Origin of the sequence: Rhodococcus sp. X156, from assembly GCF_004006015.1 — a bacterium.
Taxonomy (GTDB): domain Bacteria; phylum Actinomycetota; class Actinomycetes; order Mycobacteriales; family Mycobacteriaceae; genus X156.
The window spans coordinates 3,214,161-3,270,854 of record NZ_CP034766.1; the positions used below are offsets into that span (position 1 = coordinate 3,214,161).

Genomic DNA, 56,694 nt, shown 5'->3' on the forward strand with positions numbered 1-56,694 from the left:
CACCGTGGGCGGGTGTCGACCTAGCATCGCGAGATGGCACCCACCCACCTGTTGATGGACCTGGCCGGAGTGCTCGCCGGATTCGACCGGGCACCCCGCGTCGCCGCACTGGCCCAGCTGGCCGGGCTCAGCGAGGACGAGGTGCACCGCCGCCTCTACGGCAGTGGCTTCGTGGACTCCGCCGACGCCGGGGAGGTGGACGCCGACGGCGTGCGCGCGGGCATCCGCAGCCGGCTCGACCTGCACTGCCCCCTGGCTGACTTGGAGGCCGCGTGGATGGCCGCCTTCGCCGAGGACGACGCCGCGCTGGCGGTGCTGGACGCGGTGCGCCCGCCCGCCGTGGTCGCGCTGCTCACCAACAACGACGCGCTGGTGGGCACCCTCCTGGCCGAGCACCTGCCCGGCGTGGCCGAGCGCTGCGACGCGGTGCTGGTGGCCGGGTTCATGAAGGTGACCAAGCCGGACGAGCGCGCCTACACCCAGGCCGCACAGGCCCTTGATGTCCCGCTGTCGAGCTGCCTGTTCGTCGACGACAAGCAGGAGAACGTGGACGGCGGCCTGGCCGCGGGACTCGACTCGGTGCTCTACGCCGGACCCGACCAGCTGCGCGCCGAGCTGACCGCCCGCGGGCTGCTCGGCAGCTGACCCGCCTCCGCCACCGTCAGGCGGGGTGCACCTGCCGGCCGCCCACCACGGTGGCCAGCACTGGGACGTCCGCCAGCGCGGCAGGGTCGGTGGCCAGTGGATCGGCCCCCAGCACCACGAAGTCGGCCAGCTTGCCCACCTCGATGGTGCCCTTCACCGCGTCCTCGCCGGCCAGCGCCGCGGCCGAGCTGGTGTAGCCGGCCAGGGCCTGCCGCGGGGTGACCGCCTGCTCCGGGCCGAGCACGGCGCCCTGCCGGGTTCGGCGGGTGACCGCGGTGGCCATGGTGAACAGCGGGTTCACCGGCGTCACCGGGCAGTCGCAGTGCAGCGCGTAGCGGATGCCGGCCCGCGCCACCGACGCCACCGGACTGATGCGGGCACCGCGGTCCGGGCCCAGGAAGCGGTCGCGGTGGCGGTCGCCCCAGTAGTAGACGTGGTTGACGAAGATCGACGCCGACACCCCCAGCCGGGCCATCCGCTGCACCTGGTCCTCGCGCAAGGTCTGCACGTGCTCGAGCCGGTGGTGCAGCTGCTCGTCGGGACGCCCGGCCTGCGCCTGCTCGATCGCGTCCAGGGCGTGGTCGATGGCCAGGTCGCCGTTGGTGTGCACGGCCACCTGCCTGCTCCCGGCGTGCACCCGCTCCACCAGCGCGGCCAGCGGTGCTGCCGGGATGACCATCGACCCGCAGCTGCACCCGCCCAGGTCGTGGTACGGCTCGCTGAGCGCCGCGGTGTGCAGCTGGATGGAGCCGTCGGAGATCAGCTTGACCCCGCCCACCCGCAGCTGGTCGTCGTCGGCCGCCTCCAGTGCTCCTGCCCCGTCTGCTCCTGCGCCGTCCAGCTCTGCATCATCCAGCAGGTGGTGGCCCACGTACAGGCGCCCGCGCAGCCGCAGCTCCCCGGCCGCGTGCACCGCCCGGTAGGCCTGCAGCATGTCGGCGGTGACGTAGAGGTCGTGGAAGCTGGTGACGCCCACCTCCGCCATCCGCTGCTGCGCCCGCAGCAGCCCCGCCCGGGCCGCGTCCGGGGCCATCGCCTGGCTGTGGTCGGCCACCAGTGCCATGGCGCCGGGCTCCTGCAGCTCCCCCGTCGGTTGGCCGCTGGCGTCACGGACGATGTGGCCGCCGGCCGGCTCGGGGGTCTCGGCGGTCACGCCGCACTGCTGCAGCACCAGGGTGTTCACGTACTCCGCGTGCACCGACAGGTGCCGCACCCGCACCGGGTGCGCGGTGGTGGCCCGGTCGAGGTCGGCGGCGGTGAGGGCCCTGTCCTCGGCGACCAGGCTGTCGTCAAAGCCCCAGGCGTTGATCGCCTCGCCGGCGGGCGTGCTGGCCGCCCGCACCCGGATCGCCTCGACCACCGCCTCGATGGACGGGCAGGCCTCGCTGGTGGCGTCCACGTCGGCCAGCAGCATCCCCCACATCAGCGGGTGCAGGTGCGTCTCGATGAACCCGGGCACCACGGTGGCCCCGCCCAGGTCCACCACCTCCGCGTCGGCGCTGGCCGCCGCCCGCACCTCCTCCTCGGTGCCCACCGCGAGGAACCGCCCGTCGCGGCAGGCGAGCGCGGTCGCCGGCGTGGCACTGGGCTGCAGTGCCATGGTGTGCACCGTGGCGTTGCGGTAGATCCGGTCGGTCGTCATGGCAGAGCCACCTTCGGGGTGAGGTCGGGGGTGCGGGAGGCACGGGTGGAGACGGTGGCGGTGACGGCGGCCAGCACCAGGCCGGCGCCCACGGTTTGCGTCGTGGTGGGCAGCTGGTGCAGCAGCAGCGCCGCAAAGCCGAGCGCCGCCGTGGACTGCAGCACCAGTCCTGCGGCCACGGAGCTGGCGGGCAGCCGCTGGCTGGCTCGGGAGACCAGCAGCCAGCCGAGCACCTGGGCGTCCAGGGCCAGCAGCACCAACCAGCCGTGGGCGGCAGCCGGCGGCGTCAGGTCCAGGCTGCCGTCCCACAGTCCGACCAGTCCGACCGTCACCGCCGTGGCCATCGTGGACACCAGCATCGGGCCGCTGGACTGACGCGCCCGGCGGGTGGCCGCGCCGACCCCGACGATGTAGACCGCGTACGCCGCGGCGGCCACCACTGCCCCGACGAACCCGGACAGGCTGGTGACGGCCAGGCCCGAGACGGTGAGCCCGCCCACCAGCGCCACCCCGAGCAGCAGCACCGGCAGGCACCACCACAGCCGGGGGCTCACCCGCTGGCGCAGCACGAGGTAGCCCAGTCCGGCGGCGAAGACCACCTGCAGGCTGATCAGCACGGTGGCCAGCCCCGCGCCGATCTCGTTGATCGCGTGGTGCCACAGCAGCAGGTCGAGGCCGAGGAACACCCCCGCACCCACCGCGGCGCCGGACCAGCCGCCCGTGGTGGGCCGACCGTCGCGTCGGCGACGGAGCAGCACCAGCAGCCCCAGGGGCACGACGGCGTAGAGGCAGCGGAAGAAGGCCCCGGTGGAGGGTGTGGTGGCGGAGAGCTCGTAGAGGATGGAGGTGAGACCGAGGATGGTCGCCCCCGCACCCACCTGGAGCAGCGCGCGCCCCTGCGCGTCCCCAGCTCGCGGAGATGGACCATCATTCACAGTGATAACTTATCACCAGCACGCCTCAGGCAGGGAGCACGCAGTGAGCAGGACCTTCCTCACCCGGGAGCGCGTCATGGCCGCCGCCGCCGAGCTGGTCGACCGCGACGGCGTGGACGCGCTGAACCTCACCCGGCTCGCCGCCACGCTCTCGGTGCGGCAGTCGGCGCTGTACAACCACGTCAGCGGGGTCAGCGACGTGCTCCGCGGCCTCAGCCTGCACGCCCGCTCGATCCTCGCCGCCGACCTGCGCAACGCCGCCGTGGGCCTGGCCCGCGACGACGCGGTGCGGGCCCTCGCCGAGGCCTGGCGCCGGTTCGTCCAGGAGCACCCCGGTCTCTACGCCGCCACCGACCGCTACCCCACCGCGCCGGACGCCGAGCTCAGCGCCGCCGCCGGTGAGGTGGTGACGGCGATCAGCCAGGTGCTCGCCGGCTACGGCCTGGACGCGGTCGACTCCGAGCAGGCCGGCTGGTCGCTGCGCAGCGCCCTGCACGGCTTCTGCGTGCTGGAGGCCACCGAGGGCAGTCCCGCCGCCACCGACCTCGACCTGGTCTACCAGCGGTTGGTGGCCATGCTCTGCGCCGGCATCAGCCGCATGGCCTCCGTCGACTGACCGGTCCGGGGGCTTGGCGCGCCTGGCCCCACCAGGTTGGATACCGGGATGACCAGCTCCGCGGCACAGCCCCGCAGGTCCACCGTCGAGATTCCCGGCCTGCGGGTCGGTGTGCTGGAGTGGGGCCCGGCCGACGGGCCGCTCGCCCTCTGCCTGCACGGCTTCCCCGACACCGCGTGGAGCTGGCGGCACCTCGCGCCCGCACTGGCCGCTGACGGCTGGCGGGTGGTGGCGCCGTTCTCCCGCGGCTACGCGCCCACCTCGCTGGCCCCCGACGGCAGCTACCAGACCGGCGCACTGGTCAGCGACGTGGTGGCGCTGCACGCCGCCCTCGGCGGCGACGAGCGCGCGGTGCTGCTGGGCCACGACTGGGGTGCCATCACCGCCTACGGGGTGGGTGCCTTCGCGCCGACGCTGTTCGCGCGGATCGTCACGATGGCGGTGCCGCCCATCCCCGCCATGGCCGCCAGGCGCCGGCACCCCGCGGTGCTGGCCCGGCAGGCACGCTCCTCCTGGTACATCGCCTACAACCACCTGCCCGGGCTCAGCGAGCGGACGCTGCCGTGGCTGGTGCGCCGGCTGTGGCAGGACTGGTCGCCGGGCTACGACGCCGAGCAGGACCTGGCCCACGTCGCCGACGCGCTGGACACCGGCGCCCGTCGCACCGCGGCGCTGCGCTACTACCGCGCCTGGGGCTACCCGTGGCTGCGCTCGCCGACCTACGCCGCCGAGCAGGCCAGGGCACTCGGCGTGCCCCAGGTGCCCACGCTGTACCTGCACGGCGACCGCGACGGCTGCCTGCGCCCTGAGCTGGCCGAGGGTGCAGCCTCGGCGCTGCCCGCGGGCAGCACGGCGGTCACCATCGCTGGCGCAGGACACTTCCTGCAGCTGGAGCAGCCCGAGCAGGCCCTGGCCGCAATCCGCCCTTTCCTGGCTGCTGAGGAGTAGCCCGGCCGGGCCTGCAGGCAGCCCAGTTGACCAGCCGGGACGGCGCGTCATGATTGAGGTGGTGAGCGGAAGGAGTCCCGGCATGGTCGACGCGGATCAGCTGGACCTGGCCACGGCTCGCGAGGCGCTCGCCGTGGCCTCGCGCGCACCCTCGGTGCTCAACACCCAGCCCTGGAGCTGGCGGGTGCAGGGCCGCACCGTCGACCTGTACGCCGATCCCGGGCGGCAGCTGACGGTGGTGGACCCGCACGGCCGGGACATGACGATCAGCTGCGGCGCGGCGCTGGACCACGCCCGGGTGGCGTTCCTGGCGATGGGCTGGCGCAGCGAGATCACCCGCCTGCCTCGTCCCGGGGAGCCGCTGCACCTGGCCACCATGCAGCTGCACCGGGCGACCGAGCCGGACCGTGACGCCATCGCCCTGGTGGCTGCCGCCGAGGCCCGGCACACCGACCGGCGTCCGTTCCGCTCCGTGGTGGTTCCCGAGACCACCCTGGCCGACGTCGCCCAGGTGCCACGCGACCCGCGGGTGCAGGTCACGCTGATCACCGACCCCACCCGCCGGGACGAGCTGGTGGTGGGCCTGGGCCACGCCGACGCGGTGCAGCGCAACGACCCGCGCTACCGGGACGAGCTGGCCAGCTGGACGCACACCTCGGTGGCCTCCGGGGAGGGGATCCCCGCCGGGAACCTGCCCTCCACCGGCACCGTGCCCGGCGCGGTGCCCGGGCGGGCCGGCCAGCCCGGCGACCTCGCGTCGCCGCCGGCGCAGGACGACGGCGCGGTGTTCTGCGTGCTGAGCACGCCCACCGACCAGCAGGTCGACTGGTTGTGCTCGGGCGAGACGCTGTCGGCCGTGCTGCTGCAGGCCACCCTGGACGGGTTCGCCACGTGCACGCTGAGCCAGGTGTCGGAGTCCCCGGTCGTCCGCAACCTCGCCCGCCTGGTGGCCCTGGACGGCGAGGGTGAGCCGCAGGTGATGGTGCGGGTGGGTGAGCCCGTCACCGAGGAGTTCCCCGGTCCGCGCACCCCGCGCAGACCCCTCACCGACACCGTCACCACGCAGGGCTAGCACTCGAGACCAGCTCGGCAGCACCGACGAGGAGAGGGCGACCCATGAGCCACCACGCGCAGGACCGTCTCCCGTGACCGCCGTCAGCGGGCTGCACGAGGTCACCATCCCGGCGTTCCCGCCGGAGCGGCTGGCCCCGGTGCTCGGCGCCGAGCGGGTCGCGTACTTCACGGAGGTGGCCGACGACCTGCAGCACCAGCTCGGCCGCCCGGCGATCTGGAACGTCAGCTCCACCGCCCAGGGCGGTGGCGTCGCCGAGATGCTCCGCGCGCTGCTGGGCTGGGCCCGCGGAGTCGGGGTCAGCGCACGGTGGCTGGTCATCCCCGGCCCGCCCGAGTTCTTCGCGGTGACCAAGCGGGTGCACAACAACATCTACGGCTTCGCCGGCGACGGCGGGGAGCTGGGCACGACAGAGCGCGCCCTGTACGAGGCCACCCTGGCGCCCAGCGCCCAGGAGCTGCGTGCCGTGGTGCGCGCCGGTGACGTGGTGGTGCTGCACGACCCGCAGACCGCTGGGCTCGTCGACGCGGTGCACGAGCTGGGGGCAACCGCGCTCTGGCGCTGCCACATCGGGATCGACCACCCCAACCACTTCTCCGCCACGGGCTGGGCCTTCCTGGAGCCCTACCTGCGCCAGGTCGACCGGGTGGTGGTCACCCTGCCCGCGTTCGCCCCGCCGTGGCTCGCTCCCGACCAGGTGAGCGCCATCCCACCCTCCATCGACCCCTTCAGCCCCAAGAACCACTACCTGTCCCCGGAGCAGGTGCGCGCCATCCTGGTGCACACCGGAGTGGTCCAGGGCGCGCCCGACGCGACGTCACTGCCCACCTTCACCCGCACCGACGGCTCGCCCGACCGGGTGGACCGCTGCGTCGACGCGCTGCAGGCCGGCCCGCCGGCCCCGGTGGACGCGCCGCTGGTGGCGCAGATCTCGCGCTGGGACCACGCCAAGGACATGGGCGGCGTGATGCGCTCCTTCGCCGAGCTCGTCGCCCCGCACACCCCCGCGCACCTGCTGCTGGCCGGGCCGGCCGTCGCCGGGGTGGCCGACGACCCGGAGGCCCGGGCGGTGCTGCTGGCCTGCATGCAGCAGTGGAGCGAGCTGCCCGACTGGATCCGGGCCCGCGTCCACCTGGCCTGCCTGCCGATGGCCGACATCGACGAGAACGCTGCCATCGTCAACGCGATCCAGCGGCACGCCACCGTGATCACCCAGAAGAGCCTGGCCGAGGGCTTCGGCCTCACCGTGGCCGAGGCCATGTGGAAGGGCCGGCCAGTCGTGGCCAGCGCGGTCGGCGGGATCCAGGCGCAGATCGTGGACGGCACCAGCGGCATCCTGCTCGACGACCCCCGCGACCTCGGGGCCTTCGGGGCGGCGCTGCGCCGCGTGCTCGACGACCCGGCCCTGGCCGACCAGCTCGGCCGGGGCGCCGAGCAGCGCGTGCGGGAGAAGTTCCTGGGCGACACCCACCTCGAGCTGTGGGTGACGACGCTGCTCGCGCTGCTCGGCCCCGGCGCGGAGCCGGCTACTTCTTGACCTCGATCTTCACCTTCTTCTCTCGCGGCTCGGTGTCGTGCGGCATGGTGATCTCCAAGATCCCGTCCTGGTAGGTGGCGGAGATCTTGGCGGTGTCCGCGCCCTGCGGCAGCGCGATGCTGCGACGGAACGACCCGTAGCTGAACTCGCTGCGGTCGTTGTCGCTGTGCGACTCCTGGCGCTCCGCGCTGATGGTCAGCACACCATCCTGTGCGGTGACCGAGATGTTGTTCTCCGGGTCGAACCCCGGCAGCTCGGCGCGCACCACGTAGCTGCCGTCCTTGCTGCGCTCCTCGATGCGCACCGGCTTGAACTCCGAGTCCAGCCACGGACTCTCCAGCCAGGCTGCCAGGCTCGGGAGCATCCGCTGGGTGGGTGCGAGTGACGTCATGGTCGTTCCTCTCGTCAGGACGGTGACCTGCTCCGGCCCCGGTGGACGCGGCCCGGCACCTCCACGGTCCCCCGATCGCTGCTGTGCGGCCACCACCGTCGCGCGTCCCCGCCGCCTTGAGGCCGAAAACCTAGGTGTGCCATAGGGTTACACCTGTCCACAGCATGGTGTCGCAACGTCGGAAGGATCTCCCAGTGACTGCAAGGCTCGCTGGCGCCTGCCCGACCACCGAGGGAGCCGGCGCGTGCTGAGCGGGTGGCAGTGGGTCGTCATCCTCAACCTCGTCACCGCCGCGGCCTACCTGGGCATCGCCGGCACCATCCTCAAGGGACTGGTCCAGACCCGCCAGCTGTTCGCCAACCGGCTGGCGCTGGCCACCTCGTTCATCTTCCTCAGCTGTTGCCTGCACCACGGCCACATGGCGCTGGGGATGCTGACGACCGGTCACCACTCGGCGCACCACCTCGAGGCGGTGCGCGAGGTGATGGGCGGCTGGCACGGCGTGGCCATCGACGCCTTCGCCGCGGCGGTCGGCATCGTCTACCTCACCCTGCGCCGGTCCTACGGGGTGCTGCTGCGCAGCCCCGCCATGTTCGAGATGTCCAGCGAGGGCAACTACCGCCAGCTCGCGGCCAACCTGCCCAACACGCAGATCTACATGCTCGACCGCAAGCAGCGGGTGCTGCTCGCCGCCGGGGGTGGGCTCTCCGGGGATGCGGCCGCGACGTCGCTGAGCGCCACCCAGCTGGAGGGCAAGCTCGTCTCCGAGGTCATGTCCGGCCGGCTGCTGGCGGCCTACGTCCCGTACTTCGAGGCGGCGCTGGAGGGCACGCCCGCCGACTTCGACTTCGTCAGCGACACCAACGGGCGCACCTACCAGAACCACGTCCGCCCGCTGCGCGACAAGAGCGAGACGGTGGTGGGCGTGCTCTTCATCGCCGAGGACGTCACCAGCGAGCGAGCCGCCCACCAGCAGCTGCAGGAGTCACACGCCTTCAGCGAGGCGGTGCTGGCGACCTCGCCGGACATCACGCTGATCAGCAACCTCGCCACCGGCGAGCTCGAGTGGGCCTCCCGCGACGCGTTCGCGCTGGTCGGGTGGAGCCCGGAGCAGGTGCAGGCCCGGGAGGGGCTGCTGCTGCGCGACCTGCTGGCCTCGGAGGACCGCCTCCGACTGTCCTCGATCAACGAGGCCATCCGCGACCTGGCCGACGGGGAGACCCTCACCGACCGGTTCGCGCTGCACGGCCCGGACGGGGAGAAGCACTGGATCTCCCGACGCACCACGCCGTTCGGCCGCGACGCGAGCGGCCTGCCGGTGCGCGCCCTGTCGGTCATCCGCGAGGTCACCGACCTGGTGGAGGCGGAGCAGCGGCTGCAGCACGCCGCGCTGCACGACCCGCTCACCGGCCTGCCCAACCGCACGCTGCTGCTGGACCGCATCACCTCTGCGGTCAACCGGGCCGACCGTGCCGGCGACGAGGTGGCCGTGCTCTTTTGCGACCTCGACGGCTTCAAGCGGGTCAACGACACCGAGGGCCACGCGGCCGGCGACGTGCTGCTCATCGAGGTGGCCGAGCGGCTGCGGCGGGTGCTGCGCAAGGGCGACTCCGTGGCCCGGGTGGGTGGCGACGAGTTCGTGGTGGTGCTGGAGCCGCCGGAGGACAGCCAGCCGATGCGCACCCGCGAGGTGGCCACCATGCTGGCCGAGCGCATCCGGGTCGACCTGTCGGAGGCCTTCGTCCACCAGGGCAACGAGCACGCCATCTCGGTGAGCGTGGGGATGACCTTCGCCGGGCGCAACCGCGCCGCCGAGGAGGTGCTGCGCGACGCCGACGCCGCGATGTACCTGGCCAAGCAGCGGGGCAAGAACCGCTTCGAGGTGTTCGACGACCGGCTGCGCGCGGACATCATCGAGCGGGGGCGGGTGGAGCAGGCGCTGCACACCGCCCTCACCACCGCCCCCGGCGACCGGCCTGGGCTGTCGGTGGCGTTCCAGCCGATGGTGCACCTGGGCACCGGTGCGCTGGTCAGCTTCGAGGCCCTGGCCCGGCTCACCGACGCCAACGGTCGCCCGGTCGACACCAACAGCGTCATCGCGGTGGCCGAGGAGACCGGCCTCATCTCCGGCCTCGGCGAGCGGGTGCTGGGCCTGGCCCTGGACGGGCTGGTCCAGTGGCGCCGCGACCACCCCGAGCACGCGGCAGCCACCGTGTCGGTCAACCTCAGCGGCCGCCAGGCCCGCGACGCAGACATGCCCCGGCTGATCTGCGCCGCCCTGGAGGAGCGCAACCTGCAGCCCACCGACCTGACGCTGGAGCTCACCGAGACGGTGCTGCTGGAGGCGGGCTCGTCCACGCTGCGCCAGCTGGCCGAGCTGCGGAAGCTGGGCGTGGGCATCGCCATCGACGACTTCGGCATCGGCTACGCCAGCCTGCGGCACCTGGCGATGCTGCCGGTGAGCGCGGTGAAGGTGGACCGGTCGTTCACCGCGGGGATGGGCACCGACGACACCAGCGCCACCATCGTGCTGGCCATCACCACGCTCGCAGCCAACCTGGGGCTGGACTGCGTGGTGGAGGGCATCGAGACCGCCGAGCAGCTGGCTGCGCTGCCCACCACGGTGCACGGCCAGGGCTACCTGTGGGGCCGTCCCGCCCCGTCCCCGCAGCACCCGGCAACCCTGGACACGGTGCGCGCGACCCGCCCCTAGCGGCGGGTGGGCCGGGCGCTAGCCGTGCTCGGCGTGCTCGGTGGCCGTCCAGGCGGCGACTGCCGCGTCGGTGGTCCGGGCGAGGTCGGCGCTGGTGTCCAGCTCCACTGCCCACGGCCACGGGTCGGCGACAGCCGCCATCGCGGTCGCGGTCTGCGGGGTGGCCTCGGAGAACCCCGGCCGGCGGGTGCGGATGCGTTCAGCGGCCAGCTCCGGCGGCGCCACGCAGCGCAGCTGCACCAGCACGGAGGTGGTCGTCGACGCCAGTGCAGTGGCGGCCTGCCGGTGCTTGTCGTCGGTCCACGAGGCGTCCAGCACCACCGACTCCCCCAGCTCCAGGCACGCCTCGGCCCGGCGCAGCATGGTGTCGTACACCAGCGCAGTGGCCTCCGGGCGGTAGCGTCCCGCGCCGAAGGTGCCCGCCTCCCCCGACAGCTGCCCGCGCTCGGTGAGCTCGGCCCGCACCGCGTCGCTGGAGATGACCACTGCGCCCACCTGGGCGGCCAGGGCCGTGGCCACGGTGGACTTGCCGGTGCCGGGCAGGCCCCCGACCACGCCGAGGCGGATCGTGCCGCGGCGCAGGTGGGCCAGGGCGAGCTCGGTGTGCCTGCGGGCGTCGGCCGCCGCGCCGGCGCGACCCTGGCTGTGCTGGATGCAGTCCACCTTGGTGCGCACGAACGCCCGGTAGGCCAGGTAGTGGTGGTACAGCGACGTCGGCGGCGGCGGTGCGGCGGCGGCGCTGGTGCAGCGCTGCAGGAACAGCCCCGCCAGGTCCGGCCGGCCGAGGAACTCCAGGTCCATCGCCAGGAAGGCCACGTCGTCGAGCACGTCCACGAACCGCAGCCGCTCGTCGAAGTCCAGGCAGTCCAGCACCCGTGGACCGTCCTCCATGCAGAAGACGTCGTCGGTGATGAGGTCGCCGTGGCCGTCCACCATGCAGGCCTCCCCGATGCGTCGCTCCAGCAGCCGCTGCCGCCCGTCGAGGTAGCCGGTGGCGAGCAGGCCGACGGTCTCCAGCGAACCCGGCGGCAACAGCTCCTCGGCCCACGGCTGGGTCTCCCGCAGGTTCGCCAGCCAGCGCTGCTGCAGCGCCTCGGCGGTGCCCTCGGCGTCCACCTGCGGGCCGCGGCGGCCCTTGCGGTGGAAGTCCGCCAGCAGCTGGGCCAGCTCGGCCAGCTGGTCGCGCACGTCGTGGCCGGCGGTGACCAGCGTGGACAGCCGGCGGTCCTCGGGCATCCGGCGCATCACCACCATCGGCTCCGCGGGGCCGCCGGCCGGATCGCTGAGGTGGGCCACCCCGAGGTAGACGTCCGGGGCCAGCCGCTGGTTCAGCTGCACCTCGCGGGCGCAGGCCTCCTCGCGCAGCTGTGGGGTGCTGAAGTCCAGGAACCCGGTGGTGACCGGCTTCTTCGCCTTGTAGGCACGTTCTCCCACCAGCACGACCACACCGGAGTGCGTCTCCCGGACCTCGGCGAACGGGGCGGCCCAGCTCGACATCGTCTGATTCCTCCGGCACGTCTCGGCCATGGGTGCCCTGCCAGTCTGGCGCACCGGAGGCGCCAGTGGTGGATCCGTGGCCGAGCCGCTGCACGCACTGCCGCACCGGGGCGATACTGGCGGGACGGGTGGGTCCCCGCACCGCCCGCGGGAGGAGCGTCATGCCCACCGACCCGGAGCCACGACCCCCGCTGGGGCTGCCGCCCAGCGTGCACGCCTGCCTGTTCGACCTGGACGGCGTGCTCACCCAGACCGCCGTCGTGCACGAGGCGGCCTGGCGGGAGATGTTCGACGCCTTCCTGCAGCAGCGGGAGGGGTTGGCTACCGCCCGTTCACCAGCTCCGACTACGACCGCTACGTCGACGGCCGGCCCCGCGCCGACGGGGTCCGCACCTTCCTCCGCTCGCGCGACATCACGCTGCCCGAGGGCAGTCCGGACGACCCACCGACGGCCGACACCGTCAACGGGCTGGGCAACCGGAAGAACCGGGCCGTGCTGCGCCGCATCCACGACGACGGAGTGCAGCCCTACCCCGGGTCGGTGCGCTACGTGCGGGCGGTGCGGGAGGCCGGGCTGCGCACTGCGGTGGTGTCCTCCAGCGCCAACTGCCGCGACGTGCTGGTGGCAGCGGGCCTGCAGGACCTGGTGGACGCGCGCATCGACGGGGTCACCGCGGCCGAGCGCCACCTGGCCGGCAAGCCTGCCCCGGACACCTACCTGGCCGGTGCGCAAGCCGTCGGGGTGGAGCCGCTGCAGGCCGCGGTGTTCGAGGACGCCCTGGCCGGGGTGGCCGCGGGACGCGCCGGCGGGTTCGGCCTGGTGGTCGGCGTGGACCGGGTCGGGCAGGCCCAGGCCCTGCGCGAGCACGGGGCCGACGTCGTCGTCACCGACCTGGGGGAGCTGCTGTGTCGCGACTGATCAACCACCCGGAGTTCACCGTCGATCCGTGGTGCCTGCACGCCAAGAACCTGGACCTGGACGTGCTGGCCCAGACCGAGTCGGTGTTCACGCTCGCCAACGGACACGTGGGCTGGCGGGGCAACCTCGAGGAGGGTGAGCCGCACGGGCTGCCCGGCACCTACCTCAACGGCGTCTACGAGCTGCGCCCGCTGCCCTACGCCGAGGCGGGCTACGGGTACCCGGAGTCGGGGCAGACCATCATCAACGTCACCAACGGCAAGATGATCCGGCTGCTGGTGGACGACGAGCCCTTCGACATCCGCTACGGCCGCATGCACAGCCACGAGCGGACGCTGGACTTCCGGGACGGGGTGCTGCACCGCAGCGTGGAGTGGACCTCCCCCACCGGGCGCACCGTGCGGATCAAGACGACCCGGCTGGTGTCGTTCACCCAGCGCTCCATCGCGGCCACCTACTACGAGGTGGAGCCGGTGGACGGCCCGGCCCGCGTGGTGGTGCAGTCAGAGCTGGTCACCAACGAGCAGCTGCCTCGGCCGGTGGGCGATCCACGGGTGGCGGTGGCGATGGACAACGTGCTGGTGGCCGAGCGGCACGAGGCGCTCGGCGCCCGAGTGGACACCGTGCACCGCACCCGGCGCAGCGGCATCCGGGTGGGTGCGGCGATGGACCACGAGGTGCTGCATCCCCCCACCTACCAGCTCAGCTCGGAGAGCACCGACAACCTGGGGCGGGTCACCCTGGCGGTGGACCTCAAGAAGGGGCAGTCGCTGAGGTTCGTCAAGTACGTCAGCCACGGCTGGTCGGCCGAGCGGTCGCTGCCCGGGGTACGCGCCCAGGTGGGGGCGGCGCTCACGGCGGCCCGCCAGACCGGGTGGGAGGACCTGCTCACCGACCAGCAGCGCTACCTGGAGACGTTCTGGGACCGCGCCGACGTGGAGATCGACGGCGATCCCGAGCTCCAGCAGGCCGTGCGCTTCGCGTTGTTTCACGTGCTGCAGGCGGGGGCGCGGGCGGAGGGGCGGGCGATTCCGGCCAAGGGCCTCACCGGCACCGGCTACGACGGGCACGCCTTCTGGGACACCGAGATGTTCGTGCTGCCGGTGCTCACCTACACCCAGCCCGACGCTGCGGCCAACGCCCTGCTGTGGCGCTACAACACGCTGACCCGGGCGACCACCCGGGCGCAGCAGCTGGGCCTGGCCGGGGCAGCGTTCCCGTGGCGGTCCATCAACGGCAGCGAGTGCTCGGGCTACTGGCCGGCGGGCACCGCCGCCTTCCACGTCAACGCCGACGTCGCCGACGCGGTGGTGCGCTACCTCCGCAACACCCGCGACGTCGACTTCAGCCAGTTCGTCGGGCTGCCCCTGCTGGTGGAGACCGCGCGGCTGTGGCGCAGCCTGGGGCACTACGGACCTGGGGGCGAGTTCCGCATCGCCGGGGTGACCGGGCCCGACGAGTACAGCGCGGTGGCCGACGACAACCTCTACACCAACCTGATGGCACAGCAGAACCTGCAGTTCGCGGCCGAGGTGGCCGGTGCGCACCCGGATCGGGCCAAGCAGATGGGGGTCTCCGGCGAGGAGATGGCCGACTGGACGGCCGCGGCGCTGGCGATGTACGTGCCCTTCGACGAGAAGCTGCGCATCCATCTGCAGGCGGAGTCCTTCAGCCAGCACCAGGTGTGGGACTTCGCCAGCACCCGCCCCATCGACTACCCGCTGATGCTGCACTTTCCGTACTTCGACCTGTACCGGAAGCAGGTGATCAAGCAGGCCGACCTGGTGCTGGCGATGCAGCTGCGCGGCGAGATGTTCACCGACGACGAGAAGAGCCGCAACTTCAACTACTACGAGCGGCTGACGGTGCGTGACTCCTCGCTCTCGGCGTGCACGCAGGGAGTGATGGCGGCCGAGCTGGGTCACCTCGACCTCGCCTACGACTACCTCGGCGAGGCCTCGCTGATGGACCTCAAGGACCTCGAGCACAACACCCGCGACGGGTTGCACATCGCCTCGCTGGCCGGGTCGTGGATCACCCTGGTGTACGGCTTCGGGGGGATGCGGGAGGCCACCGCCGTGCAGCACTTCAGCCCTCGCCTGCCCAGCGGGATGCACCGGCTGAAGTTCCACATCGTGCTGCGCCACCGGCGGATGTCGGTGGAGGTGACGCCCGACAGCGCCACCTACCTGGTGGTCGAGGGTGAGCCGCTGGAGATCACCCACTTCGGCACGTCGCTCACGCTCACGGCCGGCCAGCCCGTGACGCGGGCGGTGGCTCCGCCCCCGGAGCGGGAGCCACCGCAGCAGCCGGTGGGTCGGGAGCCGATGCGGCGGCACGAGCCGCGGCCCAGGACCAGCTAGCTCGCGGTGGCTCGCCCCGCCCTACTGCGGACCTTCGGCACGAAGCTTGTCCACGGTGCTCATGGCCTCGCGGAGCTGCTCGAGCCAGTCGTCGGTGTGCTCGGCGACCAGCCGGACCGCCCAGACCACGGCGTCGGAGCGCGACCGGGCGATGCCGGCGTCGACCAGGGTGTCCAGGACCTGCCGCTCGGGCTGGCGCAGCCGAGTCATCACGGGCACCGAGAGGTGGGTGAACAGTCGCTCGACGTCGCCGATGCGCACGCCCCAGGACAGCGTGCGGCCGTAGCGTGCCTCCGCCTCCGCGGCGATCGCCATCCGCTCCCCCCGGGTGTCCTCCCGGAAGCGGCTCATCCGTCCCTCGGCCGCGGCCTGAGCTGCCTTGGGGTCGGCAGCGCCCGGAGCGGCTGCCTGGCGCTCGGCCAGGTCGGGCGCGTCGAGCTCGCCCACCACGAGGATCTCCTCGCGGTCGACCGTGACGGTGGGGGCACCGGTGAACCACTCGGCGGGCAGCCTGCCGTTGAGCCAGGCCCCGGCGTCGCTGGCGTCCGGCAGGTCGGCCTGCTGCCAGCCGCCACGCCGGCCGAAGCCCCGTCCGCCTCCGCCGGGGCGTCCGTGGGGGCCACCACGGTGACCACCCCGCGGGCCTCCACCCCGACGGCGCCCGGGGCCCGGACCGCCCTCGGTGTCGAAGGGCTCCTCCGGCGGCTCCCCCTTCCGGAAGCGGCGTGGCCCGTCGAGGCCGGACCGGTTGACCCTGTGCTGGTGGTGGCGCATGAGCTTCTCCATTCGTCGTTGTTACATGATTACACCGTAACAACGAAGGTGGAGATGTGCACGGATCTGCCCGCCCGCGCTACCCGCATGCCGCGGGCGGGTCCGGGTCGCTGAGGTCGGGTGGGTGGTGGATCGGGTTGGTGCGTGGTCGTTGTTGTGGATCAACGTGCCGGGGTGCGATCCACTCCACCCGGCCGCCGGTGCCCATGCGGACGGTGAAGCCTTCGTGGGTGATGAGGCGGTGGTCGAACGGGCAGACGAGCGCCAAGTTGTGCAGGTCTGTGGGTCCGCCGTGTTGCCACTCGTGCAGGTGGTGGACCTGGGTCCACTGGGCGGGCATCTCGCAGCCGGGTCGGGTGCAGCCGCGGTCTCGGGCGTACAGGGCCAACCGTTGCGCCGGTGAGGCCAGGCGTTGCCCGGTGCCCAGGTGCAGGACCTGGCCGGCGGAGTCGAGCACGCAGGGCAGCCACCTCGCGTCCGCGGCCATGCGGAGCACGTCGCGCACCGGCACGGTCCCGCCGGAAGCGGTCGACGCGGTACCCGCCCGGCGCTCCAGATCGGCCAGCCCCATGGTCACCACCACCGTGGCCGGCAACCCGCGGTTGTTTGGGAGCTCACCGGAGGCGAGGGCGTTGCGGCACAGCGTGGCCAGCGCGTCGTGGTTGCGCTGGGCGGCACTGCGCGGATCCGGCAGCCCGTCCTCGGTGGCCGGCCGGGCGGCGGCGGAGAACGCAGCGTCCACCAGGGCGCGGGTCATCGGGTCGAGCTCACCGCTGATGCGGCTCATCCCGTCCGGGCGCTGCCGACCGATGCTGAACCCGCGCCTCCGCGCCCGATCCACCTCGGAGGTTTCCCGCCCGTCGGGGTCGAGGTAGGCCACCAGCCGCTCAGCGGCCTTGGCCAGCTCCGACGGACGCAGTGCGCAGGCTTGCGCAGCCAGCGTCTGCTCCGCCAAGCTCACGGTCTCGGTGTCCAGCGATGCGGGTAGGTCGTGCATCGTCTTGGCGACAATGTCGGCGTGCCGCGGCGAGAGGGATCCTTCCGCCTCGGCTGCTGCTGCGGAGGGCTGCAGAGGACCGAGATCCTCACCAGTGAAGGACGTGCGCGGGCCGCGAAGTTCCGCTGCCCGTACCCGAGCACGGGCCTCCTGGATGTCCAGGTGCAGCAGCTCCGACAACAACCCAGCCGTGCCCCGCGCCAGGAACACCGTGGACAAGGAACGGCACTCCATTTCCACGATCAACCGATGATCGACGGTGGGCTTCATCCGGTGCACCCGCTCCACCTCACGGCACACCGCCAACACCCCAGCATCGGACAGACCGGCCAGCGGCACCTGCTGCAACCGCGCCACCACTGAGGCGTGCTCAGCCAGCAGGGAGGCGACCTCATCGGGGAGGTCCTCCACTGCCACCGCTGCACCACTCGAACTCATGTTCGAATCATAAGACCCCGACCCGACAATTTCTGCCCCTGACCAGCACCGGAGTGAGCTAGGAGGCCCCACAGGATGGCCCAGACAGCCGCGGCGTAGCGGCGCCTCATCACCCCGGCGCCGGCACCAACCCGGGTGTGCCCGCCACGTGGAAGTCCAGGCGAGCATCCCGACGTAGCGGCGATCGTCGCCACGCGGTCAGCCCCGGTAACCAGCACGAGCGCCTTGCCACACCACCTTCCGCCCGGTGCGCCAGCCCCTCCAGCACCCTCACCCAGAGCGCAGAACGGGCCGCCCCCACCAGGGGACGACCCATTCCGGACAAGCAGCAGCGACTACCCGCAGATGGCTCCGTCGGCGGCCGAGCCGACCAGCTTGGAGTACTTGGCGAGCACGCCCCGGGTGTAGCCGTGCTGGCGCGGCGCCCAGCCTTCCTTGCGCGACTCCAGCTCGGCCTCGTCCACCAGCACGTCCAGGGTGCGCTTGTCCATGTCCAGCCGGATGGGGTCGCCGTCGCGGACGAACGCGATCGGGCCGGCGTCCACCGCCTCCGGCGCCACGTGGCCCACGCACAGGCCGGTGGTGCCACCAGAGAAGCGGCCATCGGTGAGCAGCAGGACGTCCTTGCCCAGGCCCGCGCCCTTGATGGCGCCGGTGATCGCCAGCATCTCCCGCATGCCGGGCCCGCCCTTGGGGCCCTCGTAGCGGATGACCACCACATCGCCGGCGCTGATGGTGCCGTCCTCCAGCGCCGCCATCGCGGCCTTCTCGCCGTCGAAGACCCGAGCCGTGCCCTCGAACACCGCGGTGTCGAAGCCGGCGCTCTTGACCACGGCACCCTCCGGCGCCAGCGAGCCGTGCAGGATCGCCAGCCCACCAGTGGGGTGGATGGGGTTGCTCATGGCCCGGATGATCGTGCCGTCCACGTCCGGCGGCGCGATGTCAGCCAGGTTCTCCGCCATGGTCTTGCCGGTGACGGTGAGGCAGTCACCGTTGAGCAGGCCGGCGTCCAGCAGGGCCCGCATCACCACCGGAATGCCACCGGCCTTGTCCACGTCGTTCATCACGAAGCGGCCGAAGGGCTTGAGGTCACCCAGGTGCGGGACCTTGTCGCCGATGCGGTTGAAGTCGGACAGCGTGAGGTCGACGTCGGCCTCGCGGGCGATGGCCAGCAGGTGCAGCACCGCGTTGGTGGATCCGCCCAGCGCCATCACCACGGCGATGGCGTTCTCGAACGCCGGCTTGGTCATGATCTGGCGGGCGGTGATGCCCTTGCGCAGCATCTCCACCACGGCCTCGCCGGACTGGCGGGCGTAGCCGTCCCGGCGACGGTCCACCGCCGGCGGCGCCGCGGAGCCGGGCAGGGACATGCCCAGCGCCTCGCCCACCGACGCCATGGTGTTGGCCGTGTACATCCCGCCGCAGGCGCCCTCGCCCGGGCAGATGTTGCGCTCGATCTCGGTGACCTCCTCGCGGGTGATCAGGCCCCGCATGCAGGCTCCGACCGCCTCGAAGGCGTCGATGATGGTGACCTCTCGGTCACCGACCTTGCCGGGCAGCGTGGATCCGGCGTAGAGGAAGACGCTGGCCAGGTCCAGGCGCGCGGCGGCCATCAGCATGCCCGGCAGGGACTTGTCGCAGCCGGCGAGCAGCACGGAGCCGTCCATCCGCTCGGCGCTCATCACCGTCTCCACCGAGTCGGCGATGACCTCGCGGGAGACCAGCGAGAAGTGCATGCCCTCGTGGCCCATGGAGATGCCGTCGGAGACGGAGATGGTGCCGAACTCCATCGGGAAGCCACCGGCCGCGGTCACCCCCTCCTTGACCGCCTTGGCCAGGCGGTCCAGGGAGAGGTTGCAGGGGGTGATCTCGTTCCAGCTCGACCCCACCCCGATCTGCGGCTTGGCGAAGTCGTCGTCGCCCATGCCCACGGCGCGGAGCATCCCGCGCGAGGCGGTGCTCTCCAGGCCGTCGGTGACGTCGCGGGACCGCGGCTTGATGTCGGGAGTGGTGGTGGTGTCAGAAGAGGTGCTCGCAGCCATGCCCGCAGCCTACGACCTGGCCCACCGGTGCAGCAGCGGCCCACTACGGCCCGCCCAGCGGTGGCACGATCAGCGAGGAAGCGTCCCACCGCGTTCCACCGCCCCGAGGGAGTAGCCGTGAGCCTGAGCCTGACCGAGATCTCCGACCGCCTGGAGATCCAGGACCTGCTGGTGGACTACTGCCACGCGGTGGACACCCGCAGCTGGGACGCCCTGGACGACGTCTTCACCACCGACGCCGTCATCGACTACACCGAGATGGGTGGCACCCGCGGCACCGTGGCCGAGACCAAGAAGTTCCTGGCTGAGGTGATGCCGCTGTTCAGTGGTTTCCAACACATGATCTCCACCAGCAAGGTGGTGGTGGACGGCGACACCGCGACGGGGAAGACCATCTGCCACAACCCGATGCTGCGCACGGCCGACGACGGCTCCACCCAGGTGTTCCTCTGTGGACTCTGGTACCGCGACGCCTTCGTGCGGACCCCCGCCGGGTGGCGCATCCAGGCTCGCCACGAGGAGCGCTGCTACCTGCCCACCCTCCTCGGAACCTGAACGCGCGGTAGCGCCGGCTGCCGCCCACAGGCGAGGATGAGGAGCGACGGGCCACGCCGGCAAGGGAGCAGACGCCATGACAGACGCCACCTCGTCGGACCGAGCAGTGTCCGACATCTCCGTGTCCGACCTCTCTGCCACCCCGCAGTGGCAGGCACTCACCGCGCACCACCGCGAGGTGGCCGAGCTGCACCTGCGGCAGATCTTCGCCGACGACCCCGACCGCGGACGCGACCTCACCGTCACCGCCGGCGAGCTGTACCTGGACTACTCCAAGCACCGGGCCACCCGCGAGACGCTGCGCCTGCTGCTCGACCTGGCCCGCGCCGCCGAGGTGGAGCGCCGCCGTGACCTGATGTTCTCCGGCGCGCACATCAACACCAGCGAGGACCGTGCCGTGCTGCACCCTGCGCTGCGCCTGCCCAAGGAGGCCGAGCTCAGCGTGGACGGCCAGGAGATCGTGTCCGACGTGCACGAGGTGCTGGAGCGGATGGGCGAGTTCAGCGACCGGGTGCGCTCCGGCGAGTGGCTGGGTGCGACCGGCGAGCGCATCACCACGGTGGTGAACATCGGCATCGGCGGCTCCGACCTGGGCCCGGTGATGATGTACCAGGCGCTGCGGGCCTACGCCGACGCCGGCATCAGCTGCCGCTTCGTGTCCAACGTGGACCCCGCCGACCTGATCGCCAAGACCGCCGACCTCGACCCGGCCCGCACGCTTTTCGTGGTGGCGTCCAAGACCTTCTCCACCCTGGAGACGCTGACCAACGCCACCGCGGCCCGCCGCTGGCTGCTGGCGGGCCTGCCCGCGGCCGGGCAGTCCCCGGAGTCCGACGCCGTCGCCCGACACTTCGTCGCGGTGTCCACCAACACCGAGAAGGTGCGCGACTTCGGCATCGACCCGGCCAACATGTTCGGCTTCTGGGACTGGGTGGGCGGCCGGTACTCCGTGGACTCCGCCATCGGTCTGTCGGTGATGTGCGCGATCGGCAAGGAGGCCTTCGGGCAGGTGCTGGCCGGCTTCCGCGCCGTGGACGAGCACTTCCAGACCGCACCCCTGGAGCGCAACGCGCCGGTGCTGATGGCGCTGCTCGGCGTCTGGTACTCCAGCTTCTTCGGCGCCGAGACCCGCGCGGTGCTGCCCTACAGCAACGACCTGGCCCGCTTCCCCGCCTACCTGCAGCAGCTCACCATGGAGAGCAACGGCAAGTCGGTGCGCGCCGACGGCACCCCGGTCACCACCAGCACCGGAGAGATCTTCTGGGGCGAGCCCGGCACCAACGGCCAGCACGCGTTCTACCAGCTGCTGCACCAGGGCACCCGGCTGGTGCCCGCCGACTTCATCGGCTTCGCCGAGCCGGTGGAGGACCTGGCCACCATGGACGGCAGCGGCAGCATGCACGACGTGCTGATGTCCAACCTGTTCGCGCAGACCAAGGTGCTCGCCTTCGGCAAGACCGCAGCGGAGATCGCCGCGGAGGGCACCCCGGCCGACGTGGTGCCGCACAAGGTGATGCCCGGCAACCGGCCCACCACCTCCATCCTGGCCCCGCTGCTCACCCCGTCGGTGGTGGGTCAGCTGATCGCCCTCTACGAGCACGCCACGTTCGTGGAGGGCGTCATCTGGGGCGTCGACAGCTTCGACCAGTGGGGGGTGGAGCTGGGCAAGACCCAGGCCCAGCAGCTGACGCCGGTGCTCACCGACGACGCCGCGCCCCCGGCCCAGGACGACTCCTCCACCGACGCCCTGGTGCGCTACTACCGCCGCCAGCGCGGGCGGGCCGTCTGATGGCCCGCACGCTCTGCCTCGCCCAGGACCCCGAGGCCGACGAGCTGCTGGCGGAGAGCTCGGCCGCGCTGCTCACCGGCATGCTGCTGGACCAGCAGGTGCCGATGGAGTCAGCCTTCGGCGGCCCGCAGAAGATCGCCGAGCGCATGGGCGGGTTCGACCTGGCCCGCATCGCCACTGCAGATCCGGACGAGTTCGCCGCCCTGTGCGCGCAGCCGCCCGCGGTGCACCGCTTCCCCGGCTCCATGGCCAAGCGCATCCAGGCGATGTGCCAGTACGTGGTGGAGCACTACGACGGACGCCCCGAGGGCATCTGGACCGACGGCGACCCCGACGGCCGCGAGGTGCTGCGCCGGCTGAAGGCGCTGCCCGGGTACGGCGACCAGAAGGCGCGGATCTTCCTGGCCCTGCTGGGCAAGCAGATCGGGGTGCAGCCGCAGGGCTGGCGCGAGGCCGCCGGCGACTACGGCGAGCCCGACGGGCGCCGCTCGGTGGCCGACGTGGTGGACGGGACGTCGCTGCACGAGGTGCGGGAGTTCAAGCGCGCCGCCAAGGCCGCCGCGAAGGCCAAGAAGGCAGCCGACTAGCAGGCAGCGGGCTAGCAGATGCCGCGCTAGCCAGTCTCAGACGTGCAGCTGGGACTCCCAGTCCAGCGGCACCCGACCGGCCGGGCCCGGCACTGGCTGGTCGGCGGGGTGGGTCTCCGGCGACGCCAGCGCGGGCCCCTCGTAGAGCTGTCCGTCACGGAAGTCGTAGAACCAGTGCTCGCCCGGCTCGTAGCTGCGGATGAGCGGGTGGCCAGACGACCGGAAGTGCGCGCTGGCGTGCTGGCCCGGCGAGGCGTCGCAGCAGCCGACGTGACCGCACTCGGCACAGCGACGCAGGTGGTACCACCAGCCGCCGGTCTTCGTGCACTCCGCGCAGCCGGGGCCGCTGGGCGGGATGGAGACGTTGATACCGCTGGGCTCGGTCATCTCTCCATGTAACGCCGGAGCCCTCGAGGTGACAACCGCCGAGCGCGCGGCGGACCAGGTCCGCCGTCGTCACTGGTCACGGGTGGTGCAGATGTGACTCGAGTGCTCTACTGCATCAATCTGATGGAGAAGAGAAATAACTCGGCGTGTTTGCTTGACTACGCCTCGTAAGTGCCGATCAACCAGAGGTACCGTCCCGCCGCCGTGCCCGGGGTGAATCGCCACGCGTTTCGTCTGGGGCAAGTCAAGGAGCTCTCTGTGTCCCTCCTCCCCACCCCCACGCGGCCGCGCCGCTGGATCGCCCGTGGCGCGCTCGCCGTGGCTGCCTCGACCATCGCCCTCACCGCGGCCCCCGCGATGGCGTCCGCCCAGGCTCCCGCCCCCGCCCCGGTCCCACTGGTGGAGCAGGGCGCCCAGCTGCTGCAGACCATCAACAGCGCGGTGGCCACCGCCGCTTCCGACCCGACCCTGGACCTGGTGTTCTGCCTGTTCAACGAGGTGACCGTGCAGGTGGAGAACCTCGTCGGTGGCCGCTTCGACGTCTTCACCGCCGCCGACGGCTTCACCTCCTGCTTCGAGGCCTTCGCCGACGCCGGCAACCCCGAGGCTGACGTGCCCGGGTCCGGCGGCACCGTGGGCGGGAACAACCCCGGCCAGCCGACCACCGCCGCCTACGTGGCGCCCGCCAAGGGCACCTACACCTCCGGCTTCGGTGAGCGCTGGGGCAGCTGGCACTACGGCATCGACATCGCCAACAAGATCGGCACCCCGATCGTCGCTGCCCACGCCGGCAAGGTGATCAGCGCCGGACCGGCCAGCGGCTTCGGGCTGTGGGTCCGCATCCAGCACACCGACGGCACCATCACCACCTACGGCCACAACGACAGCAACAAGGTGCGGGTCGGTGACGTGGTCAAGGTCAACGACGTCATCGCCTACATCGGCAACCGCGGCGACTCCACCGGCCCGCACCTGCACTTCGAGGTCCGGCTGCCCAACGGCACCCGAGTCGACCCCGCACAGTGGCTGCGGGCGCGCGGCGTGCGCATCTGAAACACGGTGGGAAACCTGGTAAGTCGTTTACCTGGGCATTAGGGTTTGCCCATGGCGGGGAAGCGGGACTCAGTGCAGGTAGCGGCAGACGACGGAGCTGACGCCGGGGCTTCGGCCCTGGCGTCGGCGGCCACCGAGACGACTGAGCCCGGATCGCTCGTCGGTGACCTCGTGCTTGCCCAGGCTGCCCGCACCCCCTCCGCAGCCGCCCTCACGGTGGGCCGCGAGCAGCGCACGTACGCCGAGGTCGTCGCCGGCGCCACGCAGGTGCGCGACCGCCTCCGCGCGGCCGGTGCCGGGCCCGGAACCGTGGTGGCGGTGGTGCTCGACCGCTCGTGCGGCCTCGTCGAGGCCCTGCTCGGGATCCTGCTCAGCGGCGCCGCCTACGTGCCCATAGACGCCCGCCAGCCCGTCCAGCGCTGCCGCTTCATGCTCAGCGACACCGCCGCCTCGCTGGTGCTCACCCGCACCGACCTGTTGCCCGCCGTGTCCGACAAGCTCCCGGCCGACCTGCCGGTGCTGCTGCTGGACGCGAGCCCCGACGCCGACCGCCCGGGTCCGAACCCCACGGGCACGGCAGGCCGGACCGACCCGGCCCGCGACGACGTCGCCTACATCCTCTACACCTCCGGCTCCACCGGCCTGCCCAAGGGCGTGCTCGTGGAGCAGCACAACATCGCTCGCCTGGTGCGCGAGCTCTTCCCCGCTCTCAGCATCGGCCCCACGGACTCCGTGCTGTCCCTGGCCGCGTACACCTTCGACGTCTCTGTCGGCGACATCTTCAGCACCCTCGCCACCGGCGCGCGGCTGATCCTGCCCACCGAGGACGAGGCCGCCGACCCCTACTCGCTCGGTGCGCTGGTGCAGCGTTCCGGCGCCACCGTCATGAACGCCACCCCCACCACCTGGACGGCCATGCTGGACGGGGGCTGGCGGGGCGACCGCCGGCTGGTGGCGGTCGCCGGCGGGGAGCCGCTCACCGACCGCCTGGCCCGCCGGCTGCTCGAGGCGTGCGCCGCGGTGTGGAACGTCTACGGCCCCACCGAGACCACCGTCTGGTCCACCGTCGGCCCGGTCACGGCCGGCGACACGGTGACCGTCGGCCGCGCACTGCCCGGCACCCAGGTGCAGGTGTGCGACGCCCACGGCGAGCCGGTGCCCGACGGCGAGACCGGCGAGATCGTGATCAGCGGGGCCGGCGTCACCCGCGGCTACCTCAACCGCCCGGAGGAGCACAGCGCGCGCTTTGGCACCGACGCCGCCGGCGATCAGTTCTACCGCACCGGCGACCTGGGCCGGGTGCTGGCCGACGGTCGTCTGCAGCACCTCGGCCGCGGCGACGACCAGGTGAAGATCCGCGGCTACCGGCTGGAGCCGGGTGAGGTGGAGGCCGTGCTGGCCGGGCACCCGGAGGTGCGCAGCTGCAGCGTCATCGCCCGGGAGAACACCGACGGCGAGCTGCAGCTGGTCGCCTACGTCATCGGCACGCCCGAGGCCCGCGCCCGGCAGGCCGAGACCACCGAGCCCCAGCCCACCGCGGTGGAGCTGCGCAGCTGGGTGCGCGAGCGCCTGCCCGACTACATGGTGCCCAGCGCCGTGGTGCACCTGGACGCGCTGCCCCGCACCAGCAGCGGCAAGCTCGACCGCCGGGCCCTGCCCGCGCCCGGCGTGGAGCACGCCACCCAGGACGCCACCGCGCCGCACACCGCCACCGAGCAGCGGGTGGCGGCGCTGTGGACCTCGGTGCTGCCCGCGCCGGTCACCGACGTGCACGCCGACTTCTTCGTGCTGGGGGGCGACTCCCTGCTCGCCGCCCGCCTGGTGGCCGGGCTCAACGAGCAGCCCGGGCCCACCCTGACCGTGCGCGACTTCCTCGACCGCGGCACCACCGTGGCCGGGCTGGCGGCCTTGCTCGACGGCGGCCCGGTACCGGAGCCCGGGGAGGCACTGGCGCCGCTGTTCTGCGTCTACCCCGACCTGCCCTCGGCGATGAGCCGTCGGCACCTCACCCGCACCTGGGGCGCGCAGCTCCCGGTGCACGCCCTCACCCCGGCCGACCCGAACGGGCGCTTCGCCAAGGACGAGACGGTGGAGCACCTGGCGGAGCCCATGCTGGCCACCATCCGCGACGTCCAGCCACACGGCCCGTACCTGCTGGCGGGGTTCTCCGTGGGTGGGCTCGTCGCCTACGAGCTGGCGCGGCGGCTCAGCGAGGCCGGCGAGCAGGTGCAGTGGGTGGGGCTGCTGGACGCGCCCGCGCCGACGGCCTGCCGAACCGCCTTGCCGGCGCTGTCGCTGTGGGCCCGCCTGCAGCGCCTGCGTGAGCACGGCTGGCGCCACCGGCTGCAGAAGCTGCGCGAGGTGCCGCTGCGGGCGTTGCGCCAGGGGGTGCACGCCGCGGCCCCGGACGAGGTGTTCGACATCCGGGCCGCCAACGTCGTCGGCGCCCGCTACGACCGGCCTGGACTGGACCTGCCCGCGGAGCTGTTCGTGACCACCGAGTCCGTTGCGGAGAGCGGAGACTCCAGCTTCGGCTGGCGCGAGCTGCACCGGGGGCCGCTGCGGGTGCACACCTTCGTCGGCGACCACGCCTCGCTGCTGCAGGTTCCGCACGTGGAGGACATGGCCACCGCCATCCTGACCGGCATCCGCACCGAGGCAGACAAGGGCGCCGCAACGGCCCAGGCCGAGCCCGCGCCGGTGGAGAGCTAGAGCCAGCCCTTGCGGCGGAAGCCCAGGAACAGACCGCCCGCGACACCCACCATCAGCGCCAGGCTGCAGAGGAAGCCCCACCACTGCTCGAAGCCGGGGTAGGGCACGTTCTGCCCGTAGAAGCCGGTGATGGCGGTGGGGATGGCGATGATCGCCGCCCACGCCGTGAGCCGGCGCATGATCTCGTTCAGCCGGTTGCCCTGCATGGTCAGGTGCGTGTCCAGCACGGTGGTCACCAGGTCGCGCAGGCTCTCGGTCCACTCCGTGGCGCGCAGGACGTGGTCGTAGACGTCGTGGAAGTAGTGCAGCATCTCCTCGTCGAGCACGTGCAGGTCGCGACGCATCACCGTGTTGAGCACCTCGCGCATGGGCATCACCACCCGCCGGGTGAGCACCAGCGACTTGCGCAGCTCGTAGCTGCGACGCTGCACCTCCTTGCCCTGCGGCTCGTCGGAGAACAGCTGGTCCTCGAGGTCCTCGATCGCGTCGTCGAGCAGCTGCACCGTCTCGAAGTGGCCGTCCACGATGAAGTCCAGCAGCCCGTGCAGCAGGAACGCCACCCCGTGCTTGGCCAGGTCGCTGTTGTCGTCCCAGCGCTGCATGACTTTCTCGATGCGCAGCCGGTCGTCCTTGCGCACGGTGATCAGCGCCTGCGGAAGCACGAAGGCGGCCACCTCGGTGGTCTGCAGCTCGGCGCTGTCGGTGTCCAGCCACGCGCCGTAGGAGGTGAGGAACAGGTGCGTGCCGTAGCGGTCCACCTTCGGCCGCTGGTGGTCGTGCACCGCGTCCTCCAGCGCCAGCGGGTGCAGCCCGAACTCCTCGGAGAGCACCACCAGGTCGTCCAGCTCGGGGTCGAGCAGGTCCAGCCACACCACCACCCGGTCGTCGCCCAGGTGGTCGCTGATCTGCTCCACCGGGAAGCCCTCGGACTCCAGCACCCCGTCGCGGTACAGCCGGGTGCGGGCGTCGCAGCGGGTGGGGGTCTGCGCGCACGCGCGGCCTGGCTCGATGTCGATCACTGCGCCAGTGTGCCAGCCGCGGTCCCACTGAGCAGGTCCGGACGTTGACCGTCGGTGATCGTGGTGCGACGGTCCCAGGCGTGACCCCGCCAGCGCTGACGACGAGCTTGGTCGAGCAGCTGCTCGCCATCGAGGAGATCAAGCGGCTCTTCGCCCAGCGCCTGCGGGTGATGGACACCAAGCAGTGGGACCACTACGGCGAGCTGCACACCGCGGACGTGGTCAGCGAGGCCTACGTGGGCCGGCAGGTGATCGGTCGCGAGGCCCTCACCCGGGCCATCCGCACCACCCTGGACGGCCCCACCACCGTCACCAGCGTGCACCACGGGCACACCCCCGAGATCGTGCTGGACTCCGACACCACCGCCCACGGCACCTGGGCGATGGAGGACAAGCTCTGGTGGCGCAACGGGGACCAGGACGAGCTGCTGCACGGCTTCGGCCATTACCACGAGCAGTACCGCAAGGTGGACGGCGCGTGGCTGATCAGCCACCGCAGGCTCACCCGGCTGCGGGTGGACACCACCCCCGGCTTCTACGACTACCGGAGCGCATCGACGTGACTTCCAGCCTGGCCACCTCCCCCCTCGCCCGCCCGCTCTCGGTGCGGTCGCTGCAGCTGCCCAACCGGGTGGTGATGTCGCCGATGACCCGGCAGCACTCCCCCGGCGGGGTGCCCGGGCCGGACGTGCTCGACTACTACCGTCGCCGGGCCGCGGGCGGCACGGGCCTGGTGGTCACCGAGGGTGTGGCCGTCGACCACCACAGCGCGGTGGACAGCGACAACGTGCCCAACCTGCACGACCCGGCCGCCCTCGAGGGGTGGCGGCACGTGGTGGAGGCGGTGCACGCCGAGGGCGGCCGGATCATCCCGCAGCTGTGGCACGTGGGTCCGTTGTGGGGCGCGATGAACGCGGTGGACTCCCACGCGGTGTCCATGCGTCCCTCCGGCACCTGGGGCAAGGTCGGGCGCACCGTCTACCCCGAGGCCTACATCGAGGCTGCCTCGGTGCCCACCTCGGCGATGACCGACGACGACATCACCGCGGTGATCGATGCCTTCGCCCGCTCCGCCCGCAACGCCATGGACGTGGGCTTCGACGGCGTCGCCGTGCACGGCGGCCACGGCTACCTGCTGGACGCCTTCCTGTGGGACTCCACCAACACCCGCACCGACCACTGGGGTGGTGACCTGGTGTCCCGCACCCGCTTCCCGGCGGAGGTGGTGCGCGCCATCCGCGCCGCCATCGGCACCGACGCTGCCCTGTTCTTCCGCTTCTCCCAGCACAAGCAGCAGGACTACACCGCTCGCACCGCCCAGACCCCCGAGGAGCTCGGCGTGGTGCTCGGCGCACTGGTCGAGGCGGGGGCGGACGTCCTCGACGCCAGCGCCCGCTACTTCGACGCGCCCGCGTTCGACGGCAGCGACCTCACCCTGGCGGGGTGGGCCAAGAAGCTCACCGGCGCGCTGAGCATGGCGGTGGGCAGCGTGGGGCTGACCGCCTCGCTGCGCGACGCCGCGCCCGCGCTGCCGGCCAGCCTGGACGGGCTGCTGGAGCGCCTGGGCGCCGACGAGTTCGACCTGGTCGCCGTGGGCCGGCTGCACCTGGCCGACCCGGCCGTGGCCGGCACGCTGGTCTCCGGCGCCGACCTGCCGCTGTTCAACCCCCGCGAGCACCTGCGCCGGCTGTACTGACCCACTCGCTGTGCTGGGGCACTCGCTCTGCTGGGCCGTGCCGCCGGCGTCCGCCGGGCGACGCCACCTGCGCCCCTTAGGCTGAGCCGATGAGCGCACGCGCAGCCGTCGTCGTCACCGGCACCGAGGTTCTCACCGGTCGGGTGGCCGACCGCAACGGCCCGTGGCTGGCCGAGCAGCTCCGCCTGCTCGGGGTGGACATCAGCCACACCGTGGTGGTCGGCGACCGCCCCGGCGAGCTGACCGCCGCGCTGTCCTTCGCGGTGAGCACCGGCGTCGACCTGGTGATCACCAGTGGCGGCCTGGGGCCCACCGCCGACGACCTCACCGCCGCCGTGGTCGGCGAGTTCCAGGGCCGGCAGTCGCGGCTGGACCCCCAGCTGCAGCAGCGGGTGGCCGCGATCATCGAGCGACTCTCCGCCCGACTGCGCTGGAACATCGACGCCGAGGCCGCCGCCGCCGGGATCCGCAAGCAGGCGATGGTCCCCGAGGGCGCCGAGGTGCTCGAGCCGGTGGGCACCGCCCCCGGGCTGGTGGTCCCGGTGGCCGAGGGCCGCAGCGGCCCGCCCGTGCTGGTGCTGCCGGGCCCGCCGCGTGAGCTGCAGGGGATGTGGCCGGCCGCGGTGGCCTCGCCGCTGGTGCGCACCGCGCTCGCCGAGCGGGCCGAGCTGCGCCAGCAGACGCTGCGCCTGTGGGGCGTGCAGGAGCCCGAGCTGGCCGCCACCCTGCGTGGCCTGGACGACGTGCTGGGCGACCTCGAGGTGACGACCTGCCTGCGGGGCGGCGAGCTGGAGGTGGTCACCCGCTACGAGCCGGACGCCGAGGAGGCCTACCAGCGGCTGGCCCGCACCATGGCCGACACCTACCCCCACGCGGTGTACTCCACCGACGGGTCCACCGTGGACGACCAGGTGGCCGACCTGCTGGACGGGCGGGGCTGGACCATCGCCACCGCCGAGAGCTGCACCGCGGGCCTGCTGGTGGCCCGGCTGACCAACCCGCCCGGTTCCTCGGTGCGCGTGCTGGGCGGGGTCGCGGCGTACGCCAACACGGTGAAGAGCGGCGTGGTGGGGGTGCCGGCCGAGCTGGTCGAGGCGGTCGGCGCGGTGAGCAAGGAGGTCGGCGAGGCGCTGGCCACCGGCGTGCGCGAGCGGCTGGGGGCCGACGTCGGGGTGGGCATCACCGGGGTGGCCGGGCCCGGCGGCGGCACGCCGGAGAAGCCGGTGGGCCTGGTGCACCTGTGCGCCAGCAGCCCGGAGCGCACGCTGAGCCGCGAGATCCGGGTGCCGGGCTCGCGGGCCGACGTGCGGGAGCGCTCGGTCACCGTGGCCATGCACCTGCTCCGCGAGCTGCTCAGCTGAGCGCCAGTCCCAGCGCGAACCGCAGCGAACGACCACCGAACCTCGACGACCGCGCGCACCACTGCGGCGCTCCTACCAGCGGTTTTGCGCAGTACAGTGAGGAAGCCGGCGCGTGCGCGTGCCGGCTGTTCCACCGGTGAGCAGCTCCTCTGGCGCGGCCCGGAGGACGGCCAACCAGCTGCTCCTCCCGCGAGGGATCGGCTCCGCCAACGGCGGCGCACCGCGAGCACGACCCGGTTCCTCGACCGGCCCCTCCAGGGCCGCGCGAGACAAGGACCACGCCATGTCGTTCTGGGAAGTCTTCTGGTACATCGTCATCGTCTTCGGGTTCATCGCCTACCTGGTGATCCTGTTCTCCATCTTCGCGGACCTCTTCTCCGACCACGAGACCAGTGGCGGGGCGAAGGCGGCCTGGGTGGTCTTCCTGCTGCTCTTCCCCGTCCTCACCTCCCTGGTGTACCTGGTCGTCCGGGGGGACGGGATGGCCCAGCGCTCCCGCCGGTCGATGCAGGCCGAGCAGCAGCGCGAGGCGGCCTACATCAGGCAGGTCGCCGGCACCTCGCCGGCAGAGCAGATCGAGACCGCGCGCCGGTTGCTCGACGCGGACGTCATCAGCCGGGAGGAGTTCGACTCGCTCAAGGCGCACGCACTGGCCGGCGTACGGACTGGTGCCGGTAGCTCCGACGCCCCCCAGGCACCAGCGACGGACGGGGCGGGGGCGACCACCGACACCGCGGCCGGACCGACCGTCTCGGCGCGCTGACACCCCGGGCGGCTGGGCTCGCGAGAATTGCTCTCACGTTGACCGCCCGAGCGCACCGCGCGTACCGTCGATCAGGTCGGAGAAGATGCTCTCGGCAACGGCCATTAGGGCGTTGACCAGGCGATTTGTACGATAGTTGTCCGTTCTGGACAGAAATGATAATTGCAGGACATTCGCGTCCCGTCATCCTTTCCGGCCATTCTTGGCCAGGTTGACGCATTCTTCTCGCTTAGCGGTGAAGCCAATCTTGAACAGCAGCACGACCCTGCTGTCCCGCCGGGGCTCCAGCACCACGTGCCGTGCCCGCCCCCTGTGCGCACCCGGTGGCTCAGCCGTCCACCCGGGCCCAGTCCCTACCGGCAGGAGAGAGCGATGCATCTGACCCCGCGAGAGATGGACAAGCTGACGATCTACATGGTCGCCGAGGTGGCGCAGCGCCGGAAGGACAAGGGCCTCAAGCTGAACCATCCCGAGTCGGTGGCGATCATCACGGCCGCCGCGCTGGACGGTGCTCGTGAGGGCAAGACCGTGGAAGACGTCATGCACAGCGCCGCCCACGTGCTCACCGCCGACGACGTGATGCCCGGCGTCAGCGACATGATCGAGCAGATCCAGGTCGAGGCCGTGTTCGTGGACGGCAGCCGGCTCGTCACCGTGCACAACCCCATCCAGTGACTGCCCGCCCACCCACCTGAGGTCGTCCCACTCGAGGAGCACGCATGTCCAACCCCCAGAAGTCCGGAGCCACCACCGAGGGAAACCAGGCCCCCGTCGGGGGCTACGTCCTGCGCGAGGAGCCGGTCGAGCTGAACGCAGGCCGCGAGCGCAAGACCGTCACGGTCAAGAACACCGGCGACCGGCCCGTCCAGGTCGGCTCGCACTTCCACTTCATGGAGGTCAACCGCGCCCTGTCCTTCCCCCGCGCCGAGACCTTCGGGTGGCGCCTGGACATTCCTGCCGGAACGGCCATCCGCTTCGAGCCGGGTGACCAGAAGGACGTCCCCCTGGTCCCGTTCGCCGGCAAGCAGCGGGTGCACGGCTTCAACGACCTGGTCAACGGCTGGGCCCCGGTCGAGGCCGGCTACCGGCCGCGCGCCGCCGAGGCCGCCCAGCGCGCCAAGGAGCTCGGCTTCTCCGGCAGCTGACCTCGACCCTGCTCAGACCCCTGATCGTTGAAAGGACAGACCACATGGCTGAGATTTCGAGGCTCGAGTACTCCGGGCTGTTCGGCGCCACCACCGGGGACAAGATCCGTCTGGGCGACACCGACCTGTACGTGGAGGTGGAGCAGGACCTGCGGGTGATCGGCGACGAGATCATCTACGGCGGCGGCAAGACCTTTCGCGACGGCATGGGCTCGGACGCCTCGGCGACCAGCGAGAACGACGCCCTCGACCTGGTGATCACCAACGTGGTGGTGGTCGACCCGACCATCGGCGTGGTGAAGGCCGACGTCGGCATCAAGAACGGCCGCATCGCCGGCGTGGGCAAGGCGGGCAACTCCTCCACCATGGCCGGCGTCACCGTGGGGATGACCACCGGGACCGGCACCGACTCCATCTCCGGCGAGAAGATGATCCTCACGGCCGCCGCCACCGACGCCCACGTGCACATGATCGCGCCGCAGCAGGCCGAGGCCGCACTGAGCAACGGCATCACCACCCTCTTCGGCGGCGGCATGGGTCCCACCGACGGCACCAACGGCACCACCATCACCGCAGGCACCTACAACCTGGCGCAGATGCTGCGCGCCTACGAGGGGATCCCGATCAACATCGGGCTGTGCGGCAAGGGCAACAGCTCCAACCCGCGCTCGCTGGCCGAGCAGATCATCAATGGCGCCGCCGGGTTCAAGATCCACGAGGACTGGGGGTCCACGCCGTCCGCCGTCCGAGCCTGCCTGGCGGTGGCCGACGAGCAGGACGTCGGCGTAGCCATCCACACCGACACCCTCAACGAGTCCGGCTACGTGGAGGACACCATCGCCGCCTTCGAGGGCCGGACGATCCACACGTACCACACCGAGGGAGCCGGCGGCGGGCACGCGCCCGACCTGCTGCGCGTGGCCAGCTACAACAACGTGCTGCCCAGCTCGACCAACCCGACCATCCCCTACGGCATCAACTCCCAGGCCGAGCTCTTCGACATGATCATGGTCTGCCACAACCTCAACCCCAAGGTCCCCTCGGACGTCGCCTTCGCCGAGAGCCGGGTGCGGCCGGAGACCATCGGGGCGGAGAACGTGCTGCACGACATGGGCGCCATCTCCATCATCAGCAGCGACTCCCAGGCCATGGGACGCGTCGGGGAGTCGTTCCTGCGCGCCATCCAGCTGGCCGACGCCATGAAGAAGGCCAGGGGCAAGCTCCCCGAGGACGCGGCCGGCAACGACAACTTCCGCGTGCTGCGCTACCTGGCCAAGGTGACGATCAACCCGGCGCTGGCGTGGGGCACCGCGCACGTCCTCGGGTCCATCGAGACGGGCAAGATGGCCGACCTGGTGCTGTGGGAGCCGGCCTTCTTCGGGGCCAAGCCCAAGATGGTGATCAAGGCCGGGGTACCGAGCTGGTACGCCATGGGCGACCCGAACGCCTCGCTGCCCACCCCGGAACCGGTCATCTACCGGCCGATGTACGGAGCGATGGGCAAGGCGCTGGGCGCGACCACCATCTCCTTCGTCTCCCAGGCCGCGATGGACAACGACATCAAGGAGCGCCTCGAGCTGGACCGCATCGTCCTGCCGGTGCGGCACTGCCGGGAGCTGACCAAGCAGGACATGGTCCGCAACACCGCCTTGCCTGACATCGAGGTCGATCCGGAGACCTTCGCGGTGAAGGCCGACGGCGAGCACGTCTACGCCGAGCCGGCACAGTCGCTGGCACTCAACCAGCTGCACTTCTTCAGCTGAGGAGGACCGTTGTCACACACCACGCACCAGAGCGGGACGCACCAGACCGGGCCGGCCCACCCGACCCAGCCGCTGCGGGTCGAGGCGATCCTGGGCAACACCAGCGACGAGAGCTGGCAGCGACAGCTGGCGAGCGCCACCGTGGACGTGCTCGCCCTGGACCAGTGGGAGGCGCAGAAGAGCCGGCTGCGCCGGACCACGGAGGACGGGCAGGAGGTCACGCTGTCGCTGGAGCGCGGCGCCCAGCTGCGCGACGGCGACGTGCTGGCCTGGGACGAGCCCAGCGCCACTGCCGTGGTCGCACGGATCGACCTCAAGGACGTCCTGGAGGTGGACCTGGCCGGGGTGCTCGGACAGGCTCCGGAGACGGTGGTGCAGACCTGCCTGGAGCTCGGCCACGCCTTGGGCAACCAGCACTGGCCCGCGGTGGTCAAGGGCACCAAGGTCTACGTCCCGCTCACCGTGGACAAGGCGGTGATGGGCTCGGTGATGCGGACCCACGCCTTCGAGGGGGTCAGCCACAGCTTCCTGCCCGGCGCCGAGGTCATCCCCTACCTGGCCCCGCACGAGGCGCGGCGGCTGTTCGGCGCCGCTGCGCGCGAGGGCGAGGGCCACACCCATGACCCGCTCGCCTGAGACGGGCCCGGACGCCATCACCCGCACCATGCGGGTGATGGAGTTCGGTGACTCGATGCTGCCGATCGGGGCCTTCTCCTTCTCCAGCGGCCTGGAGTCAGCGGTCGCCCAGCAGGAGGTGACCGGCCCGGAGAGCCTGCGGGAGTACGTCCACACCGCCACCCACCAGGCGGCGACCGGGGACGGGGTCGCGGTGCTGCAGGCGCACCGGGCGGCGCTGGCCGGGGACTTCGCCGGTGTGCTCAGCGCCGACCACGCGGTGACCGTGCGCAAGCTCAACGAGGAGACCCGGCTGATGTCGGTGCGCATGGGCAAGAAGCTGGGCCAGCTGGGCACCCGGCTCACCGAGAACACCGAGAACCCGGTGCTCGGCACGTGGTTGTCCGCGATCACCAGCGGCGAGGCGCCGGGGACGTTCCCGGCCGGGCTGGGAGTGGTGTTCGCCGAGATGGGCTCGCCGGAGGAGGACGCCTTCGCCGTGCACCAGTACGGCGTGGCGATGACCATCCTGGGCGCCGCCCTGCGCCTGCTGCGGGTGGACCACACCACCACCCAGTCGATCCTCTTCGCGGTCAACGAGCAGGCCGCCGAGGAGTACGCCCTGGTGCGCGACCGTGCGCTCACCGACATGTGCACCTTCGCCCCGATGACCGACGTGCTCGCTGCGGTGCACGTGCAGGCCCACGTCCGGATGTTCATGAACTAGCGAGCACCAGAGGAGACACATGAAGAAGACGACGCGCATCGGTGTCGGGGGGCCCGTGGGCTCGGGCAAGACCGCGCTCATCGAGGCGATCACGCCAGAGCTGGTGAAGCGGGGCACCACCGTGCTGGTGATCACCAACGACGTGGTGACCACCGAGGACGCCAAGCACGTGCGCCGCGCCCTCAAGGGCGTGCTGGTGGAGGAGCGGATCGTGGGCGTGGAGACGGGCGCCTGCCCGCACACCGCCGTTCGCGAGGACCCGAGCATGAACCTCGCCGCGGTCGAGGACATGGAGACCCAGTTCCCGGAGACCGACGTGGTCTTCATCGAGAGCGGGGGCGACAACCTGACCCTCACGTTCAGCCCGGCCCTGGTGGACTACTTCATCTACGTCATCGACGTGGCCGCCGGCGACAAGATCCCGCGCAAGGACGGCCCCGGCATCTCGCAGTCGGACATCCTGGTGATCAACAAGACCGACCTGGCCCCCTACGTGCACGCCGACCTCGGGGTGATGGACCGGGACTCCGCGCTGATGCGGCCGGGCAAGCCCTACGTGTTCACCAACTGCATGACCGGCGAGGGCATCCAGCAGGTGGTCGAGCTGATCGACCACGGCGTGCTCTTCGACAGCAGCGACAAGGGCACCAGCAACGGGGTAGCTGCTGCCGGCACGGCGGGCCCGTGACCACCGTCGAGTCGTCCGAGGCGCTGGACGAGCTGCCCACCGAGCTGCTCGACGTGCCGGAGCTGGCCCCGTACCAGGACGAGCCGGGGCAAGCCCCGGCCGGCGGGTTCATGAAGACCGGGATCCTGCGGATGCGGTTCGCCCAGCGCGGCGACCGGTCGCTGATGACCGACTTGTACCGCAAGACGCCTCTGCTGGTGCAGCAGGCGCTGTACTGGGACCCCGTGGTGCGCGGGCTGCCGTGCGTCTACATGATCTCCACCTCCGGCTGCGTGCTGCAGGGGGACCGGCTGTACGTGCGCATCGACATGGAGCCGGGCTCGATGGCGCACGTGACCACCCAGTCGGCCACCAAGGTGCACCGGATGGATGCCAACTTCGCCTCCATGGTGCAGACGCTCACCCTGGACGAGGACTCCTACCTCGAGCTCATGCCGGGCACGCTGATCCCGCACCGAGACACCCGGTACCTGGCGCGCACCGAGGTCACCATCCACCCCACCGCCACGCTGTTGTACTCCGAGGTGGTCCTCGGCGGACGCAAGCACCACGCCGGCGGTGAGCTGTTCGTCTACGACCTGCTGTCCATGGGGATGACGGCGCGACGCCCCGACGGCGAGCACCTGTTCACCGAGAAGCTGCTGGTGGAGCCCAAGCAGCGCTCGGTGCGGCAGGCGGGCGTGATGGGCGAGCACGACGTGTTCGGCAACGTCTTCCTGCTCACCCCCGCCCACCACGCTGCCGCCGTCCTCGAGCAGGTGCCCACCGGTCCCTCCGCGGACGGACGGGTGGTGTGCGGCGCCAGCGTGCTGCCGCACCAGGCCGGGCTCGTGTTCAAGGTGCTGGGCACCGAGACCGAGCCGGTGCACGCCGCCATCCGCGAGTTCTGGCGGCTGGTGCGCCACGAGGTGCTGGACCAACCCATCCCCGACAAGCCGCTGTGGGGCTGAGCGGGCTGATCCTCACCCACCCCCAGATCCGACCTGAGGTGTGCGAATGACCGACATGCTGAGCAGCACGTGGAACAGCTGGTCCAAGGCCTACCCGGCGGTCGGCTTCCTCGACTGGAACCTCAAGGGCGCCGGGCAGGTGATGTTCCAGGGCAACGCGCTCACCGGCCTGTTCTTCCTGGCCGGCATCTTCTGGGGCGCGATCGCCGCCGACACCGTGTCGGTGGCCGTCGGCGCGGTCGTCGGGCTGGTGGTCTCCACCGTCACCGGGCTGCTGCTGAACTCCGACGACGACTCGATGGACCAAGGTCTCTACGGCTACAACGGCATCCTGGTGGGTGCGGCCTTCCCCACGTTCCTGGCCGGTGGCTGGTTGCTGTGGGTGTACCTCGTCGTGGGATCAGCGGTCTCGACCGTGGTCTTCATGGCCATCTCCGCCCAGTTCAAGAGCTGGGGCGTGTCCGCGCTGACCTTCCCGTTCAACCTGGTCAACTGGGTGTTCCTGCTCGCCGCCTTCAACTTCCTGCGCATCGAGACCTCCGGGTTGGCGTCCAACCGGCTGCCCACCCCGGTCGCCGAGGCCGACACGAGCATCGACTGGAGCTTCCAGTTCCTGTGGGACACGTTGTTCCGCAACATCGCCCAGATCTTCCTGATCGACAACACCGTCACCGGGGTGCTGTTCGTGCTCGGGCTGCTGTGCTCCTCGGCGTGGGCGGCCGGCTACGCGCTGATCGGGTCGGTGACGGCGATGATCGCGGTGCTGTCGCTGGGCGCGGACACCTCCGACGTCGCCAAGGGCCTGTACGGCTTCAGTGCAGTGCTCACCGGCATCGCCCTGGGCTGCACCTTCTACCGGCCGGGGCTGAAGTCCTTCGCCTACACCATCTTTGGGATCCTGTTCACCGTGGTGATCCACGGGACGCTCACCTCCGGCCTGCAGCCGGTGGGCCTGCCGGCCGGTACCGCGCCGTTCGTCTTTGCCACGTGGCTGTTCCTGCTGCCGCAGAAGAAGTTCGCCCCGGTGCCCCACAACAAGCCGATCGTGCACGGGGCGCTGTCCCCGGACTCACCAGGGTCGTCGGGCTCGCCGGGCGCCCAGGCGCACTGAGCAGCATCCCGCCCCTGCCCTCAGCGGTTGCGCCGAGCGGTGCCTGCGGTGGTGGGCACCCGCGGGACCGGACTCAGCCGGAGCGGCGGGCCGTGGGCGTGAAGCGGACCGGCATCTGCTCCAGCCCCGACACGAAGTTCGCCGGCCGGCGGGGCAGCGGTTCGTCGGTGGCCAGCTCCATGTCCGGCAGGCGGGCCATCAGCTGCTCGAACATCAGCCGGCCCTCCAGGCGGGCGAGCTGGTTGCCCAGGCAGAAGTGCGCGCCGAAGCCGAAGGCCAGGTGGTTGTTGGGGGTGCGCGCGATGTCGAAGACGTCCGGGCCATCGAAGACCGCCTCGTCGAAGTTCGCCGACTCGAACAGCAGCAGCACCTTCTCCCCGGCGTGCAGCTCGGTGCCGTGGTAGTCGAGGTCCTGGGTCATGGTGCGGCACATGTTCTTGATCGGGGAGGCCCAGCGCAGCATCTCCTCGATCGCGCACGGAATCAGCGCGGGATCAGCCACCAGCTTGTCGCGCTGCTCAGGATGGCGCACCAGCTGCTCCATGCCGCTGCTGAGCACGTGCCGAGTGGTCTCGTCACCGCCGATGAGGATCAGCAGCGTCTCGCCCACGATGTTCTCGTCGGTGAGGCGGTTGCCGTCGATCTCGGCGTTGATGAGCAGGCTGGTCAGGTCGTCGGTGGGCTCCTTGCGACGCTGGTCGATGATGCCCATGGTGAACGTGGTGAAGTCCATGTACGCCTGCATCGCCGCCTGCAGGCCCTCCGGCGTGGCGTTGCTGCCGAGCGACTTCACCAGGTCGTCCGACCAGCGCAGGAAGGTCTCGCGCTGCTCCGGGCGCACCCCGAGCATGTCGCCGATCACGGCCATCGGCAGCGGGGCCGCGAGGTCGCGGACGAAGTCGCACTCCCCCTGCTCGCAGACCGCGTCGATCAGCTGGTCGCAGAGCTCGCGGATCTCCTCGGTCTTCGCCTCCACCTTCTTGCGGGTGAACCCACCGCTGACCAGCAGCCGCCGCAGCTTGTGCTCGGGGTCGTCCATGTCGATCATCTGCGGCAGCGCGCCGGTCTCCGGCCGGATGCCGCCGGCGTTGGAGAACACCTCGGGCATCCGCTCGGCCTCCAGCAGCGCTGCGTGGGTGGCGATCGCGGCGTGCCCGTTGCTGTCGCGGTAGACGGGCTGGTTCTCCCGCATCCACCGGTAGGCCGCACGTGGGTCACCCAGGTCTCCGGAGTAGAAGCGCCCGTCCAGGAGGTCAACCGAGAGAGCTGCCACCGCGCTACCGCCGTTCATGAGGTTGCCCGTCGCCGGGTGTGACCTACATCATGGTAGAACGTGTTCCACTACGGAAGGGGAACTTGTGCAGAACAGCGGCGGGGCAGGCGGGCTGGCGGGACGATCGGTCCTGGTCACCGGAGGGGGCAGCGGGATCGGGCTGGGCGTGGCCGACCTGCTCGTCCGCGGCGGCGCCCAGGTCACCATCTGCGGCCGGAGCCAGGAGCGGCTGGACAAGGCCGTCGCCGAGCTCGCCGCCGCCGCCGAACAGTCCGGCGCGTCGGGCACCGCCACCGCGGTGGCCACCGACGTCACCGACGAGGAGTCGGTGGCCGCCGCGGTCGCGGCCGCCACCGCCCAGCACGGCGGGCTGCACGGCGTGGTCGCGTGCGCCGGGGGCAACGAGACCATCGCGCCCATCACCCAGCTCGACACCGAGGCCTGGCGCCGCACGGTGGACCTCAACGTCACGGGCACCATGCTGACCATCAAGCACGCCGCCCGGGAGCTGGTCCGCGGCGGCGGCGGATCCATCGTCGCGGTGTCCTCCATCGCCTCCAGCAACACCCACCGCTGGTTCGGCGCCTACGGCGTCTCCAAGTCCGGGGTGGACCACCTGGTGCAGCTGGCCGCCGACGAGCTCGGCGCCAGCGGCGTGCGGGTCAACGGGGTGCGCCCCGGCCTCACGCGCACCGAGCTGGTCGCCATGATCACCGAGGGTGGTCCCATCCTGGACGACTACCTCGAGTGCACCCCCCTCGGCCGGGTCGGCGAGGTGGCTGACGTCGCCAACCTGGTGGAGTTCCTGCTCGGACCCGCCTCCAGCTGGGTCACCGGGCAGGTCATCAACGTCGACGGCGGCCAGATGCTCCGCCGCGGACCGGATTTCAGCTCTATGCTCGAGGGCGTGTACGGCAAGGACGGCCTGCGGGGAGTAGTGCAATGACGATCAGCGAACCAAGCGTCCACCTGGTGCAGGGCCAGCAGGTCACCATGCCGGTGCGAATCCGGGAGGCCAGCGCCCACGTGGCGATGTTCTCGGTCCCGGTGCGGCCCGCCCAGCAGGTCATCGACTACTCCGGCCTGGAGCTGCTCCAGCACCGGCCGGGCCGGGCGATCTGCGCGGTGCTGTTCGTGAACTACGTCGACGGCGACCTCGGCCAGTACCACGAGTACGGCGTCGGGTTCATGGTGCGGCCCAAGGGAGCCGGACCCAAGCGCGGCGACCTGCGCAGCCTGCTGACCGGCAAGGCCGGGGTGTTCATCCACCGCCTCCCGGTCGACCAGGGCTTCACGCTGGAGGCCGGACGCTCCATCTGGGGCTTCCCCAAGGTGATGTCCGAGATCGACCTCACCGACACTCCCGCGGGCCGGCGCGGCCAGCTGCGCCTGGACGACCAGCTGGTGTTCGACCTCACCGTGGGCGGCGGGGTGCCCGTGCCGGGCAGCGGCGTCGCCACCTCGCTGGACGCCTACACCCACATGGACGGTGTGCTGCGCCGCGTGCCCTGGCTGATGGACGCCTCCGGCACCCGGTTCCGCCCAGGCGGGGCCAAGCTGGTGCTGGGTGAGCACCCGTGGGCCGACGAGCTGCGCCAGCTGGGTCTGCCCAAGCGGCCGATGCTCAGCAGCACCATCGGATCGGTGCAGATGACCTTCGAGGAAGCCGAGACCGTCTAGCTCCTGCCTCCCTGGGCCTCCGAGCCGGACTGCGGGGACAGCGCACCGAGCGCGGCGACCTCACCGCACCCGCGTCCGCACACCCAGCGCGGGTCGGCGCCCAGCGGCGGCTCCAGCTGCAGGGCCTCGTCGGGGTGCACCGGACACGGTGGCCACCGCCCCTCGGTGTCCACCAACCGGTCCTGCACGTCCTGAGCCACCTGGCCGGCCAGGAACTGCATTCCCTCCGGCCAGCGGCGCACCCACCACTCCCGCTCGTGCACCGCGGCGTCGAGCACGTCCACGATCCCGGGCACGTCAGCGCCGCAGGCCACGATGTCGTGCAGCACCACCGCGCGGGCGTGCAGCAGCGCCGCCGACGTCTCGTCGATCTGGCTGTTGTTGGGGGACTCGTCACTCATGTCTCCATGGTGCCTGCTCCAGCGGGAGGAGCAGGCACCCCGGCAACCTACGGCGGCGTAACCTACGAGGGCGTAGCCAGACCGGTGGGCGCATCACACCAGGGGACCCAGGAGGACCAGTGCCAAGAATGATGACGGAGCTCGAGCTGCTGCACGAGCTAGAACCTGTCGTGGCCGAGAACCTCGATCGACACCTCGCGATCACCAAGGACTGGCACCCGCACGACTACGTCCCGTGGGACGAGGGCCGCAACTTCGCCGCCATGGGCGGACAGGACTGGGAGCCCGAGCAGTCCGCGCTGAGCGAGACCGCCAAGGCCGCGATGGTCCTCAACCTGCTCACCGAGGACAACCTGCCCTCCTACCACCGCGTGATCGCCCAGCACTTCGGGCAGGACGGCGCCTGGGGCACCTGGGTCGGACGGTGGACGGCGGAGGAGAACCGCCACGGCATCGTCATGCGCGACTACCTGGTGGTCACCCGGGGCGTGGACCCGGTGGCGCTGGAGAACGCGCGCATGGCGCACATGACCAACGGCTACGACGCACCGGGCAAGTCCATGCTGCAGACCGTGGCCTACGTCAGCTTCCAGGAGCTGGCCACCCGGGTCTCGCACCGCAACACCGGCAAGGCCTGCGGCGACCCGATCGCCGACAAGATGCTCGCGCGCATCGCGGCCGACGAGAACCTGCACATGATCTTCTACCGCAACCTCGTCGACGCCGCCTTCGACCGCGCGCCGGACCAGACCATGCGCGCCATCACCGACGAGGTCATCAACTTCCAGATGCCCGGCTCCGACATGGCCAACTACCGGCGCAGCTCGGTGCTGATCGCCAAGGCCGGCATCTACGACCTCCGGCAGCACCACGACGACGTGATCATGCCGGTGCTGCGCAAGTGGCAGGTCTTCGAGCGCGGGGGCCTCACCGCCGAGGGCGAGCAGGCCCGGGACGAGCTCGCGGCTGCGCTCAAGGCCCTCGACGCCGCCGCCACCCGGTTCGAGGAGTCCCGCGACCGGGCCCTGGCCCGCCAGGCTGCACGCGCCTGACACCCCTGCTTCCTCAGCCCGGCCCGGTTCCAGCACAACGGAACCGGGCCGCTCTGGTTGGATGCAGCCATGAGCCGGTACTCCTTCACCCACACCGTGTCCGCGTCCCCCGAGCACGTCTGGGGTGAGGTCTCCGACCACGAGGGCATGGCCGGCTGGACTCCGCAGCGCCTCCCGCTGCCCAAGGTGACCCTGGAGCAGGAGGGCACCGGTCACCGCAACGGCGTCGGCGCGATCCGTCGGATCACCCTGGCCGGCCCGCCCATCCGGGAGCGCATCACCGCCTTCGAGCCGGGCAAGCTGCTGGCCTACGAGGCACTGTCCGGGGTGCCGGCCAAGAGCTACACCGGCGAGATCGTCCTGGAGCCGGTCGGCAGCGGCACCCGCTTCACCTGGACCATCGACTTCCAGCCGGCCTTTCCTGGCGCCCAGGTGGTGCTCAAGCTGGCCATCGGCACGCTGGCCCGCGTGCTGGCCCGCCGCTGCAACCGCTGACCAGGTCGCGCCTCTCGCTCAGGGCCGCCGCGCGAGCGCCCGAACGAGGCGGTGTGCGTGGACGCACCGCCGAGCGTTGTTCCAGCCCGACCAGGGCAGCAGCACCAGCATGAACAGCCACATCAGCACCAGCAGGAGCAGCGTCAACGGGTCGTCCCCGCCGCCGACGTCGTCCGGCGTGGACCCCTCCGGCCCGCCCTGGTCATGACCGCAGTCCGCCAGCCCGGCGTGGCCGGGCACGATCGGCCGCAGCGTCAACCGGGTGCCGTCGGCCAGCGTGATCCGCACCAGCCAGGGCCGCAGGCAGCGGCGGACGCTGCGGATCTTCAGCTCCTGCCAGGGGCCGTCGCGCTCGGTGCGCAGGGCCGCCTGGCCTGGCGCCCGCACCCACAGCGCGGCCGCCCGGTGCTCGAGGTACACCATCCGCACCCCGTGGGGCAGCGGGTCGCGACGGTGCGCCGCCCGGTAGCGGACGTCGGCTCGGTGGCGCTCCCGGGCCGCCTTCCTGGCGGCGCGGCGCTCGGGCCGGCTGAGGCGGCGCCCACCGGCACCCTGCTTCAGGTCGCTCATCTACGCACTATCGCACGCGCACAGCAGGATTGGCAGCAGTTTTGACACCCTCCGCCGGCAACAGCGCTGGTCGGTGCGTCCCTGGTCGCGCCCCGCTGGGGGACCCTCGGCCGACACGGCACAATGTAGCGGTGACCTCCACCCTCGACGCCGCGCCGACGGCCCTGCGCATCGGCCCGCTGGCGCTGCGCAGCCCGGTGGTGCTGGCTCCCATGGCCGGCGTCACCAACGTCGCGTTCCGCACGCTGTGCCGCGAGCAGGAGGAGCTCTACAGCGGTCGTCCTGCGGCCGGGCTCTACGTGTGCGAGATGGTCACCGCCCGTGCGCTGGTGGAGCGCCACCCGGACACGCTGCACATGACCACGTTCGCGCCCAGCGAGCAGCCGCGGTCGCTGCAGCTCTACACCGTCGATCCGGCCACCACGGCGGACGCGGTGCGGATGATCGTCGAGGAGGACCTCGCCGACCACATCGACCTGAACTTCGGCTGCCCCGTGCCCAAGGTGACCCGCAAGGGCGGCGGGTCGGCGCTGCCCTACAAGCGCCGGCTGTTCGCGGCGATCGTGGGCGCGGCCGTGCGGGCCGCTGAGCCGGCGGGCGTCCCGGTCACCGTGAAGTTCCGCATCGGCATCGACGAGGAGCACCACACCCACCTCGACGCCGGGCGCATCGCCGCGGCCGAGGGCGCGGTCGCGGTGGCCCTGCACGCCCGCACCGCGGCCCAGCGCTACTCCGGCACCGCCCGCTGGGACGAGATCGCGCGACTCAAGGAGCACGTCACCGACGTCCCCGTGCTGGGCAACGGCGACATCTTCAGCGCCGAGGACGCCGTGTCCATGATGGACCGGACCGGCTGCGACGGCGTCGTCGTGGGCCGGGGCTGCCTGGGCCGACCGTGGCTGTTCGCCGAGCTCTCCGCCGCCCTCACCGGGTCGCCGGTCCCCACTCCTCCGACCCTGGGCGAGGTGGCGGTCGTGCTCCGCCGCCACGCCGAGCTGCTGGCCGCCCACCACGGCGACGACCGGGGCCTGCGCGACCTGCGCAAGCACGTGTCCTGGTACCTGCGTGGCTTCCCGGTGGGCTCCGAGCTGCGCCAGAAGCTGGCGCTGGTCTCACACCTGAACGAGCTCGACCGGCTGCTGGACCAGCTCGACGCCGACGTGCCCTACCCCGCCGACGCCGAGGGACCGCGGGGCCGGCAGGGCTCGCCGGGCAAGGTGGCGCTGCCCGAGGGGTGGCTGGACGACCCCGAGGACAGCACCGTCCCGGTGGGCGCGGAGATCGACAGCTCCGGCGGCTGAGCCCCGGGCCGCGCCGAGCGCGCTCTCACCAGCGGCGCTCGCGCGGAGACACCGCTGGTCAGCCAGTGGAACCTCGCGTTAGCACACCACCACCAGGTCCGTACCATGAGCCGGCGCACCTGATCGGTGCCGCAGCACAGCCAAGGCACCTCGCGCGTGCGAGGCGGACAGCGGTGCGTCGGGACGAGGAGAGACCGGTTGAGCGACGACGAACGCGCGGGTGCGCCTGGCGCGGCACCGTCCCCCGGTCGCCGTGACCACCCAGCGCCGTGGGAGCGCCCCTGGGCGGTGAGCCCCACCCCGCCACGGCGCCGGCGCACCCCCGCCGAGAGCGCGGCGGACACCCCCCGCGCGGCCGGCCTCGCGGTGGCCCGCCCGGTGGCCCTGCCTGGTGCGCGCGGCCGGACGGTGGCCCCGGTGGAGATCGAGCCGCGTCGACCCACCCGCCTGGAGGTCAAGCGCGGGCAGCGCCGCCACCGCACGGCACTGCTGCGCCGCACGCTCGCCGCCCTGGTCGCCGTGGCGGTCTTCGTCGTCACCGGCGCTATGTGGTCAGCCACGCAGTACCTCGACTCCAAGGTGCGCAACGTCGAGGCCCTCGACGAGGGCTCAGCCTCGGTGCAGGACGCCGACGGTCAGCGCGGCGACGAGAACTACCTGCTGGTGGGCTCGGACTCCCGCGCCGGCACCAACGGCGAGATCGGCGCCGGCACCACGGCGCAGGCCGAGGGCGCCCGCTCCGACACCGTGATGCTGGCCCACGTGCCTGCCGACCGCGGCCGCGTCGTGGTGGTGTCCTTCCCCCGCGACCTGGAGATCGACCGCCCGGCGTGCGCGGAGTGGGACAACCCCAGCGCCTCCTACACCAGCACGGTGGCCGAGCCGGAGAAGCGCGCCAAGCTCAACTCCGCCTACGCCACCGGCGGACCCAAGTGCCTGGTCCAGGTGATCCAGCAGATCTCCGGCCTCAAGATCAACCACTTCGTGGGCATCGACTTCTCCGGCTTCTCCGCCCTGGTCGACCAGATCGGTGGCGTGGAGGTGTGCGCCACCCGCCCACTGGTCGACGGCGAGCTGGGCACGATCCTGCCCACCGCCGGCACCAGCACCATCGACGGCACCACGGCCCTGAACTACGTGCGGGCCCGCAAGGTCGACTCCGAGACCAACGGCGACTACGGGCGCATCACCCGCCAGCAGCGGTTCCTGTCCTCGCTGCTGCGCAAGTCCATGTCCACCGACGTGCTGCTGGACCTGCGCAAGCTCAACGGCTTCATCAACGGGTTCACCGCCGCCACCTTCGGCGAGAACATGAACTCGGACTCCCTGCTCACTCTCGGGCAGTCGCTGCAGGGCCTGTCCGCCGGGCGGGTCACCTTCCTCACCGTGCCCACCAACGGCACCCGCTACGGCAACGAGGTCCCCAACCTGCCGGAGATCACCAGCATCTTCCGTGCCGTCATCAACGGCACCCCGCTGCCGGGCGAGCAGGGCGCCCCCACCACGCCTGCGCCCACCACCCCGCCCGAGGTGCCCAAGCCCGGCGGCAGCGCCCAGCTCACCCTGCGCAACGCCACCAACACCGCCGGGCTGGCCACCAGCACCGGCAGGCAGCTCACCGACCTGGGCTACACCGTGGCCCGGATCGACAGCGCCGAGGGGGTGCGGGCCAGCACGGTCATCCGCTACTCCGCCGAGCAGGCCGCGGCGGCCGAGCAGCTGGCCACGTCCATCCCCGGGTCCCAGCTGCAGCTGGTCGCCGGCCTGGGCGCCACGGTAGACGTGGTGCTGGGCAACAGCTTTGACGGCTCCGTGGTGCCACCCAGCGGTCCGGAAGGCGTCGGCACCAAGCCACTGCCCAGCGATCTCGCGGTGGTCAACGCCGGCGACGTCAGCTGCACCTGAGCGCGCAGCCCACCGTCCCTCGACCGTTCACCGACCGTTCACGTCGGCTGCCCGGAATTGTCCTGCTGAGCACGTACTCTGCATGCATGCGCGTCGCCTACACAGAACAGCTCAGTGACCTCGCCGGAGAGCTCGCCGCCATGTGCGGCCTGGCCGAGCTGGCCATGCAACGAGCCACCCAGGCCCTGCTCGAGGCCGACCTCCCGCTCGCCGAGCAGGTGATCAGCGACGACGACCACATCGACGAGCTGGCCCTGGCCTGCGAGGAGAAGGCCTTCGCCCTGCTCGCGCTGCAGGCGCCGGTTGCCGGCGACCTGCGCACGGTCGTCGCGGCCATCCACATCGTCGCCGACATCGACCGGATGGGGGAGCTGGCGCTGCACGTCGCCAAGATCGCCCGCCGCCGCCACCCCAAGCGGGTCCTGCCGGACGAGGTGCGTGGCTACTTCACCGAGATGGGGCACGTGGCGGTCTCCCTGGCGGCCTCCGCCCGGGAGGTGCTGCTCACCCGCGACCCCGACCGCGCCGCACTCCTCGAGGACGAGGACGACGCGATGGACGACCTGCACAAGCACCTGTTCAGCGTGATCATGGACGACGCGTGGCCGCACGGCGTGGCCGCCGCGGTGGACGTCACCCTGCTGGGCCGCTTCTACGAGCGCTTTGCCGACCACGCGGTCGAGGTCGCGCGCCAGGTCATCTTCCTGGTCACCGGCAAGCACCCGGAGCCCGCCACCCCGGACATCAAGGTCTCGGAGTAGCAGCTCCCCCACCGACGCGAACGACGGCGGCCCCTACCCGATCGGGTGGGGGCCGCCGTCGTTCGCGGGAGCCAGCCGGCTACCGCCGGGGCCGGCGTCTGGCATCGTTGCCTGGCGTGACTGACGTCGTCCGATCCCTGGCCCTCTTCGTCCTCGCCGCACTCGCCGAGATCGGCGGCGCGTGGCTGGTCTGGCAGGGCATCCGGGAGCACCGCGGCTGGATCTGGGTCGGCGCCGGAGTCATCGCCCTGGGTCTCTACGGCTTCGTCGCCACGCTCCAGCCTGACGCGAGCTTCGGCCGCATCCTCGCCGCCTACGGAGGGGTGTTCGTCGCTGGATCGCTGGTCTGGGGCATGGTGATGGACGGCTTCCGCCCGGACCGCTACGACCTCGCCGGCGCCCTGCTCTGCCTGGCCGGGGTCGCGGTCATCATGTACGCCCCACGCGGCGCCTGACACAGCTGGTGGGGCACCGCCACACCGCCACACCGCCCGCACCGTCGCCGCCGCGGGTGGGTCTAGCCGAAGCGGCCGGAGATGTAGTCCTCCGTGGCCTTCTCCACCGGGTTGGAGAAGATCACCTCGGTGTCGCCCACCTCGATCAGCTGGCCCGGCTGGCCCACGCCGGCCAGGTTGAAGAACGCGGTCTGGTCGCTCACCCGGGCCGCCTGCTGCATGTTGTGGGTGACGATGACGATGGTGAACTCCTGCTTGAGCTCGGTGATCAGGTCCTCGATCGCCAGCGTGGAGATCGGGTCCAGCGCCGAGCACGGCTCGTCCATCAGCAGCACGTCCGGCTGCACGGCGATGGCCCGGGCGATGCACAGCCGCTGCTGCTGGCCACCGGAGAGCCCACCACCGGGCTTGTCCAGGCGGTCCTTGACCTCGTTCCACAGGTTGGCCGCGCGCAGGCTCTTCTCCGCCACCTCCTCCAGGGCCTTCTTGCCCTTCATCCCCTGCAGCTTGAGCCCAGCCACCACGTTGTCCCGGATGTTCATGGTGGGGAACGGGTTGGGCCGCTGGAACACCATGCCGATGGTGCGGCGCACGGCCACCGGGTCCACCGTGCTGGCGTAGATGTCCTCGCCGTCGAGGAGCACCCCGCCGTCGACGCGGGCTCCGGGGATCACCTCGTGCATCCGGTTGAGGGTGCGCAGCACGGTGGACTTGCCGCAGCCGGACGGCCCGATGAAGGCGGTGACGCTGCGCGGAGGGACGGACAGGTTCACCGAGCTGACGGCGTGGAACTTGCCGTAGTAGATGTTCAGGTCCTTGAGGTCGAGGCGCTTGGCCATGGAGGGCTCCTACCGCTTCACTTGGTCTTGGGGGCGAACACGCGGGCGACGAAGGCAGCCAGCACGTTGAGGACGGCGATGAGCAGGATGAGGGTGAGGGCGGCGCCCCACACCCGCTGCTGCCCAGCCACCGTGGGGTTGGTGAGCTCGTTGTAGATGACCAGCGGCAGCGAGGCCATGTTGTTGTGGAACACGTCGGTGTTGATCGAGGTGGTGTAGCCGACCAGCACCAGCACCGGCGCGGTCTCCCCGGCCACGCGGGCCACCGCCAGCAGGATGCCGCTGATGATCCCGGAGATGGCGCAGGGCAGCACCACCTTGAGGATGGTGGTGGACCGCGACACCCCGAGGGCGTAGGACGCCTCCCGCAGGTCGTCGGGGACCAGGCGCAGCATCTCCTCGGCCGAGCGGATCACCACCGGCAGCATCAGCAGCATCAGCGCCAGCGACACCGCGAAGGCGCTCTGCTCGAAGCCCAGCGTGGTGATCCACACGCTGAACACGAACAGCGCGGCCACGATGGACGGGATGCCGGACAGCACGTCCACCATGAAGGTGGTGGCCTTGGCCAGCCGGCCCCGGCCGTACTCCACCAGGTAGATGGCCACCAGGATCCCCAGTGGCACCGCCACCACCGAGGCGATCAGCGACTGCACGATGGTGCCGTAGAGCGCGTGGTACACCCCGCCGCCGAAGTCCTCCGGCAGGATGCCCCGCTGGGAGTGCGACCACCAGTCCGCGGCGGTCACGGCGTCGATGCCGCGCCGCACGACGGTGTAGATCACCCACACCAGCGGGATCATCGCGACCACGAACGCCGCCGACACCAGCACGGTGGCCAGCAGGTTCTTGGCCTTGCGGCCGCCGCTGACGGTGGTGAAGGTGGGGCCGACGAGCGGCTTCTCCAGTACCGAGCTCATCCGTTCACCTTCCCGCCCGCGATGGCCCGGGCCGCTGCATTGACCACGAACGTGAGCACGAACAGCACGAAGCCGGCGGCGATGTAGGCGCCGGTGGACAGCGGTTGGCTGAACTCCGAGGCCGCCGAGGCGATCTTGGAGGCGAAGGTGAAGCCGCCGTCGAAGAGCGACAACGTGGCGCCGGTGCTGGAGGAGCGCAGGATGATGAGCACGGCCACGGTCTCCCCGAGCGCACGACCCAGACCCAGCATGGAGGCCGCGATGGTGCCGCTGCGCCCGAAGGGCAGCACGGTCATCCTGATGACCTCCCACTTGGTGGCCCCGAGGGCCTGGGCGGCCTCGATGTGCGCCTTGGGGGTCTGCCGGAACACCTCACGGGTCACGGAGGTGATGATCGGCAGGATCATCACCGCCAGCACGATCCCGGCGGTGAAGATGGTGCCGCCGCCGGAGACCGACACGTTGCCGGTGGCGAACAGCGGGAACCAGCCGAGGTTGCGGTTGAGCCACTCCGCGAACGGGGTGATCTTGGGCGCCAGCACCAGGATTCCCCACAGGCCGAAGATGATCGAGGGCACCGCGGCCAGCAGGTCGATCAACGAGCTGAACAGCTTGGCCACTCGCCGGTCGGCGTACTGGGTGACGAACAGCGCGATGCCGATGGCGATGGGCACGGCGATGACCAGCGCGAACAAGGAGCTGAGCACCGTGACGATGAACAGGCTCCGGATGCCGAAGCGCATGTCGTTGGTGTTGCCGACGGCGAACTCGTCGGAGGTGAGGAAGTTCGCGTGGTCGGCGAGCAGCGAGGGCACGGCCTGCAGCAGCAGGAAGATCGCGATGAGGGCGATGGCGACGATGATCGAGACACCCGACGCGGTGGTCAGGTTCCGAAACACGACGTCGCCGCGCCGTCCGGTGGATCTCGGCTTCGCCCGGTCGGTCTGTCCTGGGTCGGGCATGCCGCCCATCTTGCCTGCCGCAGTCCGGCCGGACCCCTCGGGTGCCCGGCCGGATCCCTGCACGACGTTCGGTCGCACTGTCATCAGTCCGTCACTGCTTCTCTCGATCAGGCGATCGCGTCGACGGCGGTGCTGAGCTTGTTCTTGAAGGAGTCAGGCACCGGGATGTAGCCGTTGTTCTCCAGGCCCCGCTGCCCCGTGGTGATCGCCGTCTGCAGGAACGCGCGCACCGCTTCACCGGTCTGCGCGTCCGGGTACTTCGAGCAGACGATCTCGTAGGTGGCGAGCACGATCGGGTAGGCACCCTGCTGGGTGGGCTTGTAGAAGCTGGAGGTGTCCAGCACCAGGTTGTTGCCCTGGCCCTTCACCGTGGCACCGGCGATGGTCTTGCCCACCGACTCGGTGCTGATCTGCACCGCCCCGCCGCCGGCGGAGGTCTGCACCGCCGCGGTCTGCAGGTTCTGCGCCTTGGCGAAGGCCCACTCGTTGTAGGTGATGGCACCCGGGGTGGACTTCACCGCGGCTGCCGTTCCGTCGTTGCCCTTGGCCCCCTCACCGACGCCGCCCTTGAACGCCTTGCCCACGCCCTGGGTCCACGCCCCGTCGGAGGCCTTCTCCAGGTACATCTGGAAGTTGTCCGTGGTGCCCGACTCGTCGTTGCGGAAGATCACGGTGACCTTGGTGCTCGGCAGGGAGACGCCCGGGTTCAGCGCGGCGATGGCGGGGTCGTTCCAGGTGGTGATGGCGCCGTTGAACATCTTGGCCACGGTGGGGCCGTCGAGCGCCACGTTGGCCACCCCGCTGAGGTTGTAGCTCAGTGCGATGGGGCCGAAGACGACCGGCAGGTTCCACGCCTCAGCTCCGCCGCAGCGCTCTGCGGCCTTGGCGACCTCGCCCTTGGACTCGCTCAGCGGCGAGTCGGAGCCGGCGAAGTCGGTCTGCTTGCCGAGGAACTCGGTGATGCCGGCGCCGGAGCCGTTGCCGTTGTAGTCCAGCGACTTGCCGCTGCACGCGTCCTGGTAGGCGGTGATGAATCGCTTCATGGCGTTGGCCTGCGCGGTGGAGCCGCTGGCCTTGAGGGTGGCCGTCCCGCCGCACTGCACCGTGTCGGTGGAGGCGGAGCCTGCTGCACTGCTCGAGCTCGTGTTGTCGTCGGTCCCGCAGGCCGACAGCAGCACGGCACCGGCGGCGACGAACCCGATCGCAACGCTGGATCGGGCCGCACGTCGATTGAGCTTCACCTAGCTCCTCCAGAGATCTCGGGGTGCGCACCGCTCGCTGCGGGGCGCTGCCCACCTCAGGTCATGGGGAGGAACGGGCCACGACCACGGCCCCGTGTCCACCGGACGACTGTGTGCCGTCTGAGGAGAACGTAGACACCGTGAGTGACTACCTGCCCCTGTGCGGGTGAACGCAAGGTGAACAGCCTGCGCCGCGGCCGCTGCGGGTGAGCACACCCACAGCAGAGCAGCGGCTAGCGCCCGTACGCCACGTCGACGTGGAACTGGCTGAACCCGAGCTTGGTGTAGGTGTGCACCGCGGCGGCGTTGTCCGCCTCCACGTACAGCAGCACCGTGCTCAGCCCGCGCGAGCGCAGGTGCTCCAGGCCGGCGATGGTCAGTGACCGGCCGAGCCCACCGCCCTGCGCGGCCGGGTCCACGCCCACCACGTAGACCTCACCCAGCGCCGGCTCGTCACCCTCGGCGGGGTGCACCTTGGTCCAGTGGAACCCCAGCACCCGGTCGTCGGCGTCCACCGCCAGGAAGAAGCCGTTCGGGTCGAACCACGGCTCAGCCCGGCGCGCAGCCAGGTCGGCCGGGCCCCAGCCCCCCTGCTCGGGGTGCCAGGAGAACGCCGCGTTGTTCACCCGCAGCACCTCCGCGTCGTCGCGCTCGGGCACGTAGGTGCGCAGCCGCACCCCCTCCGGCAGCCGGACGGCGGGCAGCTCCGCGCCGGCGAGGTCCACCCGCATCTGCCACAGCTCGCGGCGGCTGGTCAGCTGCAGCTGGCGGGCCAGCGCCTGGGCGGCGGGGAGGTTGCCGTGCGCCCACACCCGCAGCGACTCCCCGGCCCGGTCGAGCAGGTCCAGAGCCAGCGCGGTGCCCACGCCGCGGCGGCGGTGCCGCGGGTGCACGGCCAGCTCGGCCATGGGGTTGGCCTCCTCGGCGGAGGCGGCGCTGAGGTGGGCGTAGCCAGCCAGCTCCCCGCCGCGGGTGGCCAGCAGGTGCGGGCCGGAGCTGTCCGCGGCCACGGCCAGCACCACCTGCTCGGAGACGGCGGCGACGCCGTCAGCCTGGTGGGCCGCCTGCAGCAGCTCACCCACCGCGTGTCGCTGGGCGTCCTCGAGGGTGTCGCAGACCTGCAGCGTGGCCGGGCCGGGGCTGCTCACGCCCGGGCTCCGCTCATCCGTTCCGGGTCCACGGCCGCGCCAGGCCCGGAGTCCCCCGGTGCGGACGCACCGGCGTTGTGGGCGGCGGCCTCGGCCGTCGCGTCCTCGGTGGTGCCGGGCTCGGTGGTGTCGGGCTCGGCGGCCACCGCGCCGCGGGCACTGGGGCGCACGGCCTTGTAGCCGACGTTGCGCACCGTGCCGATCAGCGCCTCCTGGTCGGCGCCGAGCTTGGCCCGGAGGCGACGCACGTGCACGTCGACGGTGCGGGTGCCGCCGAAGAAGTCGTAGCCCCACACCTCGTGCAGCAGCTGGGCACGGGTGAACACCCGGCCGGCGTGCTGAGCGAGGTACTTGAGGAGCTCGAACTCCTTGTAGGTGAGGTCCAGCGGCTTGCCGCGCAGCCGGGCGCTGTAGGTCTCCTCGTCGATGACCAGCTCGCCCAGGGTGACCTTGGTGGAGGACACCGGGGCGTGGGTGCTCTGGTGGCGTCCCAGCACCAGGCGCAGCCGGGCGTCGATCTCGGCCGGGCCGGTGCCGGGCAGCAGCACGTCGTCGATGCCCCACTCGGGATTCACCGCGACCAGGCCGCCCTCGGTCAGCACCGCCACCACGGGCACGTTGATCGCGGCCCCGCCGACCAGCAGCCGGCACAGCCCGCGGGCGCCGGCCAGATCGGTGCGCGCATCGATGAGCGCAACGTCACAGGCGCCGGCCTCCAACAGGGCCGGCAGGTCCGGCGCCACGGCCCGCACCGAGTGCGCCAGCAGCGTCAACGCCGGCAGGACCGTGTCCGGGTCAGGATCAGCGGTGAGCAGCAACAGGTCCATGCGCCTCCCACCTCGTACCCATCAGGCATCCGTCCGGCAAACAATAGCGGGACGCCCGCCGGCCGAGCACCCAAGCACCTTTAACGATCATGGAAGATGGGCCAGTGCGCACCTTCGTCTTCTCCCTGATCGGCGTCCTGCTCGTCGCCGTGCTGGCGGACTACGGCACCGCCGCCTACGCGGAGTACCGGGTGTCCAAGGAGCTCCGCGAGGAGCTGACCCTCAACAGCGACCCCGAGGTGCGCATCACCGGGTTCCCCTTCCTGACCCAGGCCGCCCAGGGCAGCTTCAGCCAGGTGAACGTGCGCGCGGTGGGCGTGCCGATGGCCGACCTGGGCAACGTGACGGTCGAGGCCACGCTGCGCGGCGCGAAGGTGCCCGCGTCCTCGGTGTTCGGCGGAAACCTGGACGACATCGTGGTGTCCGAGCTCAACAGCCGCATCCGGATCAACGAGACCCGCCTCGGCCAGCTGATCGGAATCTCCGACCTGAAAGTGTCTGCGCCCGTGGCGGATCCCACACTCGGCACCAGCGGCGGCGACGCCTACAAGGTGCCGCAGAGCGGCATCGTGCTCACCGGCACCGTCAAGCTCGGTGGTGTGGTCAAGCAGCAGGTGAGCGTGAACGCCGACCTCGTGCTGGACGGCCAGCAGGTCCGCATCATCGCCACCGGCTTCGCCATGGCCGGCCAGTCCAGCAAGACCCTCACGCTGGCCGCGCCGCTGTCGGAGATCGCCATGCAGAAGTTCTCCCTCACCCTCGACTCCGACTACCTGCCCTTCGGGGTGACCCCCACCACCGTGCACGCCGAGGGCGCCGACATCGTGGTGGAGGGCAAGGGCACCGACGTGCGGCTGGCGCGGCTGTCCCGCTCGTGACCGTCGGGCTGGTGGTGTTGATCGCCGCCGTGGCCGTGGCGCTGCTGCTCGGGTGGCTGCTGCGCAGGAGCAACGGGTCCCTGCGGGCGACCAGCGGTGCACCCGCGCCCGCCGCCGAGCAACAACGTCTGGCCGAGCTGCTGGCGGCCGCCGGCGCCCCGAGGGCCGCGAGCAGCGCGCTGCTCCTGCACTTCTCGGCCACCTGGTGCGGCCCCTGCGCGGGGGTGCGGGCGCTGGTGCACCAGCTCGCCGAGGACCTGCCCGAGCTGGCTCACCTGGAGGTCGACGTGGCCGAGCACCCCGAGCTGGCCAGCCACCTGCGGGTGCTGTCGCTGCCCACCGTGGTCGTCTATGCCCCGGGGTTGCAGCAGCGCCACCGCGCCACCGGGGCCCCGCACGCCGCTGACCTGCGAACCGTCCTGCAGCCGCTGGTGGGCCGCCGTGCGGGCAATAGTTGAGTGTCTGAGTAGACTTCGCGGAGTGTTCACCTGGCACGAGCTGCTGCTCACCCGTCGCCGCACAGTTGACCTGTGCCGCGTCGGCAGCGCGCTGTGCCGCATGCACTGACGCAGACGTCCCGCTGGGAGGCCCCCGGGTGTCTGCGAACCCCGGCTGATCCGTCGCGCGTCCACCCCTCAGTGCAGGAGCTCCCGCTGTGTCCACCCTCCGCTCACCGGCTGCCCCGCAGCAGGTCGACGTCCGCGGTCCCCGCTGCGCGGCGTGGATCAGCACCGTGGTGCTGGCCGCGGTGCTGCTGACCGGGAACTGGATCCTGCTCGGCGTCCAGGCCGTCGTCTTCGCCATGGGCGCCGCGCTCGGGCCGCGTCGCAGCCCGTACGGCTGGCTGTACGCGACGCTGGTGGCACCCAGGATCGGCCCACCCACCGAGCTGGAGCCGGTGGCACCGCTGCGCTTCGCCCAGCTGGTCGGCCTGGTGTTCTCCGTCGTCGGCCTCCTGGGCTACCTGCTGGGCGCGCCGCTGCTCGGCGCCGTCGCCACCGGCCTCGCCCTGGTGGCCGCGCTGCTCAACGCTGCCTTCGGCATCTGCCTCGGCTGTCGGCTCTACCCGCTGGCGGCCGCGGTCCGCGCTCGTGCCGGCCGCCGCCCCTGACCGCTGGCCCTGGTGCCCGCCCCACCGTTCACTCCCGTGCTTGTCCACCCGAACTCACACCCACCAGCTCGCGTATCGAAAGGAACTCCATGAGCCGCTCCGACGTCCTGGTCACCGCCGACTGGGCTGAGCAGAACCTCAACACCGACGGGATCGTCTTCGTCGAGGTCGACGAGGACACCAGCGCCTACGACGACGGCCACATCCCCGGCGCCGTCCGCCTGGACTGGACCAAGGACCTGCAGGACCCGAACTCCCGCAACGTGATCGACCGGGAGGCGTTCAGCAAGCTGCTCTCCGAGCGTGGGATCGGCAACGACGACACCGTCGTGCTCTACGGCGGCAACAACAACTGGTTCGCCGCCTACGCCTACTGGTACTTCAAGCTCTACGGCCACCAGGACGTCAAGCTCCTCGACGGCGGT

At 71.5% G+C, this 56,694-nt stretch carries 54 protein-coding genes and 1 pseudogene (1 of these 55 cut by a window edge); 37 read left to right on the top strand and 18 right to left on the bottom strand.

Annotated features, from left to right (window positions below; genetic code table 11):
- Nucleotides 1–33 precede the first annotated feature (33 nt).
- Nucleotides 34–645, top strand: a complete 612-nt coding sequence (locus tag ELX43_RS15145) for an HAD-IA family hydrolase (protein ID WP_127784139.1) — start codon at nt 34–36, stop codon at nt 643–645.
- A 16-nt stretch (nt 646–661) separates the two neighbouring features.
- On the opposite strand, the gene ELX43_RS15150 is transcribed toward ELX43_RS15145, so the two are convergent.
- Both ELX43_RS15150 and ELX43_RS15155 read right to left on the bottom strand, forming a co-directional pair.
- The gene (locus tag ELX43_RS15150) at nt 662–2,287 is read right to left on the bottom strand and encodes an amidohydrolase (protein ID WP_127784140.1); all 1,626 of its coding nucleotides are present in this window, start codon (nt 2,285–2,287) and stop codon (nt 662–664) included.
- Nucleotides 2,284–3,165 (bottom strand): DMT family transporter, encoded by an 882-nt coding sequence (locus ELX43_RS15155; RefSeq protein ID WP_241249134.1) that lies wholly within the window; start codon nt 3,163–3,165, stop codon nt 2,284–2,286. Before ELX43_RS15155 ends, ELX43_RS15150 begins: the two co-directional genes overlap by 4 nt.
- A gap of 100 nt (nt 3,166–3,265) precedes the next feature.
- Here ELX43_RS15155 and ELX43_RS15160 point away from each other — a divergent pair, with 100 nt between their 5' ends.
- From ELX43_RS15160 to ELX43_RS15175, 4 genes are all read left to right on the top strand, one after another.
- Nucleotides 3,266–3,838, top strand: coding sequence for a TetR/AcrR family transcriptional regulator (locus ELX43_RS15160; protein WP_241249136.1), 573 nt, complete (start codon nt 3,266–3,268; stop codon nt 3,836–3,838).
- A gap of 48 nt (nt 3,839–3,886) precedes the next feature.
- Complete coding sequence (locus ELX43_RS15165; protein ID WP_127784142.1) at nt 3,887–4,786, top strand: alpha/beta fold hydrolase; 900 nt, start codon at nt 3,887–3,889, stop codon at nt 4,784–4,786.
- Nucleotides 4,787–4,868: 82 nt separating this feature from the next.
- Nucleotides 4,869–5,858: a nitroreductase gene (locus tag ELX43_RS15170; RefSeq protein WP_127784143.1), complete on the top strand. Its 990-nt coding sequence runs from the start codon at nt 4,869–4,871 to the stop codon at nt 5,856–5,858.
- 73 nt (nt 5,859–5,931) lie between these two features.
- Nucleotides 5,932–7,395 carry a glycosyltransferase gene (locus tag ELX43_RS15175; protein ID WP_127784144.1) on the top strand — a complete coding sequence of 488 codons (1,464 nt, stop codon included), beginning with the start codon at nt 5,932–5,934 and terminating at the stop codon, nt 7,393–7,395.
- On the opposite strand, the gene ELX43_RS15180 is transcribed toward ELX43_RS15175, so the two are convergent.
- On the bottom strand, nt 7,385–7,786 hold the full coding sequence (locus ELX43_RS15180) for an Hsp20/alpha crystallin family protein (protein WP_127784145.1): 402 nt from the start codon (nt 7,784–7,786) through the stop codon (nt 7,385–7,387). The two genes, ELX43_RS15175 and ELX43_RS15180, sit on opposite strands and share 11 nt — an antisense overlap.
- A 244-nt stretch (nt 7,787–8,030) precedes the next feature.
- Between ELX43_RS15180 and ELX43_RS15185 the strand changes: the two genes are divergently transcribed.
- Nucleotides 8,031–10,499 (top strand): EAL domain-containing protein, encoded by a 2,469-nt coding sequence (locus ELX43_RS15185; RefSeq protein WP_127784146.1) that lies wholly within the window; start codon nt 8,031–8,033, stop codon nt 10,497–10,499.
- Between the two features lie 18 nt (nt 10,500–10,517).
- On the opposite strand, the gene ELX43_RS15190 is transcribed toward ELX43_RS15185, so the two are convergent.
- Entirely contained in the window at nt 10,518–11,996 is a 1,479-nt protein-coding gene (locus tag ELX43_RS15190; protein WP_127784147.1) for an AAA family ATPase, read from the bottom strand.
- A gap of 161 nt (nt 11,997–12,157) precedes the next feature.
- Between ELX43_RS15190 and ELX43_RS15195 the strand changes: the two are divergent.
- Nucleotides 12,158–12,915: pseudogene (locus ELX43_RS15195) on the top strand (beta-phosphoglucomutase family hydrolase).
- Nucleotides 12,912–15,278 (top strand): glycosyl hydrolase family 65 protein, encoded by a 2,367-nt coding sequence (locus tag ELX43_RS15200; protein WP_127784952.1) that lies wholly within the window; start codon nt 12,912–12,914, stop codon nt 15,276–15,278. The pseudogene ELX43_RS15195 and the gene ELX43_RS15200 overlap by 4 nt, the downstream one beginning before the upstream one ends.
- A gap of 21 nt (nt 15,279–15,299) precedes the next feature.
- Here ELX43_RS15200 and ELX43_RS15205 read toward each other — a convergent pair whose 3' ends face one another.
- From ELX43_RS15205 to ilvD, 3 genes are all read right to left on the bottom strand, one after another.
- Complete coding sequence (locus ELX43_RS15205; protein WP_127784953.1) at nt 15,300–15,830, bottom strand: hypothetical protein; 531 nt, start codon at nt 15,828–15,830, stop codon at nt 15,300–15,302.
- Nucleotides 15,831–16,131: 301 nt separating this feature from the next.
- Complete coding sequence (locus ELX43_RS15210; protein ID WP_164860672.1) at nt 16,132–17,487, bottom strand: HNH endonuclease signature motif containing protein; 1,356 nt, start codon at nt 17,485–17,487, stop codon at nt 16,132–16,134.
- A gap of 335 nt (nt 17,488–17,822) precedes the next feature.
- The gene (ilvD, locus tag ELX43_RS15215) at nt 17,823–19,529 is read right to left on the bottom strand and encodes a dihydroxy-acid dehydratase (protein WP_127784149.1); all 1,707 of its coding nucleotides are present in this window, start codon (nt 19,527–19,529) and stop codon (nt 17,823–17,825) included.
- Between the two features lie 123 nt (nt 19,530–19,652).
- Here ilvD and ELX43_RS15220 point away from each other — a divergent pair, with 123 nt between their 5' ends.
- The 3 genes from ELX43_RS15220 (at nt 19,653) to ELX43_RS15230 (ending at nt 22,460) form a co-directional block, all read left to right on the top strand.
- Nucleotides 19,653–20,084, top strand: coding sequence for a nuclear transport factor 2 family protein (locus ELX43_RS15220; protein WP_127784954.1), 432 nt, complete (start codon nt 19,653–19,655; stop codon nt 20,082–20,084).
- A 76-nt stretch (nt 20,085–20,160) separates the two neighbouring features.
- Nucleotides 20,161–21,873, top strand: a complete 1,713-nt coding sequence (gene pgi, locus ELX43_RS15225) for a glucose-6-phosphate isomerase (RefSeq protein WP_127784150.1) — start codon at nt 20,161–20,163, stop codon at nt 21,871–21,873.
- The gene (locus ELX43_RS15230; RefSeq protein WP_127784151.1) at nt 21,873–22,460 is read left to right on the top strand and encodes an HhH-GPD-type base excision DNA repair protein; all 588 of its coding nucleotides are present in this window, start codon (nt 21,873–21,875) and stop codon (nt 22,458–22,460) included. The genes pgi and ELX43_RS15230 overlap by 1 nt, the downstream gene beginning before the upstream one ends.
- Nucleotides 22,461–22,496: 36 nt before the next feature.
- Here the strand turns inward: ELX43_RS15230 and ELX43_RS15235 are convergent, their stop codons facing one another.
- Nucleotides 22,497–22,847 carry a UBP-type zinc finger domain-containing protein gene (locus tag ELX43_RS15235; RefSeq protein ID WP_127784152.1) on the bottom strand — a complete coding sequence of 117 codons (351 nt, stop codon included), beginning with the start codon at nt 22,845–22,847 and terminating at the stop codon, nt 22,497–22,499.
- Nucleotides 22,848–23,105: 258 nt separating this feature from the next.
- Between ELX43_RS15235 and ELX43_RS15240 the strand changes: the two genes are divergently transcribed.
- Together ELX43_RS15240 and ELX43_RS15245 are read left to right on the top strand one after the other, a co-directional pair.
- Nucleotides 23,106–23,900: a M23 family metallopeptidase gene (locus ELX43_RS15240; protein ID WP_241249139.1), complete on the top strand. Its 795-nt coding sequence runs from the start codon at nt 23,106–23,108 to the stop codon at nt 23,898–23,900.
- 72 nt (nt 23,901–23,972) lie between these two features.
- Entirely contained in the window at nt 23,973–26,612 is a 2,640-nt protein-coding gene (locus tag ELX43_RS15245; RefSeq protein WP_164860673.1) for an amino acid adenylation domain-containing protein, read from the top strand.
- Here the strand turns inward: ELX43_RS15245 and ELX43_RS15250 are convergent.
- Nucleotides 26,609–27,631: a magnesium transporter CorA family protein gene (locus tag ELX43_RS15250; protein WP_241249142.1), complete on the bottom strand. Its 1,023-nt coding sequence runs from the start codon at nt 27,629–27,631 to the stop codon at nt 26,609–26,611. The genes ELX43_RS15245 and ELX43_RS15250 overlap by 4 nt on opposite strands.
- Nucleotides 27,632–27,711: 80 nt before the next feature.
- Between ELX43_RS15250 and ELX43_RS15255 the strand changes: the two genes are divergently transcribed.
- The 12 genes from ELX43_RS15255 (at nt 27,712) to yut (ending at nt 38,450) form a co-directional block, all read left to right on the top strand.
- Entirely contained in the window at nt 27,712–28,194 is a 483-nt protein-coding gene (locus ELX43_RS15255) for a nuclear transport factor 2 family protein (protein WP_127784154.1), read from the top strand.
- Nucleotides 28,191–29,327 carry a 12-oxophytodienoate reductase gene (locus ELX43_RS15260; RefSeq protein WP_127784155.1) on the top strand — a complete coding sequence of 379 codons (1,137 nt, stop codon included), beginning with the start codon at nt 28,191–28,193 and terminating at the stop codon, nt 29,325–29,327. Before ELX43_RS15255 ends, ELX43_RS15260 begins: the two co-directional genes overlap by 4 nt.
- An 89-nt stretch (nt 29,328–29,416) precedes the next feature.
- Nucleotides 29,417–30,688 carry a competence/damage-inducible protein A gene (locus tag ELX43_RS15265; RefSeq protein WP_127784156.1) on the top strand — a complete coding sequence of 424 codons (1,272 nt, stop codon included), beginning with the start codon at nt 29,417–29,419 and terminating at the stop codon, nt 30,686–30,688.
- 283 nt (nt 30,689–30,971) lie between these two features.
- Nucleotides 30,972–31,451, top strand: coding sequence for a PLDc N-terminal domain-containing protein (locus ELX43_RS15270; protein ID WP_127784157.1), 480 nt, complete (start codon nt 30,972–30,974; stop codon nt 31,449–31,451).
- Between the two features lie 372 nt (nt 31,452–31,823).
- Nucleotides 31,824–32,126, top strand: a complete 303-nt coding sequence (locus ELX43_RS15275) for an urease subunit gamma (protein WP_127784158.1) — start codon at nt 31,824–31,826, stop codon at nt 32,124–32,126.
- 44 nt (nt 32,127–32,170) lie between these two features.
- A complete protein-coding gene (locus tag ELX43_RS15280) occupies nt 32,171–32,596 on the top strand; it encodes an urease subunit beta (RefSeq protein ID WP_127784159.1) in 426 nt (141 codons plus the stop codon).
- A gap of 44 nt (nt 32,597–32,640) precedes the next feature.
- Nucleotides 32,641–34,359, top strand: coding sequence for an urease subunit alpha (locus ELX43_RS15285; RefSeq protein ID WP_127784160.1), 1,719 nt, complete (start codon nt 32,641–32,643; stop codon nt 34,357–34,359).
- Nucleotides 34,360–34,368: 9 nt separating this feature from the next.
- Complete coding sequence (gene ureE / locus ELX43_RS15290) at nt 34,369–34,995, top strand: urease accessory protein UreE (protein ID WP_206518034.1); 627 nt, start codon at nt 34,369–34,371, stop codon at nt 34,993–34,995.
- Nucleotides 34,979–35,701, top strand: a complete 723-nt coding sequence (locus tag ELX43_RS15295; protein WP_127784161.1) for an urease accessory protein UreF — start codon at nt 34,979–34,981, stop codon at nt 35,699–35,701. Before ureE ends, ELX43_RS15295 begins: the two co-directional genes overlap by 17 nt.
- A gap of 19 nt (nt 35,702–35,720) precedes the next feature.
- Entirely contained in the window at nt 35,721–36,389 is a 669-nt protein-coding gene (gene ureG / locus ELX43_RS15300) for an urease accessory protein UreG (protein ID WP_127784162.1), read from the top strand.
- Nucleotides 36,386–37,339, top strand: a complete 954-nt coding sequence (locus ELX43_RS15305; protein ID WP_241249153.1) for an urease accessory protein UreD — start codon at nt 36,386–36,388, stop codon at nt 37,337–37,339. The genes ureG and ELX43_RS15305 overlap by 4 nt, the downstream gene beginning before the upstream one ends.
- Before the next feature lie 46 nt (nt 37,340–37,385).
- Nucleotides 37,386–38,450 (top strand): urea transporter, encoded by a 1,065-nt coding sequence (gene yut, locus ELX43_RS15310; protein ID WP_241249164.1) that lies wholly within the window; start codon nt 37,386–37,388, stop codon nt 38,448–38,450.
- A 73-nt stretch (nt 38,451–38,523) separates the two neighbouring features.
- Here the strand turns inward: yut and ELX43_RS15315 are convergent, their stop codons facing one another.
- The gene (locus ELX43_RS15315) at nt 38,524–39,723 is read right to left on the bottom strand and encodes a cytochrome P450 (protein WP_241249173.1); all 1,200 of its coding nucleotides are present in this window, start codon (nt 39,721–39,723) and stop codon (nt 38,524–38,526) included.
- 85 nt (nt 39,724–39,808) lie between these two features.
- Between ELX43_RS15315 and ELX43_RS15320 the strand changes: the two genes are divergently transcribed.
- Nucleotides 39,809–40,669 carry an SDR family oxidoreductase gene (locus tag ELX43_RS15320; protein WP_241249184.1) on the top strand — a complete coding sequence of 287 codons (861 nt, stop codon included), beginning with the start codon at nt 39,809–39,811 and terminating at the stop codon, nt 40,667–40,669.
- Nucleotides 40,666–41,403: an acetoacetate decarboxylase family protein gene (locus ELX43_RS15325; protein WP_127784165.1), complete on the top strand. Its 738-nt coding sequence runs from the start codon at nt 40,666–40,668 to the stop codon at nt 41,401–41,403. The genes ELX43_RS15320 and ELX43_RS15325 overlap by 4 nt, the downstream gene beginning before the upstream one ends.
- Here ELX43_RS15325 and ELX43_RS15330 read toward each other — a convergent pair.
- The gene (locus tag ELX43_RS15330; protein ID WP_127784166.1) at nt 41,400–41,804 is read right to left on the bottom strand and encodes a hypothetical protein; all 405 of its coding nucleotides are present in this window, start codon (nt 41,802–41,804) and stop codon (nt 41,400–41,402) included. The two genes, ELX43_RS15325 and ELX43_RS15330, sit on opposite strands and share 4 nt — an antisense overlap.
- 119 nt (nt 41,805–41,923) lie before the next feature.
- Here ELX43_RS15330 and ELX43_RS15335 point away from each other — a divergent pair, with 119 nt between their 5' ends.
- Together ELX43_RS15335 and ELX43_RS15340 are read left to right on the top strand one after the other, a co-directional pair.
- Nucleotides 41,924–42,856 carry an acyl-ACP desaturase gene (locus tag ELX43_RS15335; protein WP_127784167.1) on the top strand — a complete coding sequence of 311 codons (933 nt, stop codon included), beginning with the start codon at nt 41,924–41,926 and terminating at the stop codon, nt 42,854–42,856.
- Between the two features lie 69 nt (nt 42,857–42,925).
- Nucleotides 42,926–43,351: an SRPBCC family protein gene (locus ELX43_RS15340; RefSeq protein WP_127784168.1), complete on the top strand. Its 426-nt coding sequence runs from the start codon at nt 42,926–42,928 to the stop codon at nt 43,349–43,351.
- Between the two features lie 18 nt (nt 43,352–43,369).
- Here the strand turns inward: ELX43_RS15340 and ELX43_RS15345 are convergent, their stop codons facing one another.
- Nucleotides 43,370–43,921 (bottom strand): hypothetical protein, encoded by a 552-nt coding sequence (locus tag ELX43_RS15345; RefSeq protein ID WP_127784169.1) that lies wholly within the window; start codon nt 43,919–43,921, stop codon nt 43,370–43,372.
- A 164-nt stretch (nt 43,922–44,085) separates the two neighbouring features.
- On the opposite strand from ELX43_RS15345, the gene dusB reads away from it, so the two are divergent.
- From dusB to ELX43_RS15365, 4 genes are all read left to right on the top strand, one after another.
- A complete protein-coding gene (dusB, locus tag ELX43_RS15350; protein WP_206518278.1) occupies nt 44,086–45,222 on the top strand; it encodes a tRNA dihydrouridine synthase DusB in 1,137 nt (378 codons plus the stop codon).
- Between the two features lie 198 nt (nt 45,223–45,420).
- On the top strand, nt 45,421–47,127 hold the full coding sequence (locus tag ELX43_RS15355; protein ID WP_127784170.1) for an LCP family protein: 1,707 nt from the start codon (nt 45,421–45,423) through the stop codon (nt 47,125–47,127).
- Between the two features lie 86 nt (nt 47,128–47,213).
- Nucleotides 47,214–47,888 (top strand): phosphate signaling complex protein PhoU, encoded by a 675-nt coding sequence (gene phoU / locus ELX43_RS15360; protein WP_127784171.1) that lies wholly within the window; start codon nt 47,214–47,216, stop codon nt 47,886–47,888.
- Between the two features lie 116 nt (nt 47,889–48,004).
- Complete coding sequence (locus tag ELX43_RS15365; RefSeq protein ID WP_206518035.1) at nt 48,005–48,343, top strand: YnfA family protein; 339 nt, start codon at nt 48,005–48,007, stop codon at nt 48,341–48,343.
- A 62-nt stretch (nt 48,344–48,405) separates the two neighbouring features.
- Here ELX43_RS15365 and pstB read toward each other — a convergent pair whose 3' ends face one another.
- The 6 genes from pstB to ELX43_RS15395 form a co-directional block, all read right to left on the bottom strand.
- A complete protein-coding gene (pstB, locus tag ELX43_RS15370; protein WP_127784172.1) occupies nt 48,406–49,182 on the bottom strand; it encodes a phosphate ABC transporter ATP-binding protein PstB in 777 nt (258 codons plus the stop codon).
- A gap of 17 nt (nt 49,183–49,199) precedes the next feature.
- Complete coding sequence (pstA, locus tag ELX43_RS15375) at nt 49,200–50,102, bottom strand: phosphate ABC transporter permease PstA (protein ID WP_127784173.1); 903 nt, start codon at nt 50,100–50,102, stop codon at nt 49,200–49,202.
- Entirely contained in the window at nt 50,099–51,064 is a 966-nt protein-coding gene (pstC, locus tag ELX43_RS15380) for a phosphate ABC transporter permease subunit PstC (protein WP_127784174.1), read from the bottom strand. Before pstC ends, pstA begins: the two co-directional genes overlap by 4 nt.
- 107 nt (nt 51,065–51,171) lie before the next feature.
- A complete protein-coding gene (gene pstS / locus ELX43_RS15385) occupies nt 51,172–52,305 on the bottom strand; it encodes a phosphate ABC transporter substrate-binding protein PstS (protein WP_127784175.1) in 1,134 nt (377 codons plus the stop codon).
- Nucleotides 52,306–52,538: 233 nt separating this feature from the next.
- Complete coding sequence (mshD, locus tag ELX43_RS15390; RefSeq protein ID WP_127784962.1) at nt 52,539–53,429, bottom strand: mycothiol synthase; 891 nt, start codon at nt 53,427–53,429, stop codon at nt 52,539–52,541.
- A 20-nt stretch (nt 53,430–53,449) separates the two neighbouring features.
- Nucleotides 53,450–54,280, bottom strand: coding sequence for a response regulator transcription factor (locus ELX43_RS15395; protein ID WP_127784176.1), 831 nt, complete (start codon nt 54,278–54,280; stop codon nt 53,450–53,452).
- 89 nt (nt 54,281–54,369) lie between these two features.
- Here ELX43_RS15395 and ELX43_RS15400 point away from each other — a divergent pair, with 89 nt between their 5' ends.
- From ELX43_RS15400 to ELX43_RS15415, 4 genes are all read left to right on the top strand, one after another.
- The gene (locus ELX43_RS15400) at nt 54,370–55,158 is read left to right on the top strand and encodes an LmeA family phospholipid-binding protein (protein WP_127784177.1); all 789 of its coding nucleotides are present in this window, start codon (nt 54,370–54,372) and stop codon (nt 55,156–55,158) included.
- Nucleotides 55,155–55,616 (top strand): thioredoxin family protein, encoded by a 462-nt coding sequence (locus tag ELX43_RS15405; protein WP_241249194.1) that lies wholly within the window; start codon nt 55,155–55,157, stop codon nt 55,614–55,616. The genes ELX43_RS15400 and ELX43_RS15405 overlap by 4 nt, the downstream gene beginning before the upstream one ends.
- 197 nt (nt 55,617–55,813) lie before the next feature.
- The gene (locus tag ELX43_RS15410; RefSeq protein WP_127784178.1) at nt 55,814–56,269 is read left to right on the top strand and encodes a DUF4395 domain-containing protein; all 456 of its coding nucleotides are present in this window, start codon (nt 55,814–55,816) and stop codon (nt 56,267–56,269) included.
- Between the two features lie 89 nt (nt 56,270–56,358).
- Nucleotides 56,359–56,694, top strand: the beginning of a protein-coding gene (locus ELX43_RS15415; RefSeq protein WP_127784179.1) for a sulfurtransferase. The gene runs 501 nt beyond the window's last position; the window shows 336 of its 837 coding nt (coding positions 1–336); the start codon lies at nt 56,359–56,361; its stop codon lies beyond the right edge, outside the window.

Excerpts from the sequence above, each read along its gene's own strand:
- ELX43_RS15145 (WP_127784139.1), top strand. The coding sequence starts at position 34 with ATGGCACCCACCCACCTGTTGATGGACCTGGCCGGAGTGCTCGCCGGA.
- ELX43_RS15150 (WP_127784140.1), bottom strand. The coding sequence starts at position 2,287 with ATGACGACCGACCGGATCTACCGCAACGCCACGGTGCACACCATGGCA.
- ELX43_RS15165 (WP_127784142.1), top strand. The coding sequence starts at position 3,887 with ATGACCAGCTCCGCGGCACAGCCCCGCAGGTCCACCGTCGAGATTCCC.
- ELX43_RS15170 (WP_127784143.1), top strand. The coding sequence starts at position 4,869 with ATGGTCGACGCGGATCAGCTGGACCTGGCCACGGCTCGCGAGGCGCTC.
- ELX43_RS15180 (WP_127784145.1), bottom strand. The coding sequence starts at position 7,786 with ATGACGTCACTCGCACCCACCCAGCGGATGCTCCCGAGCCTGGCAGCC.
- ELX43_RS15190 (WP_127784147.1), bottom strand. The coding sequence starts at position 11,996 with ATGTCGAGCTGGGCCGCCCCGTTCGCCGAGGTCCGGGAGACGCACTCC.
- ELX43_RS15210 (WP_164860672.1), bottom strand. The coding sequence starts at position 17,487 with ATGAGTTCGAGTGGTGCAGCGGTGGCAGTGGAGGACCTCCCCGATGAG.
- ilvD (WP_127784149.1), bottom strand. The coding sequence starts at position 19,529 with ATGGCTGCGAGCACCTCTTCTGACACCACCACCACTCCCGACATCAAG.
- pgi (WP_127784150.1), top strand. The coding sequence starts at position 20,161 with ATGACAGACGCCACCTCGTCGGACCGAGCAGTGTCCGACATCTCCGTG.
- ELX43_RS15230 (WP_127784151.1), top strand. The coding sequence starts at position 21,873 with ATGGCCCGCACGCTCTGCCTCGCCCAGGACCCCGAGGCCGACGAGCTG.
- ELX43_RS15235 (WP_127784152.1), bottom strand. The coding sequence starts at position 22,847 with ATGACCGAGCCCAGCGGTATCAACGTCTCCATCCCGCCCAGCGGCCCC.
- ELX43_RS15265 (WP_127784156.1), top strand. The coding sequence starts at position 29,417 with ATGAGCGCACGCGCAGCCGTCGTCGTCACCGGCACCGAGGTTCTCACC.
- ELX43_RS15270 (WP_127784157.1), top strand. The coding sequence starts at position 30,972 with ATGTCGTTCTGGGAAGTCTTCTGGTACATCGTCATCGTCTTCGGGTTC.
- ELX43_RS15275 (WP_127784158.1), top strand. The coding sequence starts at position 31,824 with ATGCATCTGACCCCGCGAGAGATGGACAAGCTGACGATCTACATGGTC.
- ELX43_RS15280 (WP_127784159.1), top strand. The coding sequence starts at position 32,171 with ATGTCCAACCCCCAGAAGTCCGGAGCCACCACCGAGGGAAACCAGGCC.
- ELX43_RS15285 (WP_127784160.1), top strand. The coding sequence starts at position 32,641 with ATGGCTGAGATTTCGAGGCTCGAGTACTCCGGGCTGTTCGGCGCCACC.
- ELX43_RS15295 (WP_127784161.1), top strand. The coding sequence starts at position 34,979 with ATGACCCGCTCGCCTGAGACGGGCCCGGACGCCATCACCCGCACCATG.
- ureG (WP_127784162.1), top strand. The coding sequence starts at position 35,721 with ATGAAGAAGACGACGCGCATCGGTGTCGGGGGGCCCGTGGGCTCGGGC.
- yut (WP_241249164.1), top strand. The coding sequence starts at position 37,386 with ATGACCGACATGCTGAGCAGCACGTGGAACAGCTGGTCCAAGGCCTAC.
- ELX43_RS15325 (WP_127784165.1), top strand. The coding sequence starts at position 40,666 with ATGACGATCAGCGAACCAAGCGTCCACCTGGTGCAGGGCCAGCAGGTC.
- ELX43_RS15330 (WP_127784166.1), bottom strand. The coding sequence starts at position 41,804 with ATGAGTGACGAGTCCCCCAACAACAGCCAGATCGACGAGACGTCGGCG.
- ELX43_RS15340 (WP_127784168.1), top strand. The coding sequence starts at position 42,926 with ATGAGCCGGTACTCCTTCACCCACACCGTGTCCGCGTCCCCCGAGCAC.
- ELX43_RS15345 (WP_127784169.1), bottom strand. The coding sequence starts at position 43,921 with ATGAGCGACCTGAAGCAGGGTGCCGGTGGGCGCCGCCTCAGCCGGCCC.
- phoU (WP_127784171.1), top strand. The coding sequence starts at position 47,214 with ATGCGCGTCGCCTACACAGAACAGCTCAGTGACCTCGCCGGAGAGCTC.
- pstB (WP_127784172.1), bottom strand. The coding sequence starts at position 49,182 with ATGGCCAAGCGCCTCGACCTCAAGGACCTGAACATCTACTACGGCAAG.
- pstA (WP_127784173.1), bottom strand. The coding sequence starts at position 50,102 with ATGAGCTCGGTACTGGAGAAGCCGCTCGTCGGCCCCACCTTCACCACC.
- pstC (WP_127784174.1), bottom strand. The coding sequence starts at position 51,064 with ATGCCCGACCCAGGACAGACCGACCGGGCGAAGCCGAGATCCACCGGA.
- ELX43_RS15395 (WP_127784176.1), bottom strand. The coding sequence starts at position 54,280 with ATGGACCTGTTGCTGCTCACCGCTGATCCTGACCCGGACACGGTCCTG.
- ELX43_RS15400 (WP_127784177.1), top strand. The coding sequence starts at position 54,370 with ATGGAAGATGGGCCAGTGCGCACCTTCGTCTTCTCCCTGATCGGCGTC.